Annotated in this window: 56 protein-coding genes (2 of these 56 only partly in view); 39 read left to right on the forward strand and 17 right to left on the reverse strand. The window is 71.1% G+C overall.

Translation table 11 applies throughout. From position 1 onward, the window contains the following. Positions 1-147: the 3' portion of a universal stress protein gene (locus ACFVH0_RS23610; RefSeq protein ID WP_385823011.1), read on the forward strand. The gene continues 825 nt to the left of window position 1, outside the view; the window shows 147 of its 972 coding nt (coding positions 826-972); its start codon lies off the left edge, out of view; the stop codon is at positions 145-147. A 6-nt stretch (positions 148-153) separates the two neighbouring features. On the opposite strand, the gene ACFVH0_RS23615 is transcribed toward ACFVH0_RS23610, so the two are convergent. After that, complete coding sequence (locus tag ACFVH0_RS23615) at positions 154-822, reverse strand: TetR/AcrR family transcriptional regulator (protein WP_385823013.1); 669 nt, start codon at positions 820-822, stop codon at positions 154-156. A gap of 163 nt (positions 823-985) precedes the next feature. Here ACFVH0_RS23615 and ACFVH0_RS23620 point away from each other — a divergent pair, with 163 nt between their 5' ends. Further along, positions 986-1,543: an NAD(P)H-dependent oxidoreductase gene (locus tag ACFVH0_RS23620; protein WP_385823015.1), complete on the forward strand. Its 558-nt coding sequence runs from the start codon at positions 986-988 to the stop codon at positions 1,541-1,543. Positions 1,544-1,620: 77 nt separating this feature from the next. Here ACFVH0_RS23620 and ACFVH0_RS23625 read toward each other — a convergent pair whose 3' ends face one another. From ACFVH0_RS23625 to ACFVH0_RS23635, 3 genes are all read right to left on the reverse strand, one after another. Beyond that, positions 1,621-1,836, reverse strand: a complete 216-nt coding sequence (locus tag ACFVH0_RS23625; protein ID WP_385823017.1) for a hypothetical protein — start codon at positions 1,834-1,836, stop codon at positions 1,621-1,623. 129 nt (positions 1,837-1,965) lie between these two features. Further along, positions 1,966-2,517 (reverse strand): hypothetical protein, encoded by a 552-nt coding sequence (locus ACFVH0_RS23630; RefSeq protein ID WP_385823019.1) that lies wholly within the window; start codon positions 2,515-2,517, stop codon positions 1,966-1,968. Between the two features lie 25 nt (positions 2,518-2,542). Beyond that, entirely contained in the window at positions 2,543-3,133 is a 591-nt protein-coding gene (locus ACFVH0_RS23635) for a hypothetical protein (RefSeq protein WP_124722689.1), read from the reverse strand. 129 nt (positions 3,134-3,262) lie between these two features. Between ACFVH0_RS23635 and hemL the strand changes: the two genes are divergently transcribed. The 8 genes from hemL to ACFVH0_RS23675 all read left to right on the forward strand — a co-directional run bounded on the left by hemL (position 3,263) and on the right by ACFVH0_RS23675 (position 11,782). Then, positions 3,263-4,579, forward strand: coding sequence for a glutamate-1-semialdehyde 2,1-aminomutase (gene hemL / locus ACFVH0_RS23640; RefSeq protein ID WP_385823021.1), 1,317 nt, complete (start codon positions 3,263-3,265; stop codon positions 4,577-4,579). A gap of 77 nt (positions 4,580-4,656) precedes the next feature. Then, positions 4,657-5,304: a histidine phosphatase family protein gene (locus tag ACFVH0_RS23645; protein WP_385823109.1), complete on the forward strand. Its 648-nt coding sequence runs from the start codon at positions 4,657-4,659 to the stop codon at positions 5,302-5,304. Positions 5,305-5,645: 341 nt separating this feature from the next. Continuing rightward, a complete protein-coding gene (locus ACFVH0_RS23650; RefSeq protein WP_385823023.1) occupies positions 5,646-6,890 on the forward strand; it encodes a hypothetical protein in 1,245 nt (414 codons plus the stop codon). A gap of 67 nt (positions 6,891-6,957) precedes the next feature. Continuing rightward, positions 6,958-7,569: a TlpA family protein disulfide reductase gene (locus ACFVH0_RS23655; protein ID WP_385823025.1), complete on the forward strand. Its 612-nt coding sequence runs from the start codon at positions 6,958-6,960 to the stop codon at positions 7,567-7,569. A 43-nt stretch (positions 7,570-7,612) separates the two neighbouring features. Then, positions 7,613-8,335: a cytochrome c biogenesis CcdA family protein gene (locus tag ACFVH0_RS23660; protein ID WP_385823111.1), complete on the forward strand. Its 723-nt coding sequence runs from the start codon at positions 7,613-7,615 to the stop codon at positions 8,333-8,335. Between the two features lie 5 nt (positions 8,336-8,340). Then, on the forward strand, positions 8,341-10,119 hold the full coding sequence (locus ACFVH0_RS23665; RefSeq protein WP_385823027.1) for a cytochrome c biogenesis protein ResB: 1,779 nt from the start codon (positions 8,341-8,343) through the stop codon (positions 10,117-10,119). Next, positions 10,116-11,204: a c-type cytochrome biogenesis protein CcsB gene (gene ccsB / locus ACFVH0_RS23670; protein ID WP_385823028.1), complete on the forward strand. Its 1,089-nt coding sequence runs from the start codon at positions 10,116-10,118 to the stop codon at positions 11,202-11,204. Before ACFVH0_RS23665 ends, ccsB begins: the two co-directional genes overlap by 4 nt. A 50-nt stretch (positions 11,205-11,254) precedes the next feature. Continuing rightward, positions 11,255-11,782 carry a hypothetical protein gene (locus tag ACFVH0_RS23675; RefSeq protein ID WP_385823030.1) on the forward strand — a complete coding sequence of 176 codons (528 nt, stop codon included), beginning with the start codon at positions 11,255-11,257 and terminating at the stop codon, positions 11,780-11,782. A gap of 4 nt (positions 11,783-11,786) precedes the next feature. Here ACFVH0_RS23675 and ACFVH0_RS23680 read toward each other — a convergent pair whose 3' ends face one another. The 5 genes from ACFVH0_RS23680 to ACFVH0_RS23700 all read right to left on the reverse strand — a co-directional run bounded on the left by ACFVH0_RS23680 (position 11,787) and on the right by ACFVH0_RS23700 (position 17,301). Further along, positions 11,787-13,349 (reverse strand): hypothetical protein, encoded by a 1,563-nt coding sequence (locus ACFVH0_RS23680; RefSeq protein ID WP_385823032.1) that lies wholly within the window; start codon positions 13,347-13,349, stop codon positions 11,787-11,789. After that, on the reverse strand, positions 13,342-15,450 hold the full coding sequence (locus ACFVH0_RS23685; protein ID WP_385823034.1) for a hypothetical protein: 2,109 nt from the start codon (positions 15,448-15,450) through the stop codon (positions 13,342-13,344). Before ACFVH0_RS23685 ends, ACFVH0_RS23680 begins: the two co-directional genes overlap by 8 nt. Positions 15,451-15,569: 119 nt before the next feature. Then, entirely contained in the window at positions 15,570-16,013 is a 444-nt protein-coding gene (locus ACFVH0_RS23690) for a nucleoside deaminase (RefSeq protein WP_385823036.1), read from the reverse strand. A gap of 11 nt (positions 16,014-16,024) precedes the next feature. After that, positions 16,025-16,420 (reverse strand): PLD nuclease N-terminal domain-containing protein, encoded by a 396-nt coding sequence (locus ACFVH0_RS23695; protein ID WP_259930124.1) that lies wholly within the window; start codon positions 16,418-16,420, stop codon positions 16,025-16,027. Between the two features lie 71 nt (positions 16,421-16,491). Then, entirely contained in the window at positions 16,492-17,301 is an 810-nt protein-coding gene (locus ACFVH0_RS23700; protein WP_385823038.1) for a class I SAM-dependent methyltransferase, read from the reverse strand. A gap of 87 nt (positions 17,302-17,388) precedes the next feature. Between ACFVH0_RS23700 and ACFVH0_RS23705 the strand changes: the two genes are divergently transcribed. The 5 genes from ACFVH0_RS23705 (at position 17,389) to ACFVH0_RS23725 (ending at position 21,839) form a co-directional block, all read left to right on the forward strand. After that, positions 17,389-18,123 (forward strand): GntR family transcriptional regulator, encoded by a 735-nt coding sequence (locus ACFVH0_RS23705; protein ID WP_385823040.1) that lies wholly within the window; start codon positions 17,389-17,391, stop codon positions 18,121-18,123. A 37-nt stretch (positions 18,124-18,160) separates the two neighbouring features. Then, a complete protein-coding gene (locus ACFVH0_RS23710) occupies positions 18,161-18,505 on the forward strand; it encodes a hypothetical protein (RefSeq protein WP_385823042.1) in 345 nt (114 codons plus the stop codon). A gap of 109 nt (positions 18,506-18,614) precedes the next feature. Then, positions 18,615-20,072, forward strand: coding sequence for a menaquinone biosynthesis decarboxylase (locus ACFVH0_RS23715; protein WP_385823044.1), 1,458 nt, complete (start codon positions 18,615-18,617; stop codon positions 20,070-20,072). Continuing rightward, positions 20,069-20,986, forward strand: a complete 918-nt coding sequence (mqnP, locus tag ACFVH0_RS23720) for a menaquinone biosynthesis prenyltransferase MqnP (RefSeq protein ID WP_385823046.1) — start codon at positions 20,069-20,071, stop codon at positions 20,984-20,986. The genes ACFVH0_RS23715 and mqnP overlap by 4 nt, the downstream gene beginning before the upstream one ends. 187 nt (positions 20,987-21,173) lie before the next feature. Next, positions 21,174-21,839 (forward strand): DUF4232 domain-containing protein, encoded by a 666-nt coding sequence (locus ACFVH0_RS23725; RefSeq protein ID WP_385823048.1) that lies wholly within the window; start codon positions 21,174-21,176, stop codon positions 21,837-21,839. Positions 21,840-21,888: 49 nt separating this feature from the next. Here the strand turns inward: ACFVH0_RS23725 and ACFVH0_RS23730 are convergent, their stop codons facing one another. Next, positions 21,889-22,515: a rhomboid family intramembrane serine protease gene (locus ACFVH0_RS23730; protein WP_385823050.1), complete on the reverse strand. Its 627-nt coding sequence runs from the start codon at positions 22,513-22,515 to the stop codon at positions 21,889-21,891. 119 nt (positions 22,516-22,634) lie between these two features. Between ACFVH0_RS23730 and ACFVH0_RS23735 the strand changes: the two genes are divergently transcribed. Beyond that, on the forward strand, positions 22,635-23,327 hold the full coding sequence (locus ACFVH0_RS23735; RefSeq protein ID WP_385823052.1) for a UbiX family flavin prenyltransferase: 693 nt from the start codon (positions 22,635-22,637) through the stop codon (positions 23,325-23,327). A gap of 8 nt (positions 23,328-23,335) precedes the next feature. On the opposite strand, the gene ACFVH0_RS23740 is transcribed toward ACFVH0_RS23735, so the two are convergent. Beyond that, positions 23,336-23,470, reverse strand: coding sequence for a hypothetical protein (locus ACFVH0_RS23740; protein ID WP_256260259.1), 135 nt, complete (start codon positions 23,468-23,470; stop codon positions 23,336-23,338). A gap of 132 nt (positions 23,471-23,602) precedes the next feature. On the opposite strand from ACFVH0_RS23740, the gene ACFVH0_RS23745 reads away from it, so the two are divergent. The 6 genes from ACFVH0_RS23745 (at position 23,603) to ACFVH0_RS23770 (ending at position 28,921) form a co-directional block, all read left to right on the forward strand. Then, positions 23,603-24,058: an Lrp/AsnC family transcriptional regulator gene (locus ACFVH0_RS23745; RefSeq protein WP_093540069.1), complete on the forward strand. Its 456-nt coding sequence runs from the start codon at positions 23,603-23,605 to the stop codon at positions 24,056-24,058. A 95-nt stretch (positions 24,059-24,153) separates the two neighbouring features. Continuing rightward, entirely contained in the window at positions 24,154-25,317 is a 1,164-nt protein-coding gene (gene mqnE, locus ACFVH0_RS23750; RefSeq protein ID WP_385823054.1) for an aminofutalosine synthase MqnE, read from the forward strand. 111 nt (positions 25,318-25,428) lie between these two features. Beyond that, positions 25,429-25,956 (forward strand): GNAT family N-acetyltransferase, encoded by a 528-nt coding sequence (locus ACFVH0_RS23755; protein ID WP_385823055.1) that lies wholly within the window; start codon positions 25,429-25,431, stop codon positions 25,954-25,956. 151 nt (positions 25,957-26,107) lie between these two features. Continuing rightward, entirely contained in the window at positions 26,108-26,362 is a 255-nt protein-coding gene (locus tag ACFVH0_RS23760; RefSeq protein ID WP_385823057.1) for a DUF4229 domain-containing protein, read from the forward strand. 430 nt (positions 26,363-26,792) lie between these two features. Beyond that, the gene (locus ACFVH0_RS23765; protein WP_385823060.1) at positions 26,793-28,139 is read left to right on the forward strand and encodes a dicarboxylate/amino acid:cation symporter; all 1,347 of its coding nucleotides are present in this window, start codon (positions 26,793-26,795) and stop codon (positions 28,137-28,139) included. A 140-nt stretch (positions 28,140-28,279) separates the two neighbouring features. Continuing rightward, positions 28,280-28,921 carry a TetR/AcrR family transcriptional regulator gene (locus ACFVH0_RS23770; protein ID WP_385823113.1) on the forward strand — a complete coding sequence of 214 codons (642 nt, stop codon included), beginning with the start codon at positions 28,280-28,282 and terminating at the stop codon, positions 28,919-28,921. Here the strand turns inward: ACFVH0_RS23770 and ACFVH0_RS23775 are convergent. Continuing rightward, on the reverse strand, positions 28,863-29,780 hold the full coding sequence (locus ACFVH0_RS23775; RefSeq protein WP_385823115.1) for a MaoC family dehydratase: 918 nt from the start codon (positions 29,778-29,780) through the stop codon (positions 28,863-28,865). The genes ACFVH0_RS23770 and ACFVH0_RS23775 overlap by 59 nt on opposite strands. 2 nt (positions 29,781-29,782) lie before the next feature. After that, the gene (locus tag ACFVH0_RS23780; protein ID WP_385823062.1) at positions 29,783-31,102 is read right to left on the reverse strand and encodes a 3-oxoacyl-ACP reductase; all 1,320 of its coding nucleotides are present in this window, start codon (positions 31,100-31,102) and stop codon (positions 29,783-29,785) included. Positions 31,103-31,173: 71 nt separating this feature from the next. On the opposite strand from ACFVH0_RS23780, the gene ACFVH0_RS23785 reads away from it, so the two are divergent. From ACFVH0_RS23785 to ACFVH0_RS23845, 13 genes are all read left to right on the forward strand, one after another. Beyond that, positions 31,174-32,442 (forward strand): acetyl-CoA C-acetyltransferase, encoded by a 1,269-nt coding sequence (locus ACFVH0_RS23785; RefSeq protein WP_385823064.1) that lies wholly within the window; start codon positions 31,174-31,176, stop codon positions 32,440-32,442. Positions 32,443-32,606: 164 nt separating this feature from the next. Then, positions 32,607-34,514, forward strand: a complete 1,908-nt coding sequence (locus ACFVH0_RS23790) for an AMP-dependent synthetase/ligase (RefSeq protein ID WP_385823065.1) — start codon at positions 32,607-32,609, stop codon at positions 34,512-34,514. 69 nt (positions 34,515-34,583) lie between these two features. Then, positions 34,584-35,546: a phosphotransferase family protein gene (locus ACFVH0_RS23795; RefSeq protein WP_385823067.1), complete on the forward strand. Its 963-nt coding sequence runs from the start codon at positions 34,584-34,586 to the stop codon at positions 35,544-35,546. 495 nt (positions 35,547-36,041) lie between these two features. Further along, the gene (locus ACFVH0_RS23800; protein ID WP_385823069.1) at positions 36,042-36,905 is read left to right on the forward strand and encodes an oxaloacetate decarboxylase; all 864 of its coding nucleotides are present in this window, start codon (positions 36,042-36,044) and stop codon (positions 36,903-36,905) included. A gap of 134 nt (positions 36,906-37,039) precedes the next feature. Then, positions 37,040-37,480: a hypothetical protein gene (locus tag ACFVH0_RS23805; RefSeq protein WP_385823071.1), complete on the forward strand. Its 441-nt coding sequence runs from the start codon at positions 37,040-37,042 to the stop codon at positions 37,478-37,480. 106 nt (positions 37,481-37,586) lie between these two features. Further along, positions 37,587-38,117, forward strand: coding sequence for a hypothetical protein (locus ACFVH0_RS23810; RefSeq protein WP_385823073.1), 531 nt, complete (start codon positions 37,587-37,589; stop codon positions 38,115-38,117). Between the two features lie 111 nt (positions 38,118-38,228). Beyond that, positions 38,229-39,173 (forward strand): LLM class F420-dependent oxidoreductase, encoded by a 945-nt coding sequence (locus tag ACFVH0_RS23815; protein ID WP_385823075.1) that lies wholly within the window; start codon positions 38,229-38,231, stop codon positions 39,171-39,173. Positions 39,174-39,183: 10 nt separating this feature from the next. Next, a complete protein-coding gene (locus tag ACFVH0_RS23820; protein ID WP_385823077.1) occupies positions 39,184-39,981 on the forward strand; it encodes an SDR family NAD(P)-dependent oxidoreductase in 798 nt (265 codons plus the stop codon). A gap of 98 nt (positions 39,982-40,079) precedes the next feature. Next, complete coding sequence (locus ACFVH0_RS23825) at positions 40,080-41,201, forward strand: LLM class flavin-dependent oxidoreductase (protein WP_385823079.1); 1,122 nt, start codon at positions 40,080-40,082, stop codon at positions 41,199-41,201. A 176-nt stretch (positions 41,202-41,377) separates the two neighbouring features. Next, positions 41,378-43,117 carry an amidohydrolase family protein gene (locus ACFVH0_RS23830; protein ID WP_385823081.1) on the forward strand — a complete coding sequence of 580 codons (1,740 nt, stop codon included), beginning with the start codon at positions 41,378-41,380 and terminating at the stop codon, positions 43,115-43,117. After that, a complete protein-coding gene (locus tag ACFVH0_RS23835; RefSeq protein WP_385823083.1) occupies positions 43,114-44,580 on the forward strand; it encodes an aldehyde dehydrogenase family protein in 1,467 nt (488 codons plus the stop codon). The genes ACFVH0_RS23830 and ACFVH0_RS23835 overlap by 4 nt, the downstream gene beginning before the upstream one ends. 247 nt (positions 44,581-44,827) lie before the next feature. Beyond that, positions 44,828-46,390: an APC family permease gene (locus ACFVH0_RS23840; RefSeq protein WP_385823085.1), complete on the forward strand. Its 1,563-nt coding sequence runs from the start codon at positions 44,828-44,830 to the stop codon at positions 46,388-46,390. 223 nt (positions 46,391-46,613) lie between these two features. After that, positions 46,614-47,795, forward strand: a complete 1,182-nt coding sequence (locus tag ACFVH0_RS23845; RefSeq protein WP_385823087.1) for a macrolide family glycosyltransferase — start codon at positions 46,614-46,616, stop codon at positions 47,793-47,795. Between the two features lie 16 nt (positions 47,796-47,811). Here ACFVH0_RS23845 and ACFVH0_RS23850 read toward each other — a convergent pair whose 3' ends face one another. Together ACFVH0_RS23850 and ACFVH0_RS23855 are read right to left on the reverse strand one after the other, a co-directional pair. Continuing rightward, complete coding sequence (locus tag ACFVH0_RS23850; protein WP_385823089.1) at positions 47,812-48,543, reverse strand: siderophore-interacting protein; 732 nt, start codon at positions 48,541-48,543, stop codon at positions 47,812-47,814. Positions 48,544-48,612: 69 nt separating this feature from the next. Continuing rightward, complete coding sequence (locus ACFVH0_RS23855; RefSeq protein ID WP_385823091.1) at positions 48,613-49,182, reverse strand: DNA polymerase ligase N-terminal domain-containing protein; 570 nt, start codon at positions 49,180-49,182, stop codon at positions 48,613-48,615. Positions 49,183-49,374: 192 nt separating this feature from the next. On the opposite strand from ACFVH0_RS23855, the gene ACFVH0_RS23860 reads away from it, so the two are divergent. The 3 genes from ACFVH0_RS23860 to ACFVH0_RS23870 are packed head-to-tail and all read left to right on the forward strand — an operon-like array spanning position 49,375 to position 52,413. Further along, a complete protein-coding gene (locus ACFVH0_RS23860) occupies positions 49,375-50,718 on the forward strand; it encodes an MFS transporter (protein ID WP_385823093.1) in 1,344 nt (447 codons plus the stop codon). Positions 50,719-50,761: 43 nt separating this feature from the next. After that, positions 50,762-51,379 (forward strand): TetR/AcrR family transcriptional regulator, encoded by a 618-nt coding sequence (locus tag ACFVH0_RS23865; protein WP_385823095.1) that lies wholly within the window; start codon positions 50,762-50,764, stop codon positions 51,377-51,379. Further along, on the forward strand, positions 51,376-52,413 hold the full coding sequence (locus tag ACFVH0_RS23870) for a DMT family transporter (protein WP_385823097.1): 1,038 nt from the start codon (positions 51,376-51,378) through the stop codon (positions 52,411-52,413). Before ACFVH0_RS23865 ends, ACFVH0_RS23870 begins: the two co-directional genes overlap by 4 nt. On the opposite strand, the gene ACFVH0_RS23875 is transcribed toward ACFVH0_RS23870, so the two are convergent. Further along, positions 52,414-52,899: a MarR family winged helix-turn-helix transcriptional regulator gene (locus ACFVH0_RS23875; RefSeq protein ID WP_385823099.1), complete on the reverse strand. Its 486-nt coding sequence runs from the start codon at positions 52,897-52,899 to the stop codon at positions 52,414-52,416. It lies immediately after the preceding gene. Positions 52,900-53,324: 425 nt separating this feature from the next. Further along, positions 53,325-54,830 carry a CehA/McbA family metallohydrolase gene (locus ACFVH0_RS23880; RefSeq protein ID WP_385823117.1) on the reverse strand — a complete coding sequence of 502 codons (1,506 nt, stop codon included), beginning with the start codon at positions 54,828-54,830 and terminating at the stop codon, positions 53,325-53,327. A gap of 190 nt (positions 54,831-55,020) precedes the next feature. Here ACFVH0_RS23880 and ACFVH0_RS23885 point away from each other — a divergent pair, with 190 nt between their 5' ends. Then, positions 55,021-55,661, forward strand: the 5' portion of a protein-coding gene (locus ACFVH0_RS23885; protein WP_385823101.1) for an LLM class F420-dependent oxidoreductase. It continues 205 nt past the right edge of the window; 641 of the gene's 846 nt are visible here — the first part of the coding sequence; the start codon lies at positions 55,021-55,023; the stop codon falls past the right edge of the window.

The raw sequence follows: 55,661 nt of genomic DNA on the forward strand, positions 1-55,661 counted from the left end.
TCGGAGGCCGGGGCCGGGGCCGGACTCGTGGTCGTCGGCCGCCGGGCGACCCCGCGCAGGCCCGGACAGCCGCGCATCGGGCACGTCGCCCATGCGGTCCTGCACCACTGCCCCGCGCCGGTGGCCGTCGTGCCATCGGCGGACTGAGGGGTCTCAGGCGGTTGCCCCGAGGCGGGTGACCAGGTGGTGCCAGGCCTCCTCCAGGTGCTCCAGGGGCATGCCGCGCTCGGTGGTGAGGTGGTGGACGAGGGCGGTGTCGATGGAGGCGAGCAGGGTGTGGGCGAGCAGCTCCGGATCGCCGGGCACCTTCGCCTGCCGCAGCAGCATCGCGAGGTGGTTGAGGCGCAGCCGGAGCGCGGGGACGGCGTAGTTGCGCAGCGGATCGGTCCGGCTGGCCAGGATCAGCGGGTGGTGATCGCGTTCGTGGCGCAGCACGGCGGGCCCGAAGGCGTGCAGCCGTTTGGCCGCGGGGGCGTCCGGGCCCAGCGGAGGCGGGCCGGAGAGGAAGGCGGCCTGGAGCTGCTTCTCCCGGTGGTCCAGGAGCGCGAGCAGCAGTCCGGCGCGGTCGCCGAAGCGCCGGAAGACGGTTCCCTTGCCCACCCCCGCCGCGGCGGCCACCGACTCCATGGTCAGGTCCGCCGCCCCGCATCCGGCCAGCAGCCGGGAAGCCGCGTCGAGCAGGAGCGTGCGGTTGCGTGCCGCGTCGGCCCGTAGCTGCGGGGGTTCGTCGATCGGGGCGAGCGGGAGATTCGTCCGTGCTTCCCCTGGTTCGGGCAGCGGTTCGGGCAGCCTCGGCGTCGGAGGGGTAACGGGGCCGGTCATGGTCCCAGCGTAACGCCCGGAAAGAAGAAGTGGACCGCGGTCCGTTTAGGTGGTACAACTTTAAACGGACCACGGTCCGCTTGATTCGATCTGCTCGGCGCAACCGATGCGTCCGCTCGGTGTGCTTGTTGTTCCTGCCTCTCCGCCTCCCCGGGAGTTCTTCATGTCTGTACGCATCCTCGCGCTCGTCGGTAGCCTCCGCGCCGGTTCGCACAACCGTCAGCTCGCCGAAGCCGCCGCCAAGCACGCCCCCGCGGGCGTCGAGATCGAGCTGTTCGAGGGCCTGGCCGAGGTGCCCTTCTACAACGAGGACATCGACGTCGAGGGAAGCGTCCCGGCCGCCGCCGCCCGGCTGCGTGAGGTGGCGGGGCAGGCCGACGCGTTCCTGCTCTTCTCGCCCGAGTACAACGGCACCATGCCGGCCGTCCTGAAGAACGCCATCGACTGGCTGTCCCGTCCGTACGGCGCCGGCGCCATCTCCGGCAAGCCGGTCGCCGTGGTCGGCACCGCCTTCGGCCAGTACGGCGGCGTCTGGGCGCAGGACGACGCCCGCAAGTCCGTCGGCATCGCGGGCGCCGTGGTCCTGGAGGACGTCAAGCTGTCCATCCCCGGCTCCGTGACGCGCTTCGCCGACACCCACCCGGCCGACGACGCCGAGGTCGTCACCGCGCTCACCGAGGTGCTCGGCAAGGTGCACTCGGCCGCCTCCGTGGCTGCCTGACCTTCTGCGCCGTACGCGCGGCTGCGAGGCGGGCGAGGACGCCAGGTCGCAGCCGCGCGCCGCTGTTTCCGAGCACGTCACGGCATCGGTGCGCGGCATCGGGGCACCGAGAACGATCTCGCCATGCGTCTGGTGGCCGCGCAGCCGGGCGACGCTTCCGCGGCCCTGCCGAACGTCTGGACGCCGTCGACGACGGGGCGGACCCGGCCCGCCGCCACCGCCGGTACGACCTCGGTGGCGAGACCGGCGATCACCTGCCCTGGCTCTCCCGGGCGGCCGAGGCCGAACGACACCCCCGGCGATCACCTGCCCCGGCTCTCCCGGGCGACCGAGGCCGAACGACACCCCGTGGATCCGCAGGTGCCGGTAGCACAGGGCGTCCGGGCCGATCGGGGCCCGCGCCCCGTCGAGCCGGACGATGTTCACCGGCTGCCCGTCGACCCGAGTCCCGAGTGACGGGAAAGGCAGTCGGCGAAGGTCCGCCCGCCGGCGCGGTCGAGCGCCGGACCCACGCCCTGTCCGTCGGCGTGGTCGAGCGCCAGATCCGTGCTTTGTCCGGCCGTGTGGTCGAGCAGCAGATCGACGCCCTGTTCGTCGGGGTGGTCGAGCGCCAGATCCGTGCTTTGTCCGGCCGTGTGGTCGAGCAGCAGATCGACGCCCTGTCCGGCCGTGTGGCCGAGCGCCAGACCCGCGCCTTGCCTGGCCGTGTGGCCGAGCGCCAGACCCGCGCCTTGCCTGGCCGTGTGGCCGAGCGCCAGACCCGCGCCTTGCCTGGCCGTTTGGTCAAGCGCCAGACCCGCGCCCTGTCCGCCCGTGTGGTCGAGCAGCAGATCGATGCCCTGTCCGCCGGCGTGGTCGAGCGCCGGACCCTCGCCCTGTCCGTCGGCGCGGTCGAGCAGCAGACCCACGCCCCGCCCGCCGGTCGCCGCGAGCGCCGTCCCGGTGAGGTCCTGGGCCGAGGTCACGACGGCCACGCGCCCCCGGCCCTCCTCGGCAGGATCAGGGCCACACCAGGCAGTACGCCTGATGCCCCGCGTCATGCAGCCGGTGCGAGAAGTCCTGCCACTCGTGCAGGAGTTGGTAGACGTTGAACGCGTCGCGCGGGCCGCCTCGGTCCGGGACCGTGGACCAGATGAACGCGGCGGCGCCCACCGACTCCTCGCCGACGCCGCGCAGCGGGTCGACGACCGTCATCGGAAGCTTGACCACCGCGTAGTCGGGGTGCAGCACCACCAGTTCGAGCGGCGGGACCTTGTGCAGTGGTATGCCCTGTATTCCGGTGAGAACCATCGCCGCCACCGTCTCGGGCTTGATCTTGGTGAACATGCCGCCCATGCCCAGCTCGTCACCGCCGAGCTCCTCGGGGCGCATCGAAATGGGCACGCGTGCCGCGGTGGCCCCGTCGGGGGCACCGAAGTACTTGTAGGTCACCCCCACCCGGCCACCACTCCTGCTTCCGGCTCCGCCACCCTGCGCCCCACCGGCCCGTATGCCTTGCTCGCGCTCCGCCTCACGCCGGTGCCGACCCCGCCGGGCAGGCTCGGGCCCCAGGTCGTCGGTCCCTTCGCCCACTCCGCCACCGCGATGCATATCTCATCCACCCGACTACTACTTAGGAGACACAGCCCCCGCCGCGCAACCCGATCATCGTGTCAGTGACCTCCCCCACGGGCGTGCGGTGAAACACCTGTCCGCAAGACCGTCCGTGGCTCTGACACCATGGCTTGTGTGAGCTTTCCCTATGACGCCCCAGTTTCGCAGACGCTTTTCGACCGCGCGTCCCTCGTGACGCCCGGCGGCGTGAACTCTCCCGTACGTGCCTTCCGGGCCGTGGGCGGTACGCCCCGCTTCATGGTGTCCGGCAGCGGTCCGTACCTCACCGACGCCGACGGCCGTGAGTACGTCGACCTCGTGTGCTCGTGGGGGCCGATGATCCTCGGCCACTCCCACCCGGAGGTCATCGCCGCAGTCCAGGAGGCCGTCGCCCGCGGCACCTCGTTCGGTACGCCCGGTGAGGGCGAGGTCGCGCTCGCCGAGGAGATCGTGGCCCGGATCGAGCCCGTGGAGCAGGTGCGACTGGTGTCGTCCGGCACCGAGGCGACCATGTCCGCGATCCGCCTGGCCCGCGGATTCACCGGCCGGGCCAAGGTGGTGAAGTTCGCCGGCTGCTACCACGGCCACGTCGACGCGCTGCTCGCCGCCGCCGGTTCCGGGGTCGCGACCTTCGGCCTCCCGGACACCCCGGGGGTCACCGGAGCGCAGGCCGGCGACACGATCGTGCTGCCGTACAACGACCTGGACGCCGTCCGCGAGGCGTTCGCCGCGCACCCCGGCGAGATCGCCTGTGTGATCACCGAGGCGTCGCCGGGCAACATGGGCGTCGTACCGCCGCTGGACGGCTTCAACGCCGGGCTCAAGGAGCTCTGCGCGACCAACGGCGCGCTCTACATCTCCGACGAGGTCATGACCGGTTTCCGTACGTCGAAGGCCGGCTGGTTCGGCGTCGACGGGGTGCGGCCCGACCTGATGACCTTCGGCAAGGTCATGGGCGGCGGCTTCCCGGCCGCGGCGTTCGGCGGGCGCGCGGACGTGATGGCGCACCTCGCCCCGGCCGGCCCCGTCTACCAGGCGGGCACCCTCTCCGGGAACCCCATCGCCACCGCCGCCGGTCTCGCCCAGCTGCGACTGCTCGACGACGCGGCGTACGCCAAGGTGGACGCGGTCTCCGCGGAGATCCGGGGCCTGGTCAGCGAGGCGCTGGCCAAGGAGGGCGTGGCGCACACGGTGCAGGCGGCGAGCAACATGTTCTCCGTCTTCTTCACCGACCGGCCGGTGCGGAACTACGAGGACGCGAAGCAGCAGGAAGCTTTCCGCTTCACTGCCTTCTTCCACTCGCTGCTGTCGCAGGGCGTCTACCTCCCGCCGTCGGCCTTCGAGTCCTGGTTCGTCTCCACCGCCCACGACACGCAGGCCGTCGAGCGCATCGCCGCCGCCCTGCCCGCCGCCGCCCGCGCCGCCTCGGAGGCCACCGAATGAGCGAGAACGGAAGCCGCAAGGACACCAAGGACACCAAGGACACCAAGGACACCAAGGACATCACCGTCGTCCATCTGATGCGGCACGGCGAGGTGCACAACCCGGAGGGCGTGCTCTACGGGCGCCGCCCCGGCTACCACCTCTCCGAGCTCGGCCGGCAGATGGCCGACCGGGTCGCCGAGCACCTGGCCGGCCGCGACATCACCCATGTCGTCGCCTCGCCGCTGGAGCGCGCCCAGGAGACGGCCACGCCGATCGCCAAGACGCACGGCCTGGACCTGGCCACCGACGGGCGGCTCATCGAGGCCGCCAACGTCTTCGAGGGCAAGACCTTCGGCGTCGGCGACGGCGCGCTGCGCAAGCCGGACAACTGGAAGCACCTGACGAACCCGTTCCGGCCGTCGTGGGGCGAGCCGTACATCGAGCAGGTCGTACGGATGATGGGCGCGCTGGACGCGGCGCGCGACGCGGCGCGCGGCCACGAGGCGGTGTGCGTCAGCCACCAGCTGCCGATCTGGATCGTGCGCAGCTTCGTCGAGCGGCGGCGGCTGTGGCACGACCCGCGCAAGCGGCAGTGCACCCTCGCGTCGCTGACCAGCTTCACGTACCAGGGCGACAAGATCGTGTCGGTCGGGTACTCGGAGCCGGCCCGGGACCTGGTGCCTGCGCATCTGCTGGCCGGGGCGAAGCCGGTGAAGGGGAAGTCGAAGGCGTTCGGCGCGTAGCCGGCCGGAGGCCGGTGGGGCGGGGCACGCTGTCGTGGAGCGCCCCACGCGTGGCCCGGTCACTGATTTGTCCTCGATCGCCGGACGGGCCCGATCCGCGGCCCGTCCGGCGATCGGCCTTTCCCGGCGATCGGCCTTTCCCGGCGATCGGCCTTTTCCGGCGGCGGTCGAGCGATGCTCCCGCCCCGCCCCACCTGCTAGGTCATGCGTTCGGTCATGGTCGGGGTCTGGTCTCGTAAAGAATCGTGTGCTAGTTCGCGGAACCTCCGTGTTGATTCCGCCATCTAAGCCTTCGCCAGTTTGTATGGACTTGAGGCAAAACGACCGCAGATGGGGTAATCATGCGCGACATCAGCCGAAGGGGTCTGCTCGGAGCCGGGCTGGGGGCCGCTGCCGCGATCGGAGTGGCGGGCTGCGGCGCCTTCGGCTCCTCCGACTCGGGCCGGTCGGGGACCACGGGGGAGAAGGGTGCCGACGAGGCCACCCGGGGGCCCGCGAAGAAGGACGTCAGGGAGATCGGGGACGGTTCCACCGCGGACACCGGAAAGCAGCCGCACCAGCCCGCCAAGCCGGTGCCGCTCGAACCCGGGCAGACGCCGCCGCAGTTCGTGATCTTCTCCTGGGACGGCGCCGGCGAGGTCGGCAACGGACTCTTCCCGCGCTTTCTGGAACTCGCCAAGGATCATGACGCGGCGATGACCTTCTTCCTGTCCGGGCTCTATCTGCTGCCCGAGTCGAAGAAGTCCATGTACCGGCCGCCCAACAACCCCATCGGCGCCTCGGACATCGGATATCTCACCGACGGTCACATCAAGGAGACGCTGAAGAACGTCCGTCAGGCATGGCTCGACGGACACGAGATCGGCACCCACTTCAACGGGCATTTCTGCAGCGGTTCCGGATCGGTCGCCAACTGGTCCTCCGCGCAGTGGCGCAACGAAATCGATCAGGCGGTCTCATTCGTCACCGAATGGCGCACGAACACCGGCTGGACCGATCTCGATCCGCTGCCTTTCGACTACCGCAAGGAACTCATCGGCGGTCGCGCCCCGTGTCTGCTCGGCCAGGAGAATCTGCTGCCCACGGCGAGCAAGCTCGGCTGGCGCTACGACGCCAGCTCGCCCGGCGGCACCCAGGTCTGGCCCAAGAAGCGGGAGGGTGTCTGGGACCTGCCACTCCAGGCGATGCCGTTCCCGGGGCACAGCTTCGAGGTCCTCTCGATGGACTACAACATCCTCGCCAACCAGTCGTTGAATTCGACCAAGGGCATGCCCTCGCGCTATCCCGAATGGCGTGAGCAGGCCACCCAGTCGTACCTCGCCGGTTTCAACCGCGCGTACTCGTCGAATCGCGCGCCCTTCTACATCGGAAACCACTTCGAGGAGTGGAACGGCGGCATCTACATGGACGCCGTCGAGGAAGTGCTCAAGAAAATCGCGGGGAAGCCGGATGTGCGCCTCGTCTCCTTCCGGCAGTTCGTCGACTGGCTCGACGTCCAGACTCCGGCCGTGCTCGACAAGCTCCGCACACTGCAGGTCGGCCAGTCGCCCGAAGGCGGCTGGAACACCTTCTTTAAACAAGCCTGACAACGGGCTTTACGGGCACCGAGGGGGGTGCCCGAGATCGCCGGAACCGCCATGCGAAACTTTTCACATGAGCTATGGCCGCGCACCCCGACGCCGCTTCACCCTGCTCGCCGCCCCCGCTGCGGCCGCCGCCCTCGCCCTCACGCTGACCGCGTGCGGCGGGGACGGCAACAAGGCCGGAGGCGGTGGCAACACGAACTTCGTCACGGGCAGTGGCGGCATCTCCACCGTCGAAAAGGGCGACCGCAAGCCCGCCCCGAAGCTGGAGGGCGAGACCCTCGACGGCAAGCAGCTCGACGTCGCCTCCTACAAGGGCAAGGTCGTCGTGCTGAACATGTGGGGCTCCTGGTGCGGGCCCTGCCGCCTTGAGGCCCAGTACTTCTCGCGGGTCGCGCGGGAGATGAAGGGCAAGGACATCCAGTTCGTCGGGATCAACACCCGGGACGCCCAGAAGGGCCCCGCGGTGAGCTTCGAGAAGGACTACGGAGTCCCGTACCCGAGCCTCTACGACCCGACCGGCAAGCTCATGCTGCGCTTCCCCAAGGGCACGCTGCGTCCGCAGGCCATTCCGTCGACCGTGGTGCTGGACCGGGACGGGAAGATCGCCGCCCGTTCGCTGGCCGCGCTCGACTCCGACCAGCTGCACAAGATGATCGACCCGCTGATGGCGGAGAAGTGATCAGGTGATCGCCCTCGCCGTCGCCGGCCAGAACGAGACCGTGATGAGCGGGGCCCTTCTGGTCGCCCTGCCCCTCGCCGTACTCGCCGGACTCGTCTCGTTCTTCTCGCCGTGCGTCCTGCCGCTCGTCCCCGGTTACCTCAGTTACGTCACCGGGGTCAGCGGCACCGACCTGGCGCAGGCCAAGCGAGGGCGCATGGTCGCGGGCGCCTCCCTCTTCGTGCTCGGCTTCACCGCCGTGTTCGTCTCCGGCGGCGCGCTCTTCGGCTTCTTCGGCCAGACGCTCCAGGCGCACAGCGAGCTGCTCACCAAGGTTCTCGGCGTGCTGATGATCCTGATGGGGATCTTCTTCATGGGGCTGATGCCGTGGATGACGCAGCGTGAGTTCCGTATCCACAAGAGGCCGGTGACCGGGCTGGCGGGCGCACCCGTGCTGGGCGCCCTCTTCGGAATCGGCTGGACTCCGTGCCTGGGCCCGACACTCAGCTCGGTGAGCATCCTCGCCGTGGACCAGGGCACCGCCGGGCGCGGCGCGATACTGACCGTGGCGTACTGCCTCGGCCTCGGTGTCCCCTTCGTGCTCGCCGCCGTCGCCTTCCGCAAGGCGCTCGGCGCGTTCGGCTGGGTCAAGCGGCATTACGTGTGGGTCATGCGCATCGGCGGCGTCATGATGATCGCGACCGGTCTCCTCCTGCTGACCGGCGTGTGGGGCACGATGATGCAGCAATTGCAGGGCTGGTCCAACGGCTTCACGGTGGGGATCTGAGTTCCATGAGCAACACCAAGTCCAACCCCCCCGCCGCGGAGCGGGAGGCCAGGGACGAGCGGGACCGGGAGAACGCCCGCGAGCTGGGCGCGGCCGGCTCCCGGCTCTCCACCGCCCCGAGCGAGGAGAGCTCGGCCGGACTCCCGGCGATGGGCGTCATCGGCTGGGCCCGCTGGTTCTGGCGGCAGCTCACCTCGATGCGGGTCGCGCTGATCCTGCTGTTCCTGCTGTCGCTCGGCGCCATCCCCGGCTCGCTGATCCCGCAGAACAGTGTGGACGAGATGAAGGTGGAGACCTTCAAGAAGGCCCACACCACCGTCTCGCCGATCTACGAGAAGCTCCAGTTCTTCGACGTCTACAGCTCGGTGTGGTTCTCCGCGATCTACATCCTGCTGTTCGTCTCGCTCATCGGCTGCATCGTGCCGCGCACCGGCCAGTTCGTCGGCCAGCTGCGCAGCCGGCCGCCGGGCGCCCCCAAGCGCCTGACCAGGCTGCCCGCGTACACCACCTGGCGCACCGAGGCCGAGCCCGAGCAGGTCCGCGAGGCCGCGCTCGCGATGATGAGGAGGCGGCGCTACCGCGCGCACACCGCGGGCGACGCGGTCGCCGCGGAGAAGGGCTATCTGCGCGAGGCCGGGAACCTGGTCTTCCACATCGCCCTGATCGTGATGCTGGTGGCGTTCGCCTGCGGGCAGCTCTTCAAGTCCGAGGGCGGCAAGCTGGTCGTCGAGGGCGACGGCTTCTCCAACACGCTCACCCAGTACGACAACTTCAAGTCCGGTTCGCTGTTCGACTACGACTCGTTCGTCCCGTTCAGCTTCAAGCTCGACAAGTTCACCGGCACGTACGAGCGCAGCGGCCCCCAGAGAGGTACGCCCAGGACCTACGAGGCCCATGTGACGTACGAGAAGGGCGCGTACGGCAAGCCGCAGAAGAGCGTCATCAGGGTCAACGAGCCCCTCGTCATCGACGGCACCAAGGTCTATCTCAACGCGCACGGCTACGCGCCGGTCGTCTCCGTCAAGGACGGCAGGGGCAAGGAGGTCTACCGGAGCGCGGTGCCGCTGCTGCCCATCGACAACAACGTCACCTCGTCCGGCGCGATCAAGGTCTTCGACGGCTACCGCGACAAGAACGGCAAGAAGACCCAGCTGGGCTTCCAGGCGTTCTTCGTGCCGACCTTCGCGGGCAACGGCAAGGGCACGATGTTCTCGCAGTTCCCGGCCGCCGACATGCCCGTCCTGGCACTCAACGGCTTCCACGGCTACCTCGGCCCCGACTCCGGGCTGGCGCAGAACGTGTACCAGCTGGACAAGTCCAAGATGACGGAGTTCAAGGACGCCGAGGGCAAGCAGCTCAAACAGCGGCTGCTGGTCGGCGAGACGATGAAGCTGCCCGACGGCGCGGGCTCCATCACCTTCGAGGGCATCCAGGAGTGGGCCAGCTTCCAGATCACGGAGCAGCCGGCCAGCGGCTGGGCGCTCACCGGGGCCGTCGCCGCGATCGCCGGACTCGCGGGCTCGCTGTTCATCCAGCGGCGCCGGGTCTGGGTGCGGGCGGTACGCGGCGCGGACGGCGTCACGGTCGTCGAAATGGCGGGTCTCGGCCGCAGCGAGTCCGCGAAGCTTCCCGAGGAGCTGGCCGACCTCGCGGTCACGCTCATCGAATCGGCACCCCCCAAGGCCGACGCCGGACCCGGCGCCGAGCCCGATTCATCCCCCGAACCCGATTCCGACTCCGTCGAAGAATCCTCCGAAGAACCTGCCGAAGGGGCTGAGAAGTGAATCTCGCCGCCGCAACCAACGAGAACCTGGCGCACACCAGCAATGTGCTGATCTATTCGTCGATGGCCGTCTACACCCTGGCCTTCTTCGCCTACATCGCGGAATGGGTGTTCGGCAGCCGCAGCAAGGTCGGCCGCACCGCCGCCGCGCTGACCGGCGCCGAGGGCGCGGGCGCCGCCGGCTCGGTGAAGGTGCAGGCCGCGCAGCAGGGCGGCGGCACCGCCGTGCTGGACCGCCCGAAGATCATCACGCGTGCGGCGGCCGGTACCCGCGACGTGCCGGACGGGCCCGGCGCGGCCGGCGGCACGTTCAAGGGCGACCTCTACGGGCGGATGGCGGTCTCCATGACCGTGCTCGCCTTCCTCGTCGAGGCCGGCGGAGTCATCGCCCGCGCACTGTCCGTGCAGCGTGCCCCCTGGGGCAACATGTACGAGTTCTCCATCACCTTCTCCACGGTGGCGGTCGGCGCGTACCTGGTACTGCTCGGGCTGAAGAAGAACGTCCGCTGGATGGGGCTGCTCCTGGTCACCACCGTCCTGCTGGACCTCGGCATCGCGACCACCTGGCTCTACACCGACAGCGACCAGCTGGTGCCCGCGCTGCACTCGTACTGGCTGTGGATCCACGTGTCGACCGCCATCCTGTGCGGCGCCGTCTTCTACATCGGCGGCGTCGGCACCCTGATGTACCTCTTCCGGGACAGCTACGAGAACAAGCTCGCCAAGGGCGTACAGCCCGGCTCGTTCGCGCAGTCCGTGCTCTCCCGGCTGCCCTCGGCCGCCTCGCTCGACAAGTTCTCGTACCGGATCAACGCGGCCGTCTTCCCGCTGTGGACGTTCACGATCATCGCGGGCGCCATCTGGGCGGGCGACGCCTGGGGCCGCTACTGGGGCTGGGATCCCAAGGAGGTCTGGTCCTTCATCACCTGGGTCGCCTACGCCTGCTACCTGCACGCCCGCGCCACCGCCGGCTGGAAGGGCCGCAAGGCCGCCTACCTGGCGCTGATCGCCTTCGGCTGCTGGCTCTTCAACTACTACGGCGTGAACATCTTCGTCACCGGCAAGCACTCCTACGCCGGCGTCTGACCCGGTCCCGTACGGGTGCGGATCCCGCACCACCGGGCCACGCTGGAACCATGACCGATGCGACCGACGTCATCGAGCCCGGTACCGGCGAGACCCACGGTGACCTGCACACCCTGAGGTTCACGCTACGGCTGCCCCACCCCGTCCCACGGGTGTGGGCAGCCGTTGCCAGTTCCGGGGGACTGCGCGGCTGGCTGGCCGCCGCCGACCCCTTCGAGCCGCGGATGGGCGGGGCGATCACGCTGCGCTGGCTCAACACCGACCGGGACGGGCAGGCCACGGTCGCCTCCGGCACCGTCACCGCCTGGGATGTCGAACGGGTCGCCGAGTACACCCTCGAAGGGCTCCACGGCCGCATCCGCTTCCACCTGGAGCCACCGCGCGGTGACCATGTGCTGCTGAGGTTCACCAACGAGTTCCGGGGCGACGACGAACTGCGCCTGGACTGCCTGGCCGGCTGGCACGACCACTTCCGCTACCTGGTGGACGCGCTCGACGGATACCCCGCCGACTGGTCGAAGTGGACCCCGGTCCGGTGGGCCGGGCTGCGCGAGCAGTACGCGGCGGCCGAGCGCTGACCGGTCACGGCGCCGAGGCCGGCGGCAGGCACTTCGGGTCCGGCGGCCCGCCCTCCGGCCAGGCGATCGCCACGAACCGCTGACCGGCGTCCTCGGGCGCCAGCTCCACCACCGGAACCGCCTTGTTGTACGGGTTGCCGTGGTTGTCCAGACAGATCCAGCCTCCGGCTCCCGACACCTTCAGCGAGCTCTTCACCCGAGGCCACTGCTCGCCCACGTCCGCGAGCTGCGGCAGCCGGCTGTCCTCCCCGGTCGCCTGCCGGACGGCGTGCACCGCCAGGGCCATCGCGTCGTGCGCGACGATGACCTGACCGTCGGTCAGCGCTCGGTGGTCGGTCGGGCCGATCGGTCCGGCCGGCGCCTTCGACACCGTGGCCAGCAGCTCCAGGAAGTCCCGGTAGTCCGCCGGGGAACCGCCCGTCGCCCGCCCGCCCTTCTTCCCGGCCGCCCAGGTGTCCGGGTGCGCCAGCGAGGCGTAGCGGACGGTCACCTTCCGGCGCAGTGCGCTCCGGTCGAGCTTCTTGTCGCTGCCGAGGTACGAGCCCTCGTCGCCGGTCAGGATCGTGAACGCGCGGCTCTGGCAGCCGCGGGCCCCGAGCGCGTTGATGAACTGCCGCAGCTGGACGTGGCGTCCGGCGAAGAACACCGTCTCCGCGTCCGTGTCGCAGATCAGGTGCGTGATCTGCTGGAAGGTGTTGGCCGTGGTGCCCTCGTCGTTGGGGTCGCCGCGCGAGGTGTACAGCTCCGGCTGGTACCGGGTGCCCTTGACCAGCTCGGTGAAGGCCGCCCGCAGGGTGTCCGTGTAGTGGTCCCCGGTACGGGTGTCCTGCACCAGCAGCGCCTTGGCGGCCTTGACCTGCCCGAAGCGGGCCAGGGCGCGGGCCTCGTCCCGGTTGGTCGGCGAGACCCGGGCCAGACCGGGGAACGGATCGCCCTTCGGCCCGTTGGCGATGTCGTCGGCCGTGATCGTGGTGCCGACGACCGCGATGTGCGCGGCGGTCAGCTCCTTGACCGCCGACTTGACCTGGGTACTGCTGGTGGCGACGCCCGAGACGGCCCGCAGGTTGTCCGGGGCCCCGGTCATCTTCTTCAGCCGGTCCACCGTCGGCCGCCACAGCAGGTTGTTCTTCCCGGTGTTGGCGAGCACCAGCCGGATCTTCGGCACCTGCTCGTTGGCGAGGTGGTTGGCCCGGTACTGCGCGGCGAACGCGCCCTGCAGCTCCCGCTGCATCTTGGTCTGCATCGCCCCGTCCGTCGACGTCAGCGGCAGCAGCAGCGCGATCGTCGCGTACCGGCCGGACTTCAGGGTGGCGTTCTCCCGGGCGATGGCCGCGGCGACCTCGGTCAGCTTCGACCGCCCGAAGTCGAAACCGTCGCCGGAGACACCGACGCACTCGTCGCTGCCCTGCGGCCGTTCGACCCCCTTCGCGCAGGAACGGTCCTCGGGGGCGGTCAGCCGGCCGATGCCGTACCAGCCGGAGGTGATCACCAGGGCACCGGCCACCACCGAGGTGACGACCTTCTGCCGTGTCGTGTACCAGAGGCGGTAGCGCAGTGGATTACGCATGCGGGCCACCATCCCCCCGCGGCCGCCCGCCGCGGTCCGTGACCGGCCCGCCCGGTGGCATGGACAGCGGACGCCAGGCCCTGATGTCCCGGGGCCAGTGCGTCGCCGCGTCCCACAGCACGCTGTTGCCCGTCGGATGCCTGCCGGACAGTTGCCGCAGTTCGTGCGCCATCTTGTCGATCACCTCTTCGTCCGGCAGGGCCAGCGGATCGGACAGCAGCCAGATGCCGTGCAACAGTCGGCGCAGCAGCACATGGAGCTCCGCGGCCGACGGTTCGAGCCCCCTCGGCGCCGCGTTGTCCGCCCGGCCGAGCGCGACCGCGCGCCGCGGATCGGGGCCGACGGACCCGCGGACGCGGGGGTACGGCGCCGAGGCGATGAAGCGCAGCGATTCGAGCCACGCCCGTACGTCCGGTTCCTCGAACCGCAGCCGCAGATGCCCCACGCACGCCTCCGCGTCGCCCAGCACCAGCTTCTGGTGCAGCAGATGCGGGACGCTCGGGCGGCGCCCGCCCGGCCCGTACGCCCCGCGCAGCGAGGCGTGGACCGCCTGCCACACCGCGTACGAGGGATGGTCGCCGTCCTGGAACCGCAGCCGGTGCAGCAGCAACGCGCGCAGCAGCGGATCGGCGACGAAGTGGCCGGGCCCGACCGGCCAGTCGTCCGCCCGCAGCACGTCCCGCATCCGCAGCGCCACATCGCCGTCCGGCGAACCCCGGCCCAGCCGGCTCTCCGCCAGCAGCCGCGCCGATTCCTCGCCATGCGCGGCGGCCAGCACGCTCAGGAACTCCAGCCGCTGCCCGGACCCCGGCAGCAACCGGGCCAGCAGCTCGTCGGCGACCTGGGCCGGTGCCCGGTCCTCGCGCACCTCCACCGTGCAGTCGAGCAGCGATCCCGGCACCAGCGAGGCGGGCTCCGGCGCCTCGCCCGCCGCCAGCGCCAGCAGCTCCACCGCCAGCGGACGCCCGCCCGTCAGCCGGTGCACCCCGCGGGCCAGCCCGGCCGGGATACGGCCCGCCCGGTCGTGCCGGTCGAAGGCGGAGCGCACCTGCTCCGGGCCCAGCGGCGTCAGCTCCACGGCCAGGATCCCGGCCGTCACCCCCGTACCCCTGGACCAGTGCGAGGCGTGCGCCACCTCGGGCAGCCGTACGCGCACCGCATGGCTCAGCCCCTCGTGGTCCCGGACCCGGGAGGAGGCGAACACCGCGATCCGGTCGAGCACCCCGGCGGCCCGCTGCCGCAGCAGCGGCTCCACCAGCTGCCGGCCCAGCGGGGTGTGCGCGTTGTCGACGAGCAGCGCAGGCCGGCCTCGGCGGGCGCCCCAGGCCAGGCCCCCGTACGCCGCGACCAGGTCCGCGGCCAGCGCGAGCACCAGATGGTCCTCGGCGCGGCGGCGCAGATCGCCGCCGCGCTCGAAGTCGACCGCCAGCTGCCGCAGCCCGATCCGGCCGTTGCCGCCCGCGTGCGGATAGCTTCCGTACCAGTCGGCCGAACGCCGCTGGAAGCGGTTGAAGGATTCCTCCAGGACCGTCTCGACCGTGGCCTCCGCGACCATTCCGGCCATCGGGGCCACCGAGTCGAAGGCGCTGGCGGCCAGCTTCGTCAGCACCTTGGTGACCCAGCCGGTCGCCGCGTCCCCGCGGCCGTCCACGGTCGCCAGCATCGGGCCGAGCGACTGGAGATCGCGCCGCGCCCGGGTCTCGTCCTCGCGGGTCCAGGAGATGGAGGCGACCGCCACCAGCCCGAGGCTCAGCCGGGGGAACTGCACCGGACGGGCGGCCCGCACCCTCGCCGTCAGCTGGGTGGCGAGCTCGGGCAGTGCCCCGGTGACCGGGGTCCAGGCGGGCCCCGCGTCGTCGGGGGCCACGACGGCCTCGCAGTCGACCAGGGCGACCGGGGTGATCTCCCGGTACAGATGGCGCAGTTGTTTGAGGACGGCCGTCTTGCCCATGCCGCGGCCACCGGTCAGCACGGCGACCGGCGGATCGTCGCGGTGCTCGTAGCCGACCCGGACGGAGCCGTACGGAGTGAGGCCGGTCAGGCGCGCGGCAAGTCCGTCGTCGTCGAAGATCGCCTCGCGTCCGTACAGCTCTCTCTCCACAGCACCCCCAGCGTCGAAGCTCCATCCGATCTGTCACACCGTCAACACGAGCGTATCGCCCGGGTGTTGGGGAGTGGAGGGGATTTTCGAACGTTCCGGGGGGAGTGTGCGGCCGGGCGTCAGCCGGCGCCGATGTCCTCGTTCCAGAGGTCGGGGTGGTCGCGCACGAACTCCCGCATGAGCGCGACGCATTCGGCGTCGTCGAGCAGCACGATCTCCACCCCGTGCCGGGCCAGCCAGTCGTGCCCGCCGCTGAACGTGCGCGCCTCGCCGATCACCACCCGCGAGATCCCGAACTGCCGCACGAGCCCACTGCAGTACCAGCACGGGGAGAGCGTCGTCACCATCGTCGTACCGCGGTACGAACGCTGCCGCCCGGCGGCGCGGAACGCGGCGGTCTCCGCGTGCAGCGACGGATCGCCGTCCTGGACACGGCGGTTGTGACCACGGCCGAGCAGGGCGCCGTCCGCCCCGTACAGGGCAGCACCGATAGGAACACCGCCCTCGGCCAGACCCGTACGGGCCTCGGCGAGGGCGGTGGCGAGCATCGTCGTGTCGTCCATCGTCGGGGGAGCTACTCGCCGGAGGCGCTCGGGCTCTCGCCGTTCTCGCGGCGCTTCAGCTCCTCCTCGCGGCGGCGCAGGTCCGCCTCCCAGTCCTTGAGGAGCGACTCGTCCTTCTTGTTCTCGTCCTTGAGCGCGTTCAGGAACTCCGGATTGTCGTCCGGCGCCACCCACTGCGAACGGTGGTTGCGGTGCCATTCGGACGGCGTACGGCCCCCGGCGGGCGCCTGGCGCATCTTGCCCGCGGCGAGCCAGACGATCGGGCCGACGATCCAGAACAGCAGGATGATGAAGACCCAGGCGATCTTCGGCAGGTGCTTGGCCTCGTCCTCGGGCGTGTTCAGGCAGTCGATGAACGCGTAGATCGTCAGCGCCAGAGGCAGGAGATAGATCAGGGCCCGGAACATGATGGAAAGGTCCCCCTGCGGAGAGTTGGCGGGGCTTGTCCCGCCCCGGTTCGGGCCCAGGGTAACCGGTGTCAATGACGACCCACGGCTAGCAGGTGGGATCCTGCGGCCAACAGATCGGGGTACGCCTCCGCCATCCGGGCAGCGGCCAGGGCGGAGGCGAACATCCGCGATTCGACGAGGGACTCCCCGGTGTGCTGTTCGGTCGCTTTCAGCAGAGCCCAGGAGGGGCCCTCGACGCCGTACACCCGGGTGTCGGCGAGGCCCGCCTCGCGCATTTCGGCCTCCAGCTCGGGGCCGGTGTGGAAGTGCGCCTCGGTGAACCCCTTCCTGCCGTCGTGCGAACCGGTGGCCAGGATGCGGCCGATGCCGTCCTGGAGGGACGGGCGGTCGAGGTGCGCGAGGGCGGTGTGCTCGAACAGCGAGGCGTACCGGTTGATGCCCGCCGCGGCGACCAGCCCGCCCGGCCGGACCACCCGGCGGGCCTCCGCGAGGGCGGCCCGCCGGTCGGCGGGGTCGACGAGGTGGTAGAGCGGCCCGAGGAGCAGGACCGCGTCGTACGAGTCGTCCTGTGCGGTCAGCTCGCGCGCGTCCCCCAGCTCGACACTGCACCCGGCGCTCTCGGCCTCCGCGATGTGACGCGGCACCGGGTCGACGAGGTGTACCCGGTAGCCGTCCTCGGAGAGCCAGCGGGCGTGGGTTCCGGGACCGCCGCCGACATCGAGCACGGATGCCGGTGCGGGCGGGAGGTGGCGGCGCAGGAGCTCCTGGGTGCGGACCATCTCCAGTACGCCGTCGGCGGGTACGGACAGCCGGTCCGCCTCGTTGATGGCCGAGGTGTAGAAGTCGATGATCACTTGCGGTACTCGGTGAGCTGTCATGAATGCCCGTCCCGTTCGCGGTCGAGGGCCCTGAGTGCCTCTCGGCTAACGTAACCGGTTGACCAGTCCAGTCACCAGGAGGCCGCTGTGCCGCTACTCAAGTACGAGCAGATCGCCGAGTCCCTGCGCGTCAGGATCTCGGACGGGGAGTTCGGCCCGGGGGAACTCCTTCCGTCCGGGCGCGACCTGTGCGAGCAGTGGTCGGTGTCGCGGGCCACTGTCATCAAGGCGATGGACGTCCTGCGCGGGGACGGACTCGTCGTGGCCCGGCAGGGCTCGGGCTTCACGGTCGTCGAGACCCCCGTGGCCCGCCCGGCGGGGCGGCGGACCGCCGGCTCGGCCCGCGTATCCGGTGGCAGCCCGTTCCGGCGTCTTGGTACACCCGGCAGGGAGAAGCCGTCGGTGAGAGTGGCCGAGGCCCTCGGGCTGGGGAGTGACGCTGTCGCCCTTCGTCGTGACCGGCTGATGCTGCTCGACGACGGCACGCCGCTCTCCCTGGTCGCCGCGTGGTTCCCGGAGGAGGTGGCCGACGCCTGCCCCAGGCTCGCCCAGAAGGGTCCGATCGCGGAAGGGACCACGCACTATGTCGCCCGGACGCTCGGCCGGTTCCCGGCCCGGGGGACGGACGTGCTCTCGGTACGCCTCGCCACCGAGGACGAGGCAGGGCAGCTGGGTCTCACGCTGCCGGCCGCCGTCGCGGTCGTCCTCCACGTGGCGACCGACAGCGACGGGCGCGTGCTGGTGTGCGAGGAGGGTGTGACTCCGGCGCACCTGTGGGAGCAGGTCGACAGCTACCCGATGGGTGGAAGCAGTCCTGAATGACTTGACTGGACCGGTCAACCGGTCCAGTCTCGGCTTCATGAGCTCCTCAGAGCAACTCGATGCCACCTGTGCCCGGTTACTTCCCTGGGCCAGGCCGGACGGCGGACCGTGCTACCTGCGTACGGACGGCCATGGGTATGTGTCGCGCGTCGCGGACCAGATGGAAGTCGTGCAGCTCGGCATGGGGGCCGAGGTCCTCGACTGCGCCAGACCGATCATTGCCGCCGACGGGGCGACGGTGACGGAACTCCGGTTCACCGCTGTCCGATCGGCCGAATGCCTGACTGATGCGTTGCGCATCGCCGAGAGCAGGGGTGGGCGACTTCAGCAGGTCCGGTCGACGGGTCGGGGCACGGAGGCCGGAGACGTGCACGGGCCGTGAACGCCGCGACGTGACGCGGCTCGCACGGTGGGGCCGCGTCGTGTCGTGCCGGACCGGCCGGGGTGGGCCCCCCGGGGTGATCGGCGACGGTGATGACAAACTGGACGGCATGGCTTACGACGATCTTCGTTCCCTCCTCCGGGCCCTGGAGCGCGAGGGCGAGCTCAAGCGCATCAAGGCCGAGGTCGACCCCTACCTGGAGGTCGGTGAGATCGTCGACCGGGTGAACAAGGCGGGTGGCCCCGCGCTGCTCTTCGAGAACGTCAAGGGGTCCTCGATGCCCCTGGCCATGAACGTCTTCGGGACCGACCGGCGGCTGCTCAAGGCGCTCGGCCTGAAGTCCTACGCCGACATCAGCGACAAGATCGGCGGGCTGCTCAAGCCGGAGCTGCCGCACGGCTTCGTCGGGGTGCGGGAAGCCTTCGGGAAGCTCGGCTCGATGGTGCACGTGCCGCCGAAGAAGGTGAAGCAGGAGAGCGCCCCGGTGCAGGAGGTCGTACTCACCGGCGACGACGTGGACCTGGACCGGCTGCCCGCGCTCTTCACCTGGCCCGAGGACGGCGGCTCCTTCTTCAACCTGGGCCTCACCCACACCAAGCACCCGGAGACCGGCGTACGGAACCTGGGGCTTTACCGGCTCCAGCGGCACGACCGCCGCACCATCGGGATGCACTGGCAGATCCACAAGGACAGCCGCAACCACTACCAGGTCGCCGCCAAGCGGGGCGAGCGGCTGCCGGTCGCCATCGCCTTCGGCGCGCCGCCCGCGGTGACGTACGCCTCCACCGCGCCGCTGCCCGGGGACATCGACGAGTACCTCTTCGCCGGGTTCATCCAGGGCAAGCGGATCGAGATGGTCGACTGCAAGACCGTGCCGCTCCAGGTCCCGGCACAGGCCGAGGTCGTCATCGAGGGGTGGCTGGAGCCCGGGGAGATGCTTCCCGAGGGCCCGTTCGGCGACCACACCGGCTTCTACACGCCGCAGGAACCGTTCCCCGCGCTGACCATCGACTGCGTGACCATGCGGAAGCGTCCGCTGCTCCAGTCGATCGTGGTGGGCCGGCCGCCGACCGAGGACGGGCCGCTGGGGCGGGCCACCGAGCGGTTCTTCCTGCCGCTCCTCAAGATCATCGTGCCGGACATCGTGGACTACCACCTGCCCGAGGCGGGCGGCTTCCACAACTGTGCGATCGTCTCGATCGACAAGAAGTACCCGAAGCACGCCCAGAAGGTGATGAGCGCCATCTGGGGCGCGCACATGATGTCGCTGACCAAGCTGATCGTGGTCGTGGACTCCGACTGCGACGTCCACGATCTGCACGAGGTGGCCTGGCGGGCGCTCGGCAACACGGACTACGCGCGGGACCTGACCGTCACCGAGGGGCCGGTCGACCATCTCGACCACGCCTCCTACCAGCAGTTCTGGGGCGGCAAGGCGGGCATCGACGCGACGAAGAAGTGGCCCGAGGAGGGCTACACCCGGGACGGAGGCTGGCCGGACATGGTCGAGTCCGACCCGGAGACGGCGGCGAAGGTCGACCGCCGGTGGAAGGAATACGGACTGTGAGCGCCGCCGAAGCAGCACTGGGCTCCGGGCCCGTACGACCGACCGGCAAGGTCAAGGCGTTCCTGCGGCTCGTCATGATCGAGCACTCGGTCTTCGCGCTGCCCTTCGCGTACATCGCCGCCCTGACCGCGATGTTCCAGGCGGACGGGTCCATCGACTGGGCCACGCTGCTGCTCGTCACCATCGCGATGGTGGGGCTGCGGACCTTCGCGATGGCCTGCAACCGGATCATCGACCGGGAGATCGACGCCCGGAACCCGCGCACCGCGAGCCGGGAGCTGGTCACCGGGGCGGTCTCGGTGAAGTCCGCGTGGACGGGGGCGCTCGTCGCCGTCATCGTCTTCCTCGGCGCGGCCGCGCTGCTGAACCCGCTCTGCCTGGCGCTCGCCCCGGTCGCCGTCGTGCCGATGGTGGTCTATCCGTACGGCAAGCGGTTCACCCACTACCCGCACGCCATCCTCGGTCTCGCGCAGGCCATAGGGCCGATCGGCGCCTGGCTGGCGGTGACCGGCAGCTGGTCGTGGGACGCGGTGATCCTCGGCCTCGCGGTCGGGATCTGGATCGGCGGCTTCGACCTGATCTTCGGCTGCCAGGACGTCCAGGCGGACCGGGCGCACGGGGTGCGCTCGGTGCCGGCCCGGTTCGGCATTCCGGCCGCGCTGTGGGGCGCCCGGGTCTGCCACGCGGTGACGACCGGGCTGCTGGTCTGGTTCGGGCTGGCCACGGGGGCGGGGCTCTTCTACTGGATCGGCATGGCGATCGTCGCCGTCGCGTTCGTGTACGAGCACCGGGTGGTGCGGCCGCACGATCTGTCCCGGCTGAACCGGGCGTTCTTCTCGGTCAACGGGTTCATCGGGATCGCGCTCTTCGCCTGCGCGCTGCTGGATCTGCTGGTGCGGGGTCTGACGGTCTGAGCCGGTTCCGGGTGTGTCCGGCGGCGCGCGCAACCGTGTCCGGCGGCGTGTGTAACAGGGATGTCCTAGGGCTGTATTAGAGGATGGCCGGGCGGAACGCGTCGCCCGGCGGGGTGGCTCTTGGTGATCAGGAACGCTCGCTCGTACCGAGCAGCCGTCACCTCCCACCGATCCTGAGGACGAAATGATGCGCGTACGCAAGCTCACCTTCGCAGCCCTGGCCGTCGCCGCAGGTCTCTCGCTCACGGCCTGTCAGAACGGCGAGGACGACCCGGGGCAGGGCGCCCCGCCGGCCGCGTCCGGCGCGGCTTCCGCGAGCGGCGGTTCGGGTTCGGGCGGTGCGGATCAGGGCGCCGGGAAGGACTCCGACGGGAAGGGGTCGGGTGGGCAGGGTACGGCCGCCGGGACCGGCTCCGACGTGAACGGCAAGGTCGGCAAGTGCCGCACCGACGAGCTGGAGATCACGGCGAGCGACAGCACCGTCGGCGGCGACACCGAGGGGACCGTGGCGGTGCAGCTGAAGAACGGCGGCGGCCGGGACTGTGTGCTGTCCGGGTACGCGGGTGTCGACCTGAAGACCAGCTCGGGGTCGCTGTCCGCGGAGCGCACCGGTGAGAAGTCCACCCCGATGACCCTCAAGGACGGGAAGTCGGTGTACTTCGGCATCAGCTACCCGGTCAACGAGTCGGGCGGCTCCGGCGTCCGCGTCACCGGGCTGGTGGTGACCCCGCCGGACGAGACGAAGTCGGTCACCCTCGACTGGCCGGGCGCCGCCACGCTGCCCGTCACGGACGGCTCCGGCTCCCAGGTGAAGGTCGGCCCGATGGGCAGCGCCGGCCAGGGCGAGGGCTGACCCGGACACACCGGCTCCGTCCGCGCTCTACGGTATGAGCGGCCGCGCTCTACGGTATGAGCGGCCGCGCGGACGTCGCTGTGGCCCGGCCGCGCGCGGGGCGGCGGAAGACGAACGCCGCCGCCACACCCGCCGCCAGCCCGAAGAGGTGCCCCTGCCAGCTGACCGAGGTGTTGGCGGGGGAGATTCCCACCAGGATCGACGAGCCCCATATCGCGCCGATCAGCAGTCCGGCGCCGATGTCGAGCATTCTGCGGTCCACGAAGCCCCGGACGAGCAGATAGCCGAAGAGGCCGAAGACCAGCCCGGACGCGCCCGCCGTGTTGGAGCCGTCCGGCGAGACCAGCCAGACACCGAGCCCGTCGACCACGATGATCATCGCGGCCACGGCGGCGAATCTGCGGACGCCGCTGAGCGCGGCGAGGAAGCCGAAGACCAGCAGCGGCACGCTGTTGGAGGCGACATGGCCGAAGCCGAAGTGGATGAAGGACGCGGGCACGACGTCCAGCAGCTCGGCGGCCCGGCGGGGCTCGATCCCGAAGCCGTCCAGCGAATGGCCGGTCGAGGCGTCGACGATTTCGAGCAGCCAGAGGAAGGCCACCCAGCCCAGCATCAGCTTGGCCGCGGTCCTCGCGCGGCCTCCCGCACTCCACGCCGGTGCGGATCGGTCCGGCATCACGGCCATGGTGCCCCCTGGTGTCCTCTGATGTTCCCTGCCGCCCCTGCTCCCGGCCCTGGAACGAGCGGGGCACCTTACTCGGTTCCGGTTTCGCGCCGCCGGATAGGCTCGGGTATGTGGATTCCGGGACTTCAGTCAGTCAGCACCAGCGACAGCCTTGGATTGTCGGGGTTTCAGGCGCTTCGGGCACCCCTTTCGCCGCCGCCGTGCTCCGCGGCCTGCTGGCCGCCGGGGAGAGCGTCGATCTGGTGGTGAGCCGGGCCTCCCGGCTGACCCTGCTGGACGAGACCGGGATCGCGTTCCGCGACGCGCACTGGCAGGAGGATCTGCGCGGCTGGCTGGCGCGCGGGGCGGACGGGAAGCCGCACACCTTCGACGTGGACGTCGCGGACGTACGGCACTGGGCGGCCGGTGATCTCGCGGCCGGACCGTCCTCGGGCTCGTACCCGGCGAAGGGGATGCTGATCGTCCCGGCCTCGACGGCCTGTGTGGCCGGAGTGGCGCTCGGGCTCTCGAAGGATCTGCTCCAGCGGGCCGCGAGCGTGACGCTCAAGGAACGGCGGAAGCTGGTCGTCGCGGTGCGGGAGACTCCGCTCAACGGTCAGACGCTGAAGCATCTGGTGGGCCTGGACGAGGCGGGCGCCGTGGTGCTGCCCGCCTCTCCGGCGTTCTACGCGGGGGCGACGCACATCCAGGATCTGGTGGACTTCGTCGCCGGGCGGGTACTGGACGCGGCGGGCGTGCCGCACGACCTGTACCGCCGGTGGGAGGGAGAGCTCGGTGGCGGCTCCCGCGACTCCCGTGGCTGACCCCGGGGTCAGCGCTTCTTCATGGCGCGCGGCTTACGGGTCCGGTCGACCCGGTGCGCGGCGGCGGGCTGATGGGCACGCGAGCGGTTGGCCAGGTCCTGCAGCTCGCGCATTCGGGCGTAGGCCATCTCGATCGTGTACACGGTGTTCTCACTCCTGAAGATTCGAAAGCATTTTTTGGATGTTCGGAAAGATTTGCAGGCGATGAAGCCTGCATGCCTTAGATTCTACACGTAGACTCGCGATACTGCTGAACAATGGAAGGTTTCAGTCACATGGACGCGGTGGACAGGCAGCTCATCCAGGCCCTCAGGGAGAACGGCAGGGCCTCGTACGCCGAGCTGGGACGGCTCGTGGGGCTCTCCGGGCCCAGCGTCACCGACCGCATCAACCGGCTGGAAACCGCCGGTGTCATCACCGGCTACCGCGCCACCGTCGACGCCGCGTCCCTCGGGCTCGGGGTCACGGCCCTGATCGGTATCTCGCTCTCCGACGCCGCCGATCACGAGGACGTGGCACGTCGGCTGAAGGACCTCGCGGAGATCGAGGACGCCTGGTTCATCGCGGGCGACGACTCGTACATGCTCAAGGTGCGCGTCGGCGATGTGGACGGTCTGGAGAAGACCATCCGCCGGCTCAGCGGCACGCGGGGCGTCTCGCGCACCCGGACCACGATCGTGCTCTCCACCAAGTGGGAGAACCGGGTCGGGGAACTTCCCGAGGAGTCGTAGGCGTAACGTGGTGGAGCCCCCGGGGGACCGGGGGTTTCACCCGGTATCAACCGTCCGGGAAACGCACAGCACGTCGACAACTGGGAGGCAGCCGCATGGACGTCGGGCTCAAGCGCGAGCTGGAGGAGAAGGTCCGCGCAGGAGAGCGGCTGACCCGTGAGGACGGCATCGCCCTCTACGAGTCGGACGACCTGGCCTGGCTCGGTGGCCTCGCCCACGAGGTGCGCACGCGCAAGAACGGCGACGTCGTGCACTTCAACGTCAACCGGCACCTCAACATGACGAACGTGTGCACCGCGTCGTGCGCGTACTGCTCGTTCCAGCGCAAGCCGGGCGAGAAGGACGCGTACACCATGCGCATCGAGGAGGCCGTCCGCCTCGCGAAGGCGATGGAGGGCGAGAACCTCACCGAGCTGCACATCGTCAACGGGCTGCACCCCACCCTGCCGTGGCGCTACTACCCGCGCTCGCTGAGCGCGCTGAAGGAAGCCCTGCCGCAGGTCTCCCTCAAGGCGTTCACCGCCACCGAGATCCACCACTTCGAGACCATCTCCGGGCTCTCCGCCTCCGAGATCCTGGACGAGCTGATCGAGGCCGGCCTGGAGTCGCTGACCGGCGGCGGCGCGGAGATCTTCGACTGGGAGGTCCGTCAGCACATCGTGGACCACGCCACCCACTGGGAGGACTGGTCGCGGATCCACCGCCTGGCGCACGAGAAGGGGCTCAAGACCCCGGCGACCATGCTGTACGGGCACATCGAGGAGCCCCGGCACCGCGTCGACCACGTGCTGCGGCTGCGCGAGCTCCAGGACGAGACCGGCGGCTTCCAGGTCTTCATCCCGCTGCGCTACCAGCACGACTTCGTGGACATGAAGGACGGCAAGGTCCGCAACAAGCTCCAGGCGCGCACGACGATGGCGACCGGCGCCGAGGCGCTGAAGACCTTCGCGGTCTCCCGGCTGCTCTTCGACAACGTTCCGCACGTCAAGGTCTTCTGGGTGATGCACGGGGTGCAGACCGCCCAGCTCGCGCTGCAGCACGGCGCGGACGACATGGACGGCTCGGTCGTCGAGTACAAGATCACGCACGACGCCGACAACTACGGCACGCCGAACAAGCTCGGCCGCGAGGACCTGCTGGACCTGATCCGCGACGCGGGCTTCCGCCCCGTCGAGCGCAACACCCGGTACGAGATCATCCGCGAGTACCCGGGCCCGGACGCCGAGCGGCGCGAGTCGCCGCAGCCGATGCGGGTCTGACCCGCGGGTCGGTCAGCAGCGAGACATGGGAAAGCCCCGGCCTTCGCCGGGGCTTTCTCGCGTTCTGGACATGGTTTGAGGCGGCGGATAGGTAATGGTTAGTCTGCGCTTATGACGCTTACATTTGAGCTGGACCCCGAGATCGACGGCATACTGCGGGACGGCATCGCCGAGCTGTGGACCGACGTCTCCAACGCGGGCGGCGCGGTCGGCTTCGTACCGCCGGTCACGGCCGACGACATCCGGCCCGAGCTGGACAAGCATCTGAGCGCCATGGCCGAGGGGCGCACCCGCCTGCTGATCGGCCGCGACGAGGACGGTGCCGTCGCCGCCACGGTCTTCCTCGCCCTCAACACCCACCGGCTGATGCGCCACTGGCTCTGGCTCTACACGGTGATGGTCCACCCCCGCCACCAGGGCAAGGGCTACGGCCGCGACCTGATGGACGCCGCGGAGCGGGCGGCCCGCGGGGTGGACGGGATCGAGGCCGTCCGGCTCACCTGCCGCGGCGGCACCGGCGTCGACCGGTTCTACGCCTCCTGCGGATACAAGGAGGTCGGACGGGTGCCGGACGCGATCCGGGTGGCCGACGGGGACGACCGCGACGACATCATCATGCTGCTGCCGCTCGGGCTCTGAGGGTCCGCGCGCACCTTTGGCGGAGCCCTGCGAACTGATCGATTCCGGGGCATGCTTCACTGGTCGGGCAGGATCGAAGGACCGTCATACGTTGAGAGAGAGGCCAACTGTGTCCGCTGCCAAGCCGAGCGCGACGATTCGGTACACCGCGATGCGCCTCAGTATCTTCGTCGGCTGCTTCGCCGTCGCCGCCGTGGCCGTGCACTTCGGCCTGCTGCCCTCCGGGACGAACGGCTCCAATCTCGTCTGGGTGATTCTGCTCGCCCTGGTCCTGTCCGCGCCGCTCAGCTACGTGCTGCTGCGCAAGCAGCGCGACGAGATGTCCGAGCAGATCGTGTCCACGGTCGACCGCGCCAAGGAGCGCCTCGAAGCGAACCGGACCCGCGAGGACCACGTCACCCTCTGACCGCGGTGGCGGTGACATGAGGGTTCTGTAGGGGCTGCGTAAGCTTCCTCACATCCGCATGGTTTCCGTTCGAAACCCCAGCGCCGGAGCGTCCGCTCCTGTACTGGGGTTTTGTCGTTCCCGCGGGGGTGCGGGGCGCGGTGACGGCTCCGCTGCCGGGTGATCGGGGTCAAAGAAGAGCTTTGAGGTTCTCAAAGTTCAAGTGTTAACGTGTTCGACATGAAGACAGCAGTGCGCCATCGATTCGCCGCGAGCGTCCCGCTCGTGGAGCGCCTGCACGTCGATCTCTGCCGCTGTATGTCCGCGGTCTGTTGCCGCAACGTCTGAACCGGCACCATGCAGCGGCGCCGCCCCTGACGCGGGCGCCGCACCCCCGTCCCCCGCACAGCCGTCCCCGTGCGCCCCGATGCGTCACATCTGGAGTGTGTCCGTGTCCGCGAACCCCGCGTCCACCGCCGCCGGCAGTCCGTCCGGCTCCGGTTTCCGTATCCCCAAGGTCCCGTTCTGGGCCCAGATAGTCGCCGGTCTCGTCCTCGGTGTCGTACTCGGCTGGATCACGCGTACGTACGACATCGGCTGGCTCTACACCACGCTCGACAAGGTCGGCCACATCTTCGTCCAGCTGCTGAAGCTGGCCGTCGCGCCCCTCGTCTTCTTCGCGATCCTGGTGTCGATCACCAACCTGCGCAAGGTCAACAACGCCGCCCGGCTGGCCACCCGCACCCTGCTCTGGTTCATGATCACCTCGCTGATCGCGGTCGCCATCGGCCTCACGATCGGCCTGATCACCAACCCGGGCTCCGGAACGGGCCTCACGCCGAAGGACGGCAAGCTGCCGGAGCACGCGGGCTCCTGGCTCGACTTCCTGACCGGCATCATCCCGGACAACGTGATCACCCCGTTCACCGAGCTGAACGTGCTCCAGATCGTCTTCATGGCCGCCGTCGCCGGTATCGCCGCGCTCCAGCTCGGCGAGAAGGCCCAGCCGATCCTCACCCTCAGCGAGTCCGTCCTGGAACTCCTCCAGAAGGCCCTGTGGTGGGTCATCCGCCTCGCCCCCATCGGCACCGTCGGCCTCATCGGCTACGCGATCGCCGACTACGGCTGGGACCTGATCGGCAAGTACGCGACGTTCACCGCCGACGTCTACATCGGCTGCGCCCTGGTGCTGTTCGGCGTGTACCCGCTGCTGCTCGCCACCGTCGCCAAGCTCAGCCCGGTGCAGTTCTTCAAGGGCGCCTGGCCGGCGATCCAGCTTGCCTTCGTCTCCCGCTCCTCGGTCGGCACCATGCCGGTCACCCAGAAGGTCACCGAGCGCCTCGGCGTCCCGAAGGAGTACGCCTCCTTCTCCGTCCCGTTCGGCGCCACCACCAAGATGGACGGCTGCGCCGCGATCTACCCGGCGCTGGCGGCGATCTTCATCGCGCAGATCTTCGACGTCCAGCTGGGTGTCGGTGACTACGTCCTGATCGCGTTCGTCTCGGTGATCGGCTCGGCGGCCACCGCCGGACTCACCGGCGCGACGGTCATGCTGACCCTCACCCTGTCGACGCTGGGCCTCCCGCTGGAGGGCGTCGGCCTGCTCATGGCCATCGACCCGATCCTGGACATGATGAGGACGGCCACGAACGTGGCCGGGCAGGCGCTGGTCCCGGTGATCGTCTCCGCCCGCGAGAAGATCCTCGACCACGACGCGTACAACTCGGCCACGTCCTCGCCGGTCGACGGCGACGAGGTGCGCGAGAGCGAGCCGCAGAAGGTGGCGGTCGCCGCGTAACCACGCACAAGCACGGCACACAGGAGCGCCCCCGGTCCGCCTCGCGGCAGGACCGGGGGCGCTCGCGCGCCGTACCCTTACCGGGGAGTGGCACACGGGGGTGGGAGGAAGTCGACGTGGGTGCTGTGAAGAGCAAACGGATGCCGCGGGCCGTGCGTGAGCAGCAGATGATGGACGCCGCCGTGCAGACCTTCGGGCAGCGCGGCTACCGGGCCGCCTCGATGGATGAGATCGCCGAGCTGGCGGGGGTGTCCAAGCCGCTGGTCTATCTGTATCTCAACTCCAAGGAAGAGCTCTTCACCGCCTGCATCAGGCGGGAGGCGAAAGCGCTGGTCGAAGCGGTGCGGGCGGGGGCGGAGCCGGGGCTGCCGGCCGACCGGCAACTGTGGTCCGGGCTGCGGGCGTTCTTCACGCACACGGCGGAGCACCCGGACGGCTGGGCGGTGCTGCACCGCCAGGCGCGTACGCACGGGGAGCCGTTCGCCAACGAGGTGACGGCGATGCGGGACGAGATCGTTGCTTTCGTGACGGAGCTGATCGGGGCGGCGGCGCGCGAGGCGCACCACGATCCGGCGCTCCCCGACCGCGATGTGTCGGGGCTTGCGCAGGCGCTGGTGGGGGCCGCGGAGTCGCTCGCCGGGTGGGCGAACGAGACCCCGGGCGTCTCGGCGAAGGAGGCCGCGGCCACCCTGATGAACTTCTCCTGGGCGGGGCTGGAGAACCTTATGAACGGCCGTCCCTGGCAGCCGCCGGGCCCGGCGCGTGGCGGATCCGGCCGGTGAGGTGGATGCGGCCGGCGGAGCGCAGCTGGAAGCCGGTGGCGTCCGCCGCGTAGGTGACGGTGGCGGGCAGCAGGACGGGGGCCCTGAAGTCGGCCCGTACGCCGTGGACTTCGTGGGGGTCCGTTGTCTCGGCCAGGCAGCGGGCGACGGTCCACATGCCGTGGGCGATGGCCCGGGGGAAGCCGAAGAGCCGGGCGGTGAGCGGGTACAGGTGGATGGGGTTCCGGTCGCCCGAGGCGGCACCGTACCGCCGTCCCAGATCGCCGGGCAGCCGCCACTCGGCGACGGCGGGCAGCTCCGGGACCGGCGCGGTGTCCCCGGGGGCGGGGTCGGTGTGCGTCGGTGTGGGGGCGGTGTCCTCCGGGGTGGGGTCGGGGCCGGTGCCTGCCGGGCCGGTGCCGGGGTGCGTCGCGTGCCGGGACAGATAGCCGCTGCGGGACTCCCAGACCAGTTCACCCGCCAGCCGTGCCTCGGTGACCATCGTGACCTCGGTGCCGCGCCGGTGCGGTGCCAGGCTCTCGGCGTACACCGTGAGTTCGGGCCGGTCCGTGGGGTGCAGCGTCCGGTGCCGGGTGATCTCGATCCAGGTGTGGACGAGTCCGACGACCGGGAGCGGGAACCTCCGGGCGGTCATCAGCCGCATGGCGAGCGGAAATCCCAGCACATGCGGATAGGTGAGCGGCAGGGTGTCCTGCTCGGCGAAGCCGCAGATCCGGCGGTACGAGGCGAGCGGCCCGGCCGCGATCGGCGCGGCCGGGAGCACGGCCCGGTCGGTCGGCAGGGTGGCGCCGGGGCGGCCGGCCCGTTTGAACGGGGAGGTGACGGCGCCCCGTACGAGTGCCGCGTTCAGGCTCGGCACGGTCACGCCCCCAGCAGGCTCTGGCCGCAGACCCGTACGACCTGGCCGTTGACGGCCGTCGAGGCGGGCTGGGCGAACCAGGCGGTCGTCTCGGCGACGTCGACCGGGAGGCCGCCCTGGGCGAGGGAGTTCATCCGGCGGCCCGCCTCCCGGATGAGGAGGGGGACGGCCGCGGTCATCTTCGTCTCGATGAAGCCGGGGGCCACCGCGTTGACCGTGACGTCGTGGTCGGCGGCGGCGCGCGGTGCCAGTGCGCGGACCAGCCCGATGATGCCCGCCTTGCTCGCCGCGTAGTTCGTCTGGCCGTTGTTGCCCGCGATGCCGGCGATGGACGCGGTGGCGACGATCCGGCCGCCGCGGTTGACGGTGCCCGCCTTCAGCAGTGCGTCGGTGGTGCGCAGCACGCTGCCGAGGTTCACGTCGACGACCGAGGCCCAGCGTTCGGCCGGCATGTTGGCGAGGCGGCGGTCGCGGGTGATGCCCGCGTTGTGGACGAGGATGTCGAGGCCGTCGGGGGCCGCGGCGGCGATCCGTTCCGCGGCGTCGTCCGCGGTGATGTCCAGTGGCAGCGCGGTGGCGCCGAGCGCGTCGGCGGTCCGGGTCAGCTCGTCGCCGGTCCGGGGGATGTCCAGGCAGATCACCCGGGCGCCGTCGCGGGCCAGCACCGAGGCGACCGAGGCGCCGATGCCGCGCGCCGCGCCGGTGACCAGCGCGGTGCGCCCGGCGAGCGGCGCCGTCCAGTCGGCGACCGGTCCGGGGGTGGCGGCGGTCAGCTCGATCACCTGGCCGCTGATGTACGCGGAGCGGGGCGAGAGCAGGAAACGCAGGGTGGATTCGGCCGTGCCGACGGCTTCCGGCGCGATGCGGAGCAGTTGTACGGTGGCGCCCCTGCCGATCTCCTTGCCCAGCGAGCGTACGAACCCCTCCAGCGCCTGCTGGGCGGCGGCCTGATGGTGGTCGTCGGCCGACGGCCGCACCCCCAGCACCACGACGCGCCCGCCCGGGGCGAGGGAACGGACCACCGGGTGCAGCGCCGCGTGGACCCCGGCCAGCTTGCCGGGGGTGTCGACGGCCGTCGCGTCCAGCACGATTCCGGCGGGGCGTTCGGCGCTCGCGGTGACTTCGAGGCCGGTGGCGGCGAGGAGTGCGCCGAGCTCTTCGGTGGCCGTGGAGTCCCCGGCGGTGAGGTGCAGCAGCGGGCCGTCCAGCGTCGGTGTCCTCGGTGACCAGCGGCGCAGCGGGGCGGGCTGCGGGAGTCCGAGCCTCCGGGTGAGAAATCGGCCGGGTGCTGTGCCGGTGAAGTGCAGATAGCGGTCGGCCATTGTCCAGACTCCCTGCTCGGTCGTAGATTTACTCCAGAGTAAGGTTACTCAAGAGTCAGGAGCTGGTCGAGATGATCCCCCTCGAACTCCCGCAGCCCCGCAGGGTCGCGGTCATCGGCGGCAGCCGCGTTCCGTTCGCGCGCTCCGACGGCCCGTACGCGCACTCCTCCAACCAGCAGCTGCTCACGGCCGCGCTGGGCGGCCTGGTCGAGCGGTTCGGTCTCCAGGGGGAGCGGGTCGGCGAGTTCGTCGCGGGCGCCGTGCTCAAGCACAGCCGCGACTTCAACCTGGCCCGGGAGACCGTGCTCGGCTCGGCGCTCGACCCGAGCACCCCCGCGTACGACATCCAGCAGGCGTGCGGCACCGGCCTCCAGGCGGTCGTCGCCGCCGCGAACAAGATCATGCTCGGGGCGGTCGACTCGGCGATCGCGGGCGGCACCGACACCACGAGCGACGCGCCCCTCGGCGTCAACGACGAGCTGCGCAGGCTGCTGCTCGGCGCCCGGCGGGCGAAGTCGGCGGGCGCCAGGATCAGGGCGATCGCGGGGGTACGTCCCCGGCACCTGGTCCCTGACATCCCGCGCAACGCGGAACCCCGCACCGGCCTGTCGATGGGCGAGCACGCGGCGGTCACCGCCCGCCGGTGGGGCATCACCCGCGAGGACCAGGACCTCCTCGCGGCCACCAGCCACCAGCGGCTCGCGGCCGCGTACGAGCGCGGCTTCCTGGACGACCTCGTGGTCCCGTTCCAGGGCCTGACCCGCGACCAGAACCTCCGCCCCGGCTCCACGGTGGCGAAACTCGCCACGCTGAAGCCGGTGTTCGGCACCGACCACCCCGACGCGACGATGACCGCGGGGAACTCCACCCCGCTCACCGACGGCGCCGCGACCGTACTGCTGGCGAGCGAGGAGTGGGCCCGCGCGCACGACCTGGAGCCGCTCGCCTATCTCTCCCTCCACGAGACGGCCGCCGTGGACTACGTGAACGGCGACGACGGGCTCCTGATGGCCCCGGCGTACGCCGTACCGCGCATGCTGGAGCGCGCGGGGCTCACCATCGAGGACTTCGACCTGTTCGAGATCCACGAGGCCTTCGCCTCCCAGGTGCTGGCCACCCTCGCGGCCTGGGAGAAGCAGGGCCTGGCCCCGGTCGACCGGGACCGGCTCAATGTCGCCGGATCCTCGCTCGCCACCGGGCATCCGTTCGCCGCGACGGGCGCCAGGATCGTCGCGACCCTGGCCCGGCTCCTGGCGGAGCGGGACGCGCCGTCCCGGGGCCTGATCTCGATCTGCGCGGCGGGCGGCCAGGGCGTCACGGCCATCCTCGAACGCCCCTGACGCCCCCGGGCTCCTGACACCCCCCGCGCCCCTGACACCGCTCGCACTCCTGACACCCCTCGCACCCCGCGCCCCTGGCGTCCGACACGCCTCTGACGCCTCAGACGAACCGGCCGCCGGACGGACCCGGCGAGATCGCCCGACCCCACGTTGAGGAGCCGCACGTGTCCACGCCACCCAACGCCCCCGCCCCCGTCCCCACCCTCGTCGAGCCGACCAGGGTCAGGGGCGCCGACGGCTCGGTGCGACAGGTCTCCGTACCGCCGGCCGCGCCGCCCGTCCGCCGCGGCTCGCTCGCCGAGATCCCGTTCGACAACGCCCGCGAGGTCCCCGCCGACGCCGTGCTCAGCCGCAAGCAGCCGGACGGCGGCTGGCGGGACGTGACGGCGGCGGAATTCGCCGACGAGGTGCTCGCCGTCGCCAAGGGGCTCATCGCGGAGGGCCTCGGCGCGGGCGACCGGATCGCGATCATGTCCCGTACCACCTACGAGTGGACCCTGCTCGACTTCGCGGCCTGGGCCGCCGGGCTCGTCACCGTCCCGATCTACCCGACCTCCTCGGCCTTCCAGACCCGGTGGATACTCCAGGACTCCGGCGCCGTCGCGTGCGCCGTCGAGACCGCGGACCAGGGCCGGCTGATCAGCCAGGAGCGCAAGCAGCTCGGCGGTCTGGCCCATCTGTGGCAGTTCGACACGGGCGCGCTCGGCCGGCTGAAGACCCTCGGCCGGGACATCCCCGACGGCACCGTCGCCGCCCGCCGCGCCACGCTGGAGCCGGAGACCCCCGCCACCCTCATCTACACCTCCGGCACCACCGGCCGCCCCAAGGGCTGTGTGCTCAGCCACGGCAACTTCTTCGCCGAGGTCGACAACGCGATCGAACTGCTCCACCCGGTCTTCAAATCGGTCAGCAAGGATCCCGCGTCCACCCTGCTCTTCCTCCCGCTCTCCCATGTCTTCGGGCGGATGGTCGCGATCGGCTGTCTGCGGGCCCGGGTCCGCCTCGGGCATGCCCCGTCCATCCAGACCGAGGACCTGCTCGCCGACCTGGCGGGGTTCAAGCCGTCGTTCCTGCTGGCCATCCCGTACGTGCTGGAGAAGGTCTACAACACCGGCCGCGCCACCGCCGAGAAGATGGGCCGCGCCTCGTCCTTCGACCGCGCCGCGCGGATCGCCCAGCGGTACGGGGAGGCCGTCGAGGCCGCCGAACACGGCACCGGCCCCGGTCCGGGGCTGGGCCTGCGGGCTGCCCGCGCGCTGTACGACCCGCTGGTCTACCGCCGGATCCGGGCCGCGCTCGGCGGCCATGTCCGGTACGCGATCTGCGGCGGCTCCCCGCTGGGCCACCGGCTCGCGGCGTTCTACGCGGGCGCGGGCATCGAGATCTTCGAGGGCTACGGCCTCACCGAGACCACCGCCGCCGCCACCGTCACCCCGCCGCTCAAGCCGCGCCTGGGCACCGTCGGCTGGCCGCTGCCCGGCACCGCCGTGCGGATCGCGGACGACGGTGAGGTGCTGCTCAGCGGTGGTCAGGTGTGCCAGGGCTACTGGGACGCCGAACAGGGCCGGCCGGTGCCCGTGCAGGAGGGCGGCTGGTTCGCCACCGGGGACCTGGGCGCGCTCGACGAGGACGGCTACCTCACGATCACCGGCCGCAAGAAGGACATCATCATCACTTCCGGCGGCAAGAACGTGACCCCGGCGCCCCTGGAGGACTGGCTGCGCGCCCACCCCCTGGTCAGCCAGTGCATGGTGGTCGGCGACAACCGCTCCTTCATCACCGCCCTGATCACCCTGGAGCCGGACGGGCTCTCCCACTGGCGGCAGATGAAGAAGAAGCAGAACGTGCCGATGCGGGAACTCGTCGACGACGAGGAGCTGCGCACGGCGCTGCAACGCGCCGTCGACGAGGCCAACCGGCTGGTCTCCCGCGCGGAGTCGATCCGTGAATTCGCCGTCCTGCCCGTGGACTTCACCGAGGAGGGCGGCCATCTGACGCCCTCGCTGAAGCTGAAGCGGGACGCGATCGCGCGGGACTTCGAGACGGAGATCGAGGCGCTGTACCGGAAGTGAGCGACACCGGAGGGGCGTCCGTCCCGCACCGCTGACGGGCGCCCGCGCACGCCGTCGTACGCTTCTCGCATGGGTGAAGCGGCGGACGGCGGAACCGGCTGGACGGCGACCCGCGCGTGGGTCGGGAAACACCTGGCGGCGGGGGAGCGGATCGAGCGCGTGGAGCTGCTGCGGGGCGGCTGGTCCGCGCAGATGCGGCGGCTGGACATCTCCGGTCCGCAGGGCGGGCGTTCGCTGGTCCTGCGGTCCTTCGTCAAGCCCTTCTACGTGCGCCACGCGCCGGGACTGCTCACCCGCGAGGCGGACGTCCTGCGCCTGCTGGGCGGCACGGACATCCCGGTGGCGCGGTGCGTGGCCGTCGATCCCCGGGGCGAACACTGCGACCACCCCTCGCTGTTGATGAGCCTGCTGCCCGGCGAGGTGCGGGTCGACGACGCCGGGGCGGCGGAGCGCGGCGGGCTGCTGGCCGCGCAGTTGGCCGCCGTCCACCGGGTCGAGACCGACGGCCGGACCCGGCCGCGCGACTACGAGGCGTGGACCGCGCCGGACCGGGTGCGGGTGCCCGGGGCCACTGCCCGGCCGCTGCTGTGGCGGCGGGCGGTGGACGTGATCCGCCGTGAACCGCCCTCGTACGTACCGCATTTCCTGCACCGCGACTTCCATCCCGGCAATGTGCTCTTTCTCGGCGAGGGCCCGCGGCTGCGGATCGGCGGGGTCGTCGACTGGGTCGAGACCTCCTGGGGCCCGGCCGACCTGGACGTCGCCCACTGCTCGACGGCGCTGGCCTTGCTGCACGGCCCCTCGGTGGGGATGGGCTTCGCCGGGCAGTACGCGGCGGCGGGCGGACGGGCGCTCGCGTCCGGGGCGGACCATCTGTACTGGCGGCTGCTGGACGCGCTCGCCCACGCCCCCGACGCGGAGAAGGTGGCGGTGCCGTGGCGGGAGCTGGGGCGGACCGATCTGACGCCCGGGGTGCTCATGGAGCGCCTGGAAAACTATGTGGAGCGCTTGCTCGAACAGTTCGACCGGTAGGCATGTCGCCGACGTTCCCCGCAGGGGTGGAACGTTACTGCTGAAGAGGCGTGGCGAAACGCCGGGCGGCGCTCTTCCGCGCTGTCACCCCGGCGGTGCCGTAGAACGTCAACACGGCGTATACGCAGGCCATTCGTCGCTTTCCCGAGTTGTTGTTTCGGATGATCCGAAAGAAAGCAGCCGCCGGATTCCGTGCGCCTCCAACAAGCCCCCGGCGCACACCCGAGAAGCCTCGCACGCAAGGTAAAAAGCGGCGCGTAGCTGAGTAAAGACACGGTCATGGCTGTATAGATATACGCGTCTTCGCAAGAGGGCAGCTTTTTACGTCCTGTGCGGGCGGCCGGAATGCCGCTGCCTCTTTTTGGTGGGCGAGTCCACGCGCGGTGTTTCGGCACCCGCGCCATCAGTGACTCGGGGGCCGGTATCGACGGAGCCCGCAGCACCCGGGACGGCATCGCTCAACTTCCGTTCATCCATTGGTCAAGGAGAGACGCTGTGAGTTACGGAACTGCGCTGAGGGACGAAGTCCGGTCCCCGGGAACGACTCCGCTCATCGGTATTTACGACATGTACTCGGCCTCGGTCGTGGCCCGGCACTACGACGGGTTCTTCGTGTCCGGCTTCGGCTTCGCCGCCTCGCACTACGGGCTCCCCGACATCGGCTTCATCGCCTGGCCGGACATGGTGGCCTTCGTGGAGCGGCTGCGGCTGGCCTTCCCCACCCACCACCTGCTGGTGGACATCGACGACGGCTACGTCGACCCCGAGGTGGCCTGCCACGTGGTGCAGCGGCTGGAGCGGATCGGCGCCTCCGGAGTGATCCTGGAGGACCAGAAGCGCCCGCGCAGGTGCGGCCACGCGGACGGCAAGCAGGTGCTGCCGCTGGAGGAGTACCTGGAGAAGCTCAACCTCGTACTGGAGAGCAGGCGGGACCTGGTGGTCGTGGCGCGCACGGACGCCACGGAGGAGTCCGACATCCTGCGCCGCGCGGAGGCGCTGGCCTCGACGGAGGCCGATGTCGTCCTGGTCGACGGGGTGCGCAGCGTCGAGTGGATCAAGCGGATCCGGGAGGTGGTCGGTGACAAGCCGCTGCTCTTCAACCAGATCGCGGGCGGCAAGTCGCCCAGGCTCTCGCTCTCCGAACTCACCGACCTGGACTGCCAGGTGGCCATCTACAGCACGCCCTGCCTCTTCGCCGCGCACGCGGCCATCGACAGCGCGCTGACGGACCTCAAGCGGTCCGACGGGCGGCTCCCCGAGTTCGTGCCCTCCGAGGGGATCGGGGTGCAGCGCTCGACGGAGCTGCTGGAGAAGAACATCAGCAGGCACCACCCCGTCCCTGAGTCCGTGACCGTCTGATCCGGACGTCGCGCCGGGTGCGGTCGGCCCGGCCGGTCGCCGAACCGTCCGAATGCCGGGCCCCGGCGGTGCGTCACCGCGAACCGCCGGGCCCCGGCGTCATGTGCACCACAGGCAAGAAGGAAGAGCAGAACATGGGATTCACCTCGTCGAAGGCGCGTGCGGCCCTGGTGGTCGCCCTCGGGGCGCTCTGCCAGGGCCAGTTGGCCGCCGGAGCGGCCTGGGCCGACGCCCCCGACGGCGGCATGGAGACGCACCACGGTCCGTCCCTGGTCACGATCGACAACTCCAACGCCGACTCCTGGCTGGAGGTGGACCGGACGCTCAATGTGCTGGCCCCCCTGAGCAAGGGCACGGCGGGCAGTGACCACGACGGCGGCGGGGGTGCCATCGACCAGAACGTGTCGACCTCGCAGGGCGTGGGCGTCCAGGCCGCACCGGACGAGAGCGAGGACGAGGAGGAAGAGAAGGAGGAGCGCGAGGAGGCGCGGGGGAGTGCGCCGGCCCCCGAGAGCGCGGCGACCGGCGGGGACGACGACGAGGGCGACGCCGACAACGACGCCGGTCGGCGGTAGGGCGCGGAGCCGCGGGCCGTCCCCGCTCCGCCCCTGCCCCGACCCCCGCTCCGGTGTCCGTGCGCCCGGGGGCACCGTGCGAGGCTGGGCCCGGGAGGTGGCGGCCATGGGTGAGTCGCGGGACGAGGGGACGCGCCCCGGTGGGCGCTTTGTGCTGCACCGGTTCAACGGCTACGAGGAGTACCGCCTCGACACCGCGGAGGTGCGGGTGATCCGCTCGTACGACGGCGACCCGGACGCGGAGGTGACCGTCTGGTTCGAGGTCCGGGCGGACCCCGTCGCCGCGCGGCGCTGCGAGGACACGGCGGACGCGGGCACCGCCCCGTCCGCCGAGGTGGGCGTCGCCATGACGGCGGACGGGGCGGACATCGACCGGCTGGTCGGGCGTACGTTCCTGATGCCGGGTGCGGCCGAGGGCGAGGACTCGGCCATGTCGCTGCTCTACTACTTCGAGCACGAGCCGCTGCGGGACAACCGGATCACGGTCCTCTCGCGCGACGGCGGGCTCCTGCGGCTGCGCTGGACCGGGGAGTGCGAGGACGTGAACTTCTACGACGGGAGCAAGGCGCCGACCCGGGTGGAGATCGAGGGCGAGTTCCTGTTCCGGGACGCCGACGGCCGGCCCCCGGCCCCCTGAGGCATTGCCGCCGCTTCCCACCCCTTGCCTGATGGCGCGTCAGGTATCACGATGGCCCCCGCGCCCGTCAAGTGACGGTGTGTCAGATTCCCTTGGGGAGGAGGCCGTTCGGTGCCGATATCGACCACCGGGCCGCTGTCGTACGGGATGCAGCTGCCGATCCAGTCGCAGAGCACCATCTACGCCGAGGGGTGGGAGGCGGCGGCCACCCCGGCCGATCTCGCCGCGATCGCCCGGACCGCCGACCGCTCCGGCTTCGCCTATCTGGCGAGCTGCGACCACGTCGCGATCCCGAGGCGGCTCGCCGGGGTCATGGGCACCGTCTGGTACGACCCGGTCGCCACCCTCGCCTACCTCGCCGGGATCACCGAGCGGGTCCTGCTGATGAGCCATGTCGCCGTCGTGGGCCTGCGGCACCCACTGGTCACCGCCAAGCAGTACGCCACCCTCGACCACCTCAGCGGCGGCCGGCTGATCCTCGGCGTCGGCGCCGGGCACGTGGCGGAGGAGTTCGAGGCGCTCGGGGCGGACTTCGACGGGCGGGGCGGGGTGCTCGACGAGACCATCGACGCGCTGAAGGCGGCGCTCGGTCCGCAGGAGTACCCGGAGTTCGCGGGGGAGCGGTTCTCCTTCGGCGGCCTCGGGCAGCTGCCGCGCCCGGCCCAGGAGCGGGTGCCGGTCTGGGTGGGCGGCTCCTCGCCGGCCGCGGTGCGCCGGGCGGCCGTACGGGGCGACGGCTGGCTGCCGCAGGGCGATCCGCGGGAGAAGCTGCCCGCGCAGATCGCCCGGCTCAAGGAGCTGCGGGAGGCGGCCGGGGTCGAGGAGCCCATCGTGATCGGCGCGATCACCGAGCCGCTGTACGTCGGTGAGCCGGACTGGTCCGTCGGGCGGCGCACCCTGACCGGAAAGCCGGAGGCCCTCGCGGAGTCGCTGCGCGCGTACGGGGCCATGGGCGTCCATCAGATCCAGGTGCGGTTCCGCAGCCGGAGCCGCAGCGAACTGACCGACCAGATGGCGGCGTTCGCCGCCGAGGTCGCACCCCATCTCGACAGGTAGGAGTCAGGCCATGGGCAAGCTGGACGGGCGGACCGTACTCATCAGCGGAGCGGCGCGCGGGCAGGGCGAGCAGGAGGCGCGGCTCTTCGCCGCGGAGGGCGCGCGGGTGGTGATCGCCGATGTGCTCGACGAGCAGGGCGAGGCGCTGGCCGAGGAGCTGCGGGGGGAGCTGGGGAAGGACGCCGCCAGGTTCGTCCACCTGGACGTGAGCCGGGAGGAGGACTGGCAGGGCGCGGTCGCCGCCGCGAAGGACGCCTTCGGCCGGATCGACGGGCTGGTCAACAACGCGGGGATCCTCCGGTTCAACGAGCTGGTGAGCACGCCGCTGGAGGAGTTCCAGCAGGTGGTGCAGGTCAATCAGGTGGGCGCGTTCCTCGGGATCAAGAACGTCGCGCCCGAGATCGAGGCGGCGGGTGGCGGGACCATCGTCAACACCGCCTCGTACACCGGACTCACGGGCATGGCGTTCGTGGGCGCGTACGCCGCCACCAAGCACGCGGTGCTCGGGCTGACCCGGGTGGCCGCGATGGAGCTGGCCGCGAAGGGGATACGGGTCAACGCCGTCTGCCCCGGCGCCGTGGACACCGCGATGACCAACCCGGCGGCGCTGGATCCGGCCGCGGACCCGGAGGAGTCCAAGGCGGCGGTGGCCGAGCTGTACCGGAAGCTGGTGCCGCTGGGGCGGATCGGGCGGCCGGAGGAGGTGGCGGCACTGGCGCTCTTCCTGACCTCGGAGGACTCCTCGTACATCACCGGACAGCCGTTCGTCATCGACGGGGGATGGCTGGCGGGCGTCAGCCTGTTCTGACGATGCGTCAGGTATTGACGGGTAACGGCGCCGGTGGAACAGTCGGACGCATCAAGATCTGACGGAGTGTCAGAAACGATTGAGGACGGTGAACCCCCTTGGAATTCGGGCTCTTTGTACAGGGGTATGTGCCCGCCGCACGGGCCAAGGTCGACCCAGAGGCAGAGCACAAGGCGCTGATCGAGGAGACCGAGTACGTCATCCAGGCGGACAAGTCCGGCTTCAAGTACGCCTGGGCCTCCGAGCACCACTTCCTGGAGGAGTACTCGCACATCTCGGCCAACGACGTGTACCTGGGATACCTGGCGCACGCCACCGACCGCATCCACCTCGGGTCCGGCATCTTCAACCCGCTGGCCCCGGTCAACCACCCCGTGAAGGTGGCCGAGAAGGTCGCCATGCTCGACCATCTGTCGGAGGGGCGCTTCGAGTTCGGCTCGGGGCGCGGGGCCGGCAGCCACGAGATCCTCGGGTTCATGCCGGGCATCACCGACATGAACCACACCAAGGAGCTCTGGGAAGAGACCATCGCCGAGTTCCCCAAGATGTGGCTCCAGGACGAGTACGTCGGCTTCCAGGGCAAGCACTGGTCGCTGCCGCCGCGCAAGATCCTCCCCAAGCCGTACGGGAAGTCGCACCCGGCGATGTGGTACGCGGCCGGCTCGCCGTCCTCGTACGCGATGGCGGGCAAGAAGGGGCTCGGCGTGCTGGGCTTCAGCGTGCAGAAGGTCTCCGACATGGAGTGGGTCGTCGAGTCGTACAAGACGGCCGTCAAGGAGGCAGAACCCGTCGGGGACTTCGTCAACGACAACGTCATGGTCACCTCCACGGCCATCTGCGCCGAGACGCACGCCAAGGCCGTCGAGATCGCGGTGGGCGGCGGACTGAACTACCTCCAGTCGCTGCTCTTCCGCTACCACGACACCTTCCCCCGGCCCGACGGCATCCCGGAGTGGCCCGAGCTGCTCCCGGAGTACACCGAGGAGATCATCGAGCTGCTGATCGCCGAGGAGCTGATGATCTGCGGCGACCCGGACGAGGTGCTGGCGCAGTGCAAGCGGTGGGAGCAGGCGGGGGCGGACCAGCTGAGCTTCGGGCTGCCGATCGGGGTGAGCCGTCAGGACACGCTGAACTCGATCAAGCTGATCGGTGAGCACGTGATCCCGAAGATCGACACGGACCCGGTGCACCGGACCTCGCGGTTCCGCGACGCGGCGTAGTGGTTTCCGGGGGCCCCGCCCCCGGACCCCCGTTCCTCAACCGCCGGAGGGGCTTGATTCTGCCCCGGTCGGACCAGCGGCGTCTTCCCGGACCGCCGCTCCGTGGAGCCGGGGTGCGTACCGCGGCCGTGCGCACCCCGGCTGCACATCCACCCACCACAGAAGGGATCCCCGTCATGCTCGACCACCTCATCCGCGGAGCGACCGTCGTGGACGGCACCGGCGGGCCCTCGTACCCGGCCGACCTCGGCATCCGCGACGGCCGCATCGCCGTCATCGCCGAACCGGGCACGCTCACCGAGGAGGCCGTCACCACCGAGGACGCCACCGGTCTGGTCCTCGCGCCCGGGTTCGTCGACCCGCACACCCACTACGACGCCCAGCTCTTCTGGGATCCGTACGCCACCCCGTCCATGAACCACGGGGTGACCACCGTCGCCGGGGGCAACTGCGGGTTCACGCTCGCCCCGCTGCACCCCGGGCGCCCCGAGGACGCCGACTACACCCGCCGCATGATGTCGCGGGTGGAGGGCATGGCCCTCAAGGCGCTGGAGGAGGGCGTGGACTGGACCTGGTCCAGCTTCCGCGAGTACCTCGACGCCCTCGAAGGGCGGATCGCCGTCAACGCCGGGTTCATGGTCGGGCACTGCGCCCTGCGCAGGCACGTCATGGGCGCCGACGCGATCGGCGGACAGCCCACCCCCGAACAGCTCGACGCCATGCTCGCGCTGTTCCACGACGCGATGGACGCCGGGGCCTGGGGGCTGTCCACCACCCAGTCCGCCACCCACTCCGACGGCGACGGGCAGCCCGTCGCCTCCCGGCACGCACTGCCGGAGGAACTGCTGGCCCTCTCCCGGGCCGTCGGCGAGCACGAGGGCACCCAGCTCGAAGCGATCGTGGCCGGCTGTCTCGACCAGTTCGCCGACGAGGAGATCGAGCTGCTCGTCGACATGACCGCCACCGCCGGACGCCCGCTGAACTGGAACGTGCTCACCATCGACGCCGCCGTCCCCGAACGCGTACCGCGCCAGCTCGTACCCAGCGAACGGGCCCGCCGGGCCGGTGGCCGGATCGTCGCGCTGACCATGCCGATCCTCACCCCGATGAACATGTCGCTCGGCACCTTCTGCGCCCTCAACCTCATACCCGGCTGGGGCGACATCCTCGCCCTCCCCGTCCCCGAGCGCATCGAACGGCTCCGCGACGCCGGCACCCGGGCCGAGATGCTCCGCCGCGCCGACAGCAAGGAGGCCGGCGTCTTCCGCCGCCTCGCCGACTTCGGCCGGTACGTCATCGGCGACACCTACAGCGCGGCCAACGAAGGGCTGACCGGACGCGTCGTGCGCGACATCGCCGCCGAGCGCGGACTGGACCCCTTCCACTGCCTGGTCGAGATCTGCGCCGCCGACGAACTGCGCACGGTGCTGTGGCCGATGCCCACCGACAACGACCCCGGCTCCTGGGCGCTGCGCCGCGAGACCTGGGAGCACGAGGACGTCATGCTCGGCGGCTCCGACGCGGGCGCGCACCTGGACCGGATGTGCGGTGCCCCGTACACCACCCGGTTCATCGGGGACTGCCTGCGCGGGCGCAGGCTCGTCCCCCTGGAGCGGGCCGTGAAGATGCTCACCGACGACCCCGCCCGGCTCTTCGGCCTCCGTGAGCGGGGCCGGATCGAGGAGGGCTTCCACGCCGATCTCGTCCTCTTCGACCCGGAACGCATCGACGCCGGGCCCGCCACGCTCGTCCACGACCTGCCCGGCGACAGCCCCCGTCTCGACTCCAGGGCCATCGGCATCGTCTCGGTCCGGGTCAACGGGGTGGAGACGCTGCGCGACGACAAGGTGACCGGCGCGGTCCCCGGCACGGTGCTCCGTTCCGGCCGCGACACCCGGACGGTGAGCACCGTATGAGCGACGACGGCGCACGGCGCCTGTTCATCGGCGGCCGGTGGACCGAACCCGACCACGGCCACTACGAGGTGATCGACCCGGCCACCGAGGAGGTGGTCGGCCGCGCCCCGGAGGCGAGCCGCGAGCAGGTGTACGCGGCGACGGCCGCGGCCCGGGAGGCCTTCGCCACCTGGTCCCGGACCCGCCCCGAGGAGCGGGCCGAGATCCTGGACCGGGCGGCCGGCCTGATGCTGCGCGACCTCGACGGCAACGCCGCGCTCGCCCGCGCGGAGAGCGGCGCCACCACGGCGACGGCCCGGGGCATGCAGGTCGCCGTGGGCGCAGGCCGCTTCCGCCGGTACGCCAGGGGTGCCCTGGAGCCGGTCGAGGAGGCGATCACGCCGCAGATCAACGAGGCCGGGCCGATGGGCCGGGCGGGGGTTTTCGGGGCGCTGGCCGTGCGCCAGCCGGTCGGCGTCGTCACCTGCATCACCTCGTACAACAACCCCTGGGCCAACCCGGCAGGCAAGGTGGCGCCCGCGCTGGCCATGGGGAACACGGTCGTCGTGAAGCCCGCCCCGCAGGACCCGCTCTCCGTCTACCGGATGGCGGAGGCGCTCGAAGCGGCGGGCGTTCCGCCGGGAGTCGTCAATGTCGTCACCGGGTCGGGCCCGGAGGCGGGCGAGGCCGCCGTCGACAGCGGGGACGTCGACATGGTCAGCTTCACCGGCTCCACGGCGGTCGGGCAGCGCATCGCGGAGGTGTGCGGGCGCGGGATGAAGCGGCAGCTGATGGAGCTGGGCGGGAAGGGCGCCGCGCTCGTCTTCGACGACGCGGACCTCGACTCCGCGGCGGCGGGCATCGGCACCACGTTCTCCTTCTACAGCGGCCAGATCTGCACGGCCCCGACCCGGGTCCTGGTCCAGCGCGGCGTCCATGACGCCCTGATCGAGAAGCTCGCCGGGTACGCCGGTCATCTGAAGGTGGGCGATCCGGCGGCCCGGGGCACGGTCGTCGGCCCGGTCATCTCAGCCGCCCACCGCGACCGCGTCGAGTCGTACGTGGAGCTGGGCCGGAAGGAGGGGGCGAGGGTGGTCACGGGTGGTGAACGCCCGGCCGGTCCGGAGCGCGGTTTCTACGTCGCCCCGACCCTCCTCGCCGACTGCACCAACGAGATGCGCGTCGTCCGCGAGGAGATCTTCGGACCGGTCGTCGTGGTCGTCCCCTTCGACGACGAGGAGGAGGGCATCGCGCTCGCGAACGACAGCGACTACGGGCTGATCGACTACGTCTGGTCCTCGGACGTGGCCCGCGCCTTCCGGGCGGCCCGGCGGCTGCGGGCCGGCGGGGTCGGAGTGAACACCATCGGGCGGAACATGGAGGCCCCGTTCGGCGGGTTCAAACAGAGCGGTGTCGGGCGCGATGTCGGCTCGTACGCCCTGCACGCGTACAGCGAACTCCAGTCGATCGTCTGGCCCGGCTGAACCGGTACGCGACCGTGGGTGTCCGCCCGGCGGACACCCACGGGAAAATTTGAATGCCCCCAAAACGGACAGTGCTGCGGTTCCCGTACGCTGCTGCGACCGAGGCTCGACCTCGCATCGGAAGGTGATAGTCGCAAACAGCCTTCAATTAATGCCTGTGTTTCCGTATCGTTGCCTGGAATTCAAGGATGAGACAGCGGAGTCTCGCCTTCCGGATGTGGAAATCGCAGCGTTTATCGTCCTTTTCATGACTCAGCTGGACGCGCGGCCACGGGCCGGAGACACGGTGAGGGGCACCGCCCCGGCCGACGGCGTACGCGGCAAGGGCCTCGGCGGGAACTCCGTCGGCCTGATGGGCAGCGCCGTCATCGGCATCTCCACCGTCGCCCCGGTCTACTGCCTCACCTCCACCCTCGGCTCCACCGCGGGAGAGGTCGGCGTGCAGATGCCCGCCGTCTTCCTGGCCGGCTTCCTGCCGATGCTGCTCGTCGCCTTCGCGTACCGCGAGCTCAACAAGGCCATGCCGGACTGCGGTACCTCGTTCACCTGGACGGTCAAGGCGTTCGGCCCGCGCATCGGCTGGATGTGCGGCTGGGGCCTGGTCATAGCGACGATCATCGTCCTGTCGAACCTGGCCGGCGTCGCCACCTCGTACTTCTGGCTGCTGGCCGGCGAGATCACCGGCAACGACTCGATCGCCGCCCTGGACGACAACAAACCCGTCCACATCCTCACCTGCCTCGCCCTGATCGCGGTCGCCACGGCGATCAGCTACCGGGGGATGACGGCCACCAAGGGCATCCAGTACGCGCTGGTGGGCCTCCAGCTGGTGGTCCTCGCGCTGTTCGTGGCGATGGCCGTGCAGAAGTCGCGGAGCGGGGAGTTCGCCTCGTCGCTGGACTTCTCCTGGTCCTGGCTGAACCCGTTCGCCGTGCAGTCGTTCGCCGCGTTCACCGCCGGTCTGTCGCTGTCGATCTTCATGTTCTGGGGCTGGGACGCCTGTCTGACCGCCAACGAGGAGACCACCGGCAGCGAGAAGACCCCCGGGCGGGCCGCTCTCATCGCGATGGTCGTGCTCGTCGGCTCCTACCTGGCGACCGGTGTCGCCGCGCAGATGGCCGTCGGCTCCGGCACCTCCGGGCTGGGCCTCGCCAACCCCGGCACCTCCGACAACGTCTTCGCCGCGCTGGCCGGCCCGGTCATGGGCCCCGGTCTCGGCATCCTGCTCTTCGTCGCGGTGCTCGCCTCGGCCGCCGCGAGCCTGCAGACCACCTTCATCCCGGTGGCCCGCACGGTGCTGGCGATGTCCACGTACGAGGCGCTGCCCGCCTCGTACTCCCGGGTCCACCCCCGCTTCCGGACCCCGGGCCGGGCCACGGTCACCGCGGGCGTCGCGACCGGCGTCTTCTACACGGTGATGACCCTGGTCAGCGAGCACGTCCTGGTCGACACGATCTACGCGCTCGGCCTCATGATCTGCTTCTACTACGCGCTGACGGCGTTCGCCTGCGCCTGGTTCTTCCGCGCCGACCTGACCCGCTCCTTCCGCGATCTGGTCTTCAAGGGCCTGTTCCCGGGGGTCGGCGGCATCCTGCTCACCGCGGTCTTCGGCAAGACCCTCTACGACATGTGGGATCCGGCCTACGGCTCCGGCTCCTCGGTCTTCGGGGTCGGCTCGGTGTTCGTCATCGGCGTCGGGCTGCTGCTGCTCGGCGTGGTGCTGATGCTGGTGATGCAGCGCCGCAGCCCGGCGTTCTTCCGCGGCGAGGTGCTGACCAAGGAGACCCCGGCCCTGGTCGTGGAGGACTGAGGCCCGGCGGCCCGGCCGGGCCCGTGCCGAAAACCCCGTGCGCGTGCGGACGGGGCCGGGCTAAGGTCCCCGGCATGTACTTCATGTATCAGATCTACGGCTGACACACGGGCGGGGCGAGTACCCCGCCGCACCCGAGTGCGCGCCACGGTGTTCCGTCCCGTGGCCGGCGCACCGGTTCGTCGTGTCCCATTCTCCGTAGACCTGAAACGAGTGATCATCCATGTCACGTCGCCGTGCCCATGTCGCGATGATCGGCATCCCCGCCGTCAGCCACGTCCTGCCGAGCCTTGAGATCATCCGGGAGCTGGTGGCCCGGGGCCACCGGGTCAGCTATGCCAACGACCCGGCGGTGGCCGGCCTGATCGAGTCCACCGGCGCCGAGTTCGTCCCCTACGGCTCCGTGCTGCCGGTCGCCGACAACAACTGGCCCGAAGACCCCATCGAGGTCATGGGCGTCTTCCTCGACGAGGGGATCCAGGCCCTCCCGCAGCTGCGGGCCGCTTACGACCACGACCCCGCGGACCTCTACCTGTACGACATCGGCGCCTACGCCGCGCGCGCCCTCGCCGAGGCGCAGGGCCGTTCCCTCCTGCAGCTGTCCCCGACGTACGTGGGCTGGGAGGGCTACGACGAGGAGGTCGCGGCCCCCATGTGGCAACTGCCGGGCGCCGACGCCTACCGGGCGAGGTTCGCCCGCTGGCTCGCCGAGTGCGGGGCGACCACCCTCGAAGTGGACACCTTCTGCGGACCGCCCGCGCGGTCCCTGGCCCTGATCCCGAAGGCGATGCAGCCGAACGCGGACCGGGTCGACACCGACACGGTCACCTTCGTCGGCCCCTGCTTCGGCGGACGGATGGACAAGGAGACGTGGACGCGCCCCGAAGGCGTCGGAAAGGTGCTCCTGGTCTCGCTGGGCTCGGCGTTCACGAAGCAGCCGGAGTTCTACCGCCGGTGCCTGGCCGCCTACGGCGACCTGCCCGGCTGGCACGTGGTGCTCCAGATCGGGAAGTACACGGATCCGGCGGAGCTCGGCGACATCCCGGACAACGTCGAAGTGCACTCCTGGGTGCCCCAGCTGGCGATCCTGGAACAGGCCGACGCCTTCGTCACCCACGCCGGGATGGGCGGCAGCAGCGAGGGGCTGTTCACCGGTGTGCCGATGATCGCCGTTCCCCAGGCCACCGACCAGTTCAACAACGCCGACCGGCTCGTCGAGCTGGGCGTGGCCCGCCGCATCGACACCGAACAGGCCACCGGTGAGGCACTGCGGACCGCGCTGACCGAACTCGTCGCCGATCCGGAGGTCGCCCGCCGCTCGGCGCTGCTCCGGGCCGAGGCGCGGGCCGAGGGCGGCACCCCGCGGGCCGCCGACCTGATCGAGGAGCTGCTGCGCCGGGGCTGATCCGCCGGTCGGCCGTTCAGCCGGCCCGCCAGTAACCCAGCGCTTTCACCCGCTCCTTGGGGACGGCCAGGTTCTTGCGTACGTACGCGGACAGGGACCTGGTCGTCGCCGTGTCGCAGGCGATCCAGACGTAGGCGTCGGAGGCGTCGGACCCCAGCAGGCCGGGCAGCGACTTCTTCACCCCGGCGACCAGTCCGGCGCCCCGGTCCTGGCGCGGCACCCGGTGCAGGGTGTGGTGGTCCGGGTCCAGCCGGAGCGGCAGCTTCTCGTCCGAGGCGTGCGCGGTCTCGAACCAGATGGTGGCGGGGGTGCGCGGAACCGCCTCCAGCAGGGAGTTGATCGCCGGCAGCGAGGCCCGGTCGCCGATCACGAAGAGCCGCTCGGGGCGGGGTTCGGGCAGCTCGAAGCCGGTGCCCTGGAGGGTCGCCTCGATCGTGTCGCCCGGCTCGGCCGTGCGCGCCCAGTCGCTGGCGGCTCCGTCGTGCAGGGCGAATTCCAGGCTGAACGTCCCGGCGGCCGGGTCGGGGTCGACCAGGGTGTAGGCGCGCTGATGCGGTCTGCCGCCCCGCTCGAACCAGATCCTGACCCACATCGTCGGGTGCGCGCCGCCGGTCGCGGCCAGCAGCCCGCCGTCGGTGAGGTGCACCCGGCGGAAGCCCTCGGTGACCTGCTCGGCGCCGGTCACGGTGAACGTGAAATCCCGTCCCCGCATGAGCTTGAGGGCAACGCCCTCCCAGCCGTGACCCACAGCTGTCCCTCCCCGACCTCGAATCGTTTTAGGTAAGGCTAACCTAAGTCGCGAGGTGTGGGAAGTGTGTCACGGGGGGCCGCCTCCCTCCTCGGCCGCGACCTGGGCCAGGGTGCGGCCGGTGCGGGCCGAGCGTGCGAGATACGGGTCCGGTGTGTCGGGGCCGTCCCGGGTGGCCCGTCCGTCCTTGGCCTTGATCAGCAGCCACACCTCTTCGCCCGGGGCGTCGCCGCCCTTGAAGCGGGTGAGTGCGAACTCGCCGTGCAGCCTGGTCCCGTCGAGCCAGAACGTCGCGTGCCCGTCCTCCAGGGACTGTTCGAACGGCACGGGCGCGCCCCACCGGTCGTGGCTGAGCGGGCGATAGGTGCCCTGGTCCCAGACGATCACCGTGCCACCGCCGTATTCGCCCTTCGCGATGACGCCCTCGAAGGTGCGGTACTCCAGCGGATGGTCCTCAGTGGGCACGGCCAGCCGTCGCACGCGCGGGTTCTCCGAAGGCCCGCACGGCACCGCCCACGACTTCAGTACGCCGTCGACCTCCAGCCGGAAGTCGAAGTGCATGCGTCGCGCCTGATGGATCTGTACGACGAAGCAGGGTGCCGGGCCCGTACGTTCGCCGTTGTCGCCGGTCACACCCATCCGGACACCTCCTCCGGCAACCCCCGCCCGGTACTCCCTTCCACTGTGACGCCCCCGGCCGTGAAGCGCACCGGGGCGGGTTCCGGGGCCGCTCACGCCGAATGTATCTCGCCATCAAGTATCTTGACGTCGAGAGTGTTCCTCCGGCAGTCTTCCTCCTGTTCAAGATCTCCTGCCCGAGGGGGGCGTGTGATGCGGCGAGGCGAAGGGCGAGGAAAAGAGCGCGGGCAGGGCCTGTTGGCCCAGTTGCGCAATCCGCCGGGCGGCCGCGATGCGCGGATCATGCTGCTCGCGCTGGCCGTGGACCGGACCGGCTCGGGGCTCTGGGCCGCGTCCTCGGTCCTCTACCTCACCTTCGTCACGCATCTGAGTGCCCAGCAGATCGGCGTACTGCTGGGCGTGGCCGGGGTCGCGGGCATCGCCGGATCGCCGCTGGCGGGGCGGCTGGCCGGCCGCTTCCCGGTGCGCTCGCTGCTGGTCGGCTGCCATCTGCTGCGGCTGGTGACGCTCGTGCTGGTCCTGGTGTGCACCGGCTTCGACGCGCTGCTCCCCGTCGTCGCCGTGACCTATCTGGGCGACCGGGCCGCGAAGACGCTGGAGATGCTCTTCGCCACCCGGGCGGCGGGTGAGCGCCGCGCCGCGTACCAGGCGCTCTCGCGCAGCGCGGCCAACGCGGGCTACGGAGTCGGCGCCGGGATCGCGGCGATCGGCCTGGCGATGGGCACCGCGGGCGCCTGCCGGGTCCTGATCCTGGGCAACGCGCTGTCGTTCGTCGTCGCCGCGGTGCTGGTGTGGCGTACGGGTGAGCCGGCGGGGGGCGCCGTCGAGGTGGCGCGGTCCGGGGGAGCGGCGCCTCCCGCTCCTCCCGCTCCTCCCGCTCCGGTCGCGGGTGAGCGGGAGGCCGTACGCGGGGGCGGTCCGTGGCGGGACCGCGGCTACCTCGGGTTCGTCCTGCTGGACATCCCGATGAACCTCGACGACTCGATCCTCGCCGTCGGTCTGCCGCTGTGGCTGGTGAACTGCACCTCCGCGCCGCACGCCCTCGTCCCGGCCTTCCTGGTCATCAACACCGTGCTGGTCGTGGTGCTCCAGCTGAGCGTGTCGAAGCGGGCGGAAGGGCCGCACCGGGCGGTTCGGGCGGTGCTGCTGTACGGAGTCCTGACGCTCGCCTGCTGCGGCTTCCTGGCCGTGGCCGCCCGGGGCGGGGCCCGGGTGGCCGGGGCCGTCCTGCTCGCCGCGGCGCTGCTGGCCACGCTGGCGGAGCTGATGCGGTCGGTGAGTTCGTGGGAACTCGCGGTCCTGCTCGCGCCGCAGGACGCCCGCGCCGCGTATCTGGGGGTGGCCGGGATGTCGCAGTCCATCCAGAAGTCCGCCGGGCCGCCGCTGCTGACCGGTGTGGTGATGGCCGCCGGACCGGCCGGCTGGCTGGTGCTCGGGGCGGCGGTCGCGGGACTCGCGGTCGTACAGAGCCGGGCCTGCGCGCGGCGGCTCGGTCTCGCCCCGGCCCGGGCGGGGGCCGCCCTCGCCGCCAAGTAGAAATTAGGTAGACTGGCCTACCTAATTAAGGAGGCGGGCAGTCATGGGTGACGCAACGGCCGAGGAGAAGCCGCAGCAGCCGGTGAAGCGGCGGCGCGGGGCGGCGCGCGGGCGGATCCTGGACGCCGCCGCGCGCCGGTTCTACGCCGACGGCGTGGCGGCGACCGGCATCGACACGATCACGGCCGAGGCCGGCGTCGCGAAGATGAGCCTCTACAACAACTTCGACTCCAAGGCCGACCTGGTCTGCGCCTACCTCCGGGCCAGGCACGAGGAGTGGCTCGGCCTCTACCGGCGGCGGCTGGCCGACGCGCGGGGCCCGGCGGCGGGCGTACTGGCCGTCTTCGACGCCTACGCCGACCACGCCGACTTCGCCTACGAGCACGGCTTCAGGGGCTGCGGCCTGCTCAACGCGGCCGCCGAACTGCCCACCGGACACGAGGGCCGGACCGTGGTCCGCCGGCACAAGGAACAGGTCGAGGGCCTGCTCGCCGCCCACCTCCAGGAGCTGCTGCCCGGCCGTGACGAACAGGCCCGGTCCATGGCGGAGCACCTGGCGTTCCTGCTCGAAGGGGCCATCGTGCGCGCGGGCCTCGAAGGGGACGGCACCCGCATGCGGCACGCCCGGGACCTGGCCGCATCCCTGGTGGGCGCCCTGTGACCGGGCCCGCCCGCACCGCCCGGCCCGCCGCCGGCCCGGGCCCGGGCGCGCTCGCGGTCCTGCTGGCCTCGGTGCTCTGGGGCACCACGGGCACCGCCGCGACCTTCGCGCCCCAGGTGGGCCCGCTCGCGATCGGCGCCGCCGCGATGGGTCTGGGCGGACTGCTCCAGGCACTGATGGCCGGGCGCCGGATCGTGGCGGCCCGTGCGCGGCTGAGGGCGCAGTGGCGGATCGTGCTCGTCGGGGGAGCGGGCGTGGCGCTGTACCCGCTCGCGTTCTACACCTCCATGCATCTGGCCGGGGTCGCGGTCGGGACGGTCGTCTCCATCGGTTCGGCCCCGCTGGCCTCGGCCCTGATCGAGCGGTTCGCCGACGGCCGGAGCCTGTCCCGCAGGTGGCTGACGGGGGCCGCCCTGGGGCTGGCCGGCACGGTGCTGCTCTGTGCGGCCGAGGCCGCGCGGGCCGGTACCGGAGCGGGCACCGGCTCCGCCCGGGGGACCGTCGCCGGGGTGGCGCTCGGGCTGGTCGCGGGCCTGACCTACGCCGTGTACGCATGGGCGGCGCACCGTCTCATCACCCGCTCGATCGGCTCGCGGGCGGCCATGGGGGCGGTGTTCGGCCTCGGCGGGCTGATGCTCGTACCGGTGCTGCTGGCCACCGGCGCACCGCTGGTCGCCTCCTGGACGAACGCGGGCGTCGGGCTCTACATGGCGCTGGTGCCGATGTTCACTGGGTACGTCCTGTTCGGCTACGGCCTGTCCCGGATCCCCGTCAGCACCGCGACGACCCTGTCCCTGCTGGAACCCGCCGTGGCGGCGGTCTTCGCGGTGCTGGTCGTGGGCGAGCATCTGCCGGCCCTCGGCTGGACCGGCATCGCGCTGGTCATCGCCTGCCTCGGCGTACTGACCGCTCCTTCCCGCCGCCTGCACACCGCGGAAGCATCGACACGGGAGCGGGAGCGGGAGCGGGAACAGGGGCAGGAGCACGGCCCGGATGCGCCGGAGCCCCGCGACGGGTTGGCCCTGAACGCCTGATCAGGGGGTTCGGGCGGTGTGGTGGTCCAGCAGGCGGGTGAGCAGCCGCACGAACTGGTCGCGTTCGGCCGGGTCCAGCGGTGCGAGCAGTTCGTCGTGGAGGCCGTCCAGGACCTTGTCGAGGCGGCGCAGCCGGCTGCGGCCCCGGGCGGAGATCGTGATGATGTTGCGGCGCTGGTCGGCGGGGTCCGGCGCCCGCTCGACGAGGTGGCGCCCGGTCAGTTCGTTGAGCACGCCGACCATGTCGCTGCGGTAGATGCCGGTGCGCCTGCTCAGCGTCGCCTGGCTGGCCGGTCCGTGGTCCTGGAGCGAGGCGAGCACGGCGTAGTGCCACTTGCGGGCGTCGGCCCGCGCCAGTCCGTCGGAGATCAGCCGGTCCGAGCGCGTGGACAGCTGCGACAGCAGCCGGCTCGCCCGCAGACGCAGTCTGTCGGGCGTCGTGGACGCGCCGTCGTCGGTCAGGGCTGCGGCTTCGGGTCCGGTCATGGCACCCATCCTCCCCGTTGCGTTAGTTCGACTAACGATATGCGTTCGCCGGTGCCGACATCGGTGGTCCGACCGACGCCGGTCGGGCGATTCCAGGAAGGAGGACCGCTCATTCCCGCGAGCCCTGCTGTACGCGGACGCCTTCGGCCTGCGGTCCGGGCCGGAGGAGAAGCCCGCGAACCGGCCGGGCACGGCTACTGCGCGCTCGCCCCCAAGCTCCTCCACCGGCACGGCCCGGCACCGGTGGCCGGACTTCCCGCGCACATCGGCGAGGAGGCCCGGCCCGCGGTCGACCGGCTGATGCCGCTGCTCAAGGGGCACACGGTCCCTGCCCGACGCCGACGCCTCCGACGCCGCCGGGCCGCAGCGTCACCGGGACCGGCTGCTTCCCCTCCTCGACCGCGCCCCGGCGGGCGGCCGAGCGCTCAGCGCCCCTCCAGGAACACCGGATTGGTGAGCGCGGCCAGTGCGCCCGGCAGCCCCGGCACCGTCGCCGGATGCCGGACCTCGGCCCGTACGTAGGCCGCGTAGGCCGGAGTCGTACGCCATTCCACCGTCCCCGTGCCCGACCCGGGCAGCCCGGCCGTGAACAGCGTGCCCTGGTCGGTGACGAAGTGCGCCGTGCAGCCGGGCACCCCGGCCACCTCCAGCCGCACGGTGACCGGGGTGTCGTCCCCGTCCACCCGCAGCCGCTCACCGATTCCGGCGTGCAGCCCGCGCCCGCCGAAGACGCCGAAGGAGAGCGTGACGGCGGACGACTCCGCGATGTACGAGTGGCCGGCCCGTATCCCGGCCACGATCGCCTCGCGCGAGAGTTCGTCGGCCAGGACGACGGTCTGCGGCAGCCCCACCACGTCCGGCTCCCGGTGCGCGTCGCTGTTGCCCATCGCCGGAACCCACGGCTTGGACCAACGGGCGGCGGCTACCAGGGAGTTGTCCCACTCGGCGAGGGCGATCTCGTCCTCCGGGGTGTACGCCCCGTTCCACACCTCCACCGCGTCCGCCTCGCCGAAGCCGAACTTCCAGTTGCAGCCGATGCAGGTGGCGTGCGGGTGGGCGGGCACGACCAGGCCACCGGCCCGGCGCACGGCCTTCGCGTAGTGCCCGAACCGGTTGTCGCGGGCCCGGTAGCGCCAGTCCACGAACGTGCCCGGGTCGGTGGCCACCGCGAGCACGTGCCCGTTGCGGGTGGTGATCTCCTCGCCGGTGAGGACGAGCAGGTCGTCGCCCCACAGCCCGCCCCACGCCCCGTGCGCGGAGTGCGTGTTGTGCTCGCTGCTGTTGATGAAGTCGAGCCCGGCCGCGCGGGCGGCGGCGGCGATCTCGGCGGGGGTGCGCCTGCCGTCCGAGTGCACGGAGTGGAGATGGCAGTCCCCCCGGTACCAGGCCCGCCCGCGCCCCTTCGCGCGCTCCGGTGGGTGGACCGGCTCCGGCGTCGAACCGGCGGGCCCGAACCGCAGGGTGATGGTCACCTCGTACGGCAGCCCCTCGGGGGCGACGGTGTACGGGCCGAGCGCGATGTTCCACGTACCGGCCCGTACCGGCCCCGCGATGTAGCCGGGCGTCGCCTCGTCCGCCCGGATGAAGAAGCCGGTGCGTGCCCCGCCGGACCAGCCCCGGAACCCGTGCCCGCCCAGTTCGGTGCCGCGCTCGTCGAAGATGCCGATGTCGAGGGCGTTGCCCGGCGTCCCGGCCGGGACCGGCGTCCGCTCGTACGTGTACGAGACCGCGATCTCCCGTACTCCGCGCGGTACTTCGACCGGCAGGTACACGAAGTCCGGCGACCCCGTCGGCAGGGTGCCGCGCACGGTCCTGGTCCGGTCCGGGCCGCCGTCGGTGCCGTCGTTCGGTGGCGCGGCGTCGGCGAAGCTCACAGTGCCCAACGTTAGAGCGGTGGCGGCCGTCCCGACGAGAAGGCCGCGCCTGGCCATCGGGTGGCCGTGAGCGGAATGCGATACGGACATACGAGTGGCTCCCCGGGTGTCGTGAGTGGCAAGGGGTGTCGCCCCCGAACCCTGACGGCACCCGGTGAACTCCGGAAGAACGCCGATGAGCCGGACCGCCCGGCACCCGACGGCATACGTTGGGGCCCTCACCGGATCACGACGGAGGTGTCCTCGTATGCGGATCGCCACAACGATCTTCCTCACCGACGAGACGATCACGCCGCTGCGGCTCGCCCGCGAGCTCGAACAGCGTGGATTCGCCGGGCTCTACCTGCCCGAACACACCCACATCCCGGTGAGCAGGGACACCCCCTACCCGGCCGGCGGTGAACTCCCGCCCGAGTACGGCCGCACCCTGGACCCCTTCGTCGCGCTCGCCCAGGCCGCCGCCGTCACCGAGCACCTGACCCTGGGCACCGGCATCACGCTCGTCGCCCAGCACGACCCGATCGACCTGGCCAAGCAGATCGCCACCCTGGACCACCTCTCGGGCGGCCGCTTCACACTGGGCATCGGCTACGGCTGGAATGTCGAGGAGGCCGCCGACCACGGCGTGGACTGGCCGGCCCGCCGCGACCTGGTCCGCGACCGGATGGCCCAGATGCGTGCCCTGTGGACGGACGAACCCACCGCCTACGACGGCGAGTTCGGCTCGGTCCGGGCCAGCCACGCGTACCCGAAGCCGGTCCAGCGCCCCCGCGGCCCGGTGAACGGTCCCCGCACCCTGATCGGCGGCGCGGCCGGCCCGAAGCTGTTCGCCCACATCGCCCAGTACGCCGACGGCTGGCTCCCCATCGGCGGCCGGGGCCTGACCGA

This window comes from Streptomyces sp. NPDC127117 (genome assembly GCF_042677325.1).
GTDB lineage: Bacteria > Actinomycetota > Actinomycetes > Streptomycetales > Streptomycetaceae > Streptomyces.

Coding starts and splice junctions, on each gene's coding strand:
- ACFVH0_RS23665 (WP_385823027.1), top strand. CDS start 8,341: ATGAGCAACACCAAGTCCAACCCCCCCGCCGCGGAGCGGGAGGCCAGG.
- ACFVH0_RS23710 (WP_385823042.1), top strand. CDS start 18,161: ATGAGCTCCTCAGAGCAACTCGATGCCACCTGTGCCCGGTTACTTCCC.
- ACFVH0_RS23755 (WP_385823055.1), top strand. CDS start 25,429: ATGACGCTTACATTTGAGCTGGACCCCGAGATCGACGGCATACTGCGG.
- ACFVH0_RS23795 (WP_385823067.1), top strand. CDS start 34,584: ATGGGTGAAGCGGCGGACGGCGGAACCGGCTGGACGGCGACCCGCGCG.
- ACFVH0_RS23875 (WP_385823099.1), bottom strand. CDS start 52,899: ATGACCGGACCCGAAGCCGCAGCCCTGACCGACGACGGCGCGTCCACG.
- ACFVH0_RS23770 (WP_385823113.1), top strand. CDS start 28,280: ATGCCGCGGGCCGTGCGTGAGCAGCAGATGATGGACGCCGCCGTGCAG.
- ACFVH0_RS23840 (WP_385823085.1), top strand. CDS start 44,828: ATGACTCAGCTGGACGCGCGGCCACGGGCCGGAGACACGGTGAGGGGC.
- ACFVH0_RS23810 (WP_385823073.1), top strand. CDS start 37,587: ATGGGTGAGTCGCGGGACGAGGGGACGCGCCCCGGTGGGCGCTTTGTG.
- ACFVH0_RS23760 (WP_385823057.1), top strand. CDS start 26,108: ATGCGCCTCAGTATCTTCGTCGGCTGCTTCGCCGTCGCCGCCGTGGCC.
- ACFVH0_RS23635 (WP_124722689.1), bottom strand. CDS start 3,133: ATGCATCGCGGTGGCGGAGTGGGCGAAGGGACCGACGACCTGGGGCCC.
- ACFVH0_RS23805 (WP_385823071.1), top strand. CDS start 37,040: ATGGGATTCACCTCGTCGAAGGCGCGTGCGGCCCTGGTGGTCGCCCTC.
- ACFVH0_RS23715 (WP_385823044.1), top strand. CDS start 18,615: ATGGCTTACGACGATCTTCGTTCCCTCCTCCGGGCCCTGGAGCGCGAG.
- ACFVH0_RS23695 (WP_259930124.1), bottom strand. CDS start 16,420: ATGTTCCGGGCCCTGATCTATCTCCTGCCTCTGGCGCTGACGATCTAC.
- ACFVH0_RS23845 (WP_385823087.1), top strand. CDS start 46,614: ATGTCACGTCGCCGTGCCCATGTCGCGATGATCGGCATCCCCGCCGTC.
- ACFVH0_RS23860 (WP_385823093.1), top strand. CDS start 49,375: ATGCGGCGAGGCGAAGGGCGAGGAAAAGAGCGCGGGCAGGGCCTGTTG.
- hemL (WP_385823021.1), top strand. CDS start 3,263: ATGGCTTGTGTGAGCTTTCCCTATGACGCCCCAGTTTCGCAGACGCTT.
- mqnE (WP_385823054.1), top strand. CDS start 24,154: ATGGACGTCGGGCTCAAGCGCGAGCTGGAGGAGAAGGTCCGCGCAGGA.
- ACFVH0_RS23865 (WP_385823095.1), top strand. CDS start 50,762: ATGGGTGACGCAACGGCCGAGGAGAAGCCGCAGCAGCCGGTGAAGCGG.
- ACFVH0_RS23680 (WP_385823032.1), bottom strand. CDS start 13,349: ATGCGTAATCCACTGCGCTACCGCCTCTGGTACACGACACGGCAGAAG.
- ACFVH0_RS23660 (WP_385823111.1), top strand. CDS start 7,613: ATGAGCGGGGCCCTTCTGGTCGCCCTGCCCCTCGCCGTACTCGCCGGA.
- ACFVH0_RS23745 (WP_093540069.1), top strand. CDS start 23,603: ATGGACGCGGTGGACAGGCAGCTCATCCAGGCCCTCAGGGAGAACGGC.
- ACFVH0_RS23650 (WP_385823023.1), top strand. CDS start 5,646: ATGCGCGACATCAGCCGAAGGGGTCTGCTCGGAGCCGGGCTGGGGGCC.
- ACFVH0_RS23730 (WP_385823050.1), bottom strand. CDS start 22,515: ATGCCGGACCGATCCGCACCGGCGTGGAGTGCGGGAGGCCGCGCGAGG.
- ACFVH0_RS23645 (WP_385823109.1), top strand. CDS start 4,657: ATGCGGCACGGCGAGGTGCACAACCCGGAGGGCGTGCTCTACGGGCGC.
- ACFVH0_RS23830 (WP_385823081.1), top strand. CDS start 41,378: ATGCTCGACCACCTCATCCGCGGAGCGACCGTCGTGGACGGCACCGGC.
- ACFVH0_RS23690 (WP_385823036.1), bottom strand. CDS start 16,013: ATGGACGACACGACGATGCTCGCCACCGCCCTCGCCGAGGCCCGTACG.
- ACFVH0_RS23725 (WP_385823048.1), top strand. CDS start 21,174: ATGCGCGTACGCAAGCTCACCTTCGCAGCCCTGGCCGTCGCCGCAGGT.
- ACFVH0_RS23835 (WP_385823083.1), top strand. CDS start 43,114: ATGAGCGACGACGGCGCACGGCGCCTGTTCATCGGCGGCCGGTGGACC.
- ACFVH0_RS23655 (WP_385823025.1), top strand. CDS start 6,958: ATGAGCTATGGCCGCGCACCCCGACGCCGCTTCACCCTGCTCGCCGCC.
- ACFVH0_RS23855 (WP_385823091.1), bottom strand. CDS start 49,182: ATGGGTGTGACCGGCGACAACGGCGAACGTACGGGCCCGGCACCCTGC.
- ACFVH0_RS23780 (WP_385823062.1), bottom strand. CDS start 31,102: ATGGCCGACCGCTATCTGCACTTCACCGGCACAGCACCCGGCCGATTT.
- ACFVH0_RS23880 (WP_385823117.1), bottom strand. CDS start 54,830: ATGGCCAGGCGCGGCCTTCTCGTCGGGACGGCCGCCACCGCTCTAACG.
- ACFVH0_RS23675 (WP_385823030.1), top strand. CDS start 11,255: ATGACCGATGCGACCGACGTCATCGAGCCCGGTACCGGCGAGACCCAC.
- ACFVH0_RS23700 (WP_385823038.1), bottom strand. CDS start 17,301: ATGACAGCTCACCGAGTACCGCAAGTGATCATCGACTTCTACACCTCG.
- ACFVH0_RS23615 (WP_385823013.1), bottom strand. CDS start 822: ATGACCGGCCCCGTTACCCCTCCGACGCCGAGGCTGCCCGAACCGCTG.
- ACFVH0_RS23620 (WP_385823015.1), top strand. CDS start 986: ATGTCTGTACGCATCCTCGCGCTCGTCGGTAGCCTCCGCGCCGGTTCG.
- ACFVH0_RS23785 (WP_385823064.1), top strand. CDS start 31,174: ATGATCCCCCTCGAACTCCCGCAGCCCCGCAGGGTCGCGGTCATCGGC.
- ACFVH0_RS23820 (WP_385823077.1), top strand. CDS start 39,184: ATGGGCAAGCTGGACGGGCGGACCGTACTCATCAGCGGAGCGGCGCGC.